This window comes from Spirosoma foliorum (assembly GCF_014117325.1).
Taxonomy (GTDB): Bacteria; Bacteroidota; Bacteroidia; order Cytophagales; family Spirosomataceae; genus Spirosoma; species Spirosoma foliorum.
This window is the reverse complement of record NZ_CP059732.1, coordinates 5532275-5589945: the sequence shown is the minus strand read 5'-3', so window position 1 is coordinate 5589945 and position 57671 is coordinate 5532275. Positions and strand designations below refer to the sequence as shown.

Genomic DNA, 57671 nt, shown 5'->3' with positions numbered 1-57671 from the left:
TGGCCATCAATGTATAGCTCAACGTTGAAGGCGAAGTCGCTTTTATAATCCCATGCGTTGCGCGATTTAGGCTTCGCTTCACCTTTGAGAACAAAGCCCGTACCATCGAAATCGAAGCTATACTCGCCGTCTATTTCTTTGTGAATCCCTCGCGCCAGCACGGGATAATGCCCTGTAAAGGCTTGTTCCAATCGCACGGCTTTGGGTGTTTGGAGGGCAAGCGTAACCTGATCTCCGTTGATTTTGCCGCCGTTCCGCTCCACAACTTGCAGGGCGTGCTTCATGCTCATGGCATACACATCGTTGAGCGACATGGTCGTGTATTTGAAGTCAATATCTTCGGCTTCTTTCAAGCCCTGTTTCCAATAGGCCGGAATGTGATCGTAGCCCAGCATAGTGCCCAGAATGCCACCGGCTGAAGCTGGATTACAGTCGGAATCCTGACCGGCACGTGTACTGATTTCCATCGTTTTCGTGAAATCACCGCCCCCGTACAGAAGTCCCAGGACAATATAGGCCGAGTTTATTTTGGCGTCGATGTTAAAGGAGTGAAACACGCCATCGGGACAGCCAATGTCGTCGGACCATTTTCGTTCGATCTCGAACCAGTTGCGTTTCCAGTCGTTCGGAAATTGATCGTGCCATTTAATGACATCGGCAATACATTGATAAAATGTACTCTGAGCGGGAATGGTTTTTAAAGCCTCCTTCACAATGTAATTCACATCTTTAGAGACAAACGCCAGCGAGTACATAGCACCCACGTACGCACCACCATACCAGCCATCGCCATAGTTCATGATGTGGCCAATTGAATCACCAATTTTCACCGCTGTGTTGGGCATGCCGGGAGCCATCAGTCCCGAAAAATCCGCTTCGATCTGGAAATCAATGTCATCGGCATGAGGATTGTTGAGCCAGTGCCCTGAAGCGGGCGCTTTCATCCCATTCAAAATATTATATCGACCCGCCTGGTTCGCGTGCCAGAGCATGTAATCAGCTTTTGCGTACGCATTGGCATGTTCGGCAATGGGCGCGTCAAGCCCCTTTTTCTCAAAAACATCCACGAACGTCAGGTCCATATACAGGTCGTCGTACAGGCCTGGGTTGTCGGTCATGGTTTTCTTGATATAGCCGTCGTACCACGGAATGGGCTGGTAAGCGTTGATCATCGTGCCCGTAAATCGAAACTCGGTCGGCCCACCGAACGTGCAACCGATAACCTGACCTGCCCAGCCGCCTTTTATTTTATCCTGAAGCATGGTTTTGGAAAGCGTCACAGTAGCGGGTGCTCCTGTTTTGGCAGGGGGAATCGTGGCTGACAAGACTAGTGTAAGTATAGAGAGGGAAAGGAGTTTCATTGAAATGATTTGGTTTGGGGGTTGGGGTTAATTAGTGGCATTCGTGGTGGCAGGTTCTTAAACCTGCCACTAGCGAGGTTTCTTAAAACCGAGTGTTATAGTTAATTAGGTTTTGAGAAACCTGCGAATGTCGGGTTGAAGAACCCGACACCACATCACTACACTACTTCCTCCCGCTTAGGCATAGAGGCTTGAGCACCCATGCGCGTAACCGAAATCGAAGCGGCTTTGCAGGCAAAGGCGATTGCATCGGGTAACGACTGCCCTTCGGCCAGCCCTACGGTCAGTGCGCCATTGAAGCAATCGCCTGCCGCTGTCGTGTCAATGGCTTTGACGGTTGCCGTCTCGATAAGCTGGTCCTCAGTACCCGTGGAGAAGTAAGCCCCTTTTGAACCAAGCGTAATAACAACATTCGATACGCCCATTTCATGGAGTTTTTGAGCGGCTTGCTTAGCCGTGGGTAAGTCTGTTACACGAACCCCCGTGAATAGTTCGGCTTCGGTTTCGTTGGGCGTGATTAAAAAAAGATGCTGAAATAAATCGGCTGGAAGTTCCTGAGCAGGGGCAGGGTTCAGAATAACGCGCAACCCTTGTTGGGCAGCCTGCTTCACCACATGCTCGACGGTGGGAAGCGGAATTTCGAGTTGGAGAAGGACCAGGGCGTCGGCGCTTGCTGTTTGCAGGGCTGCGTCGGTTTCGTTGGCTTGCAGATGGGCGTTTGAACCCGGAGCCACCGTGATACAGTTTTCGCCCGAAGCATCCACATTAATCAGTGCAACGCCCGATGGGTGTTCCGTATCGGTCAGTATGTAGCTAGTGTTGATGCCTTCCTGTTGGAAACCCGCCACAGCCTGTTGACCAAAAATATCATTGCCAACCTTGGCAACAAAGGTCACCTGACCACCCAGTCGGGCGGCACCAACTGCCTGATTGGCTCCCTTACCACCCGGATTCATCAGGAATGTACCGCCCAGTACGGTTTCGCCCGGTGCGGGTAATTTTTGGGTCTTCACGACCATATCGGTATTTGAACTACCAACCACCAAAATCTGATTTGGCATAACGAAAAAGCGTTTTCGACGAAATTGTTAATTAACTAGTTTTTTGTCATTCCGACGCAAGGAGGAATCCGCTCCGGCGGCCCGGTCAAGCTTGACTAATAAGCTACTTTGAGATTCCTCCTTGCGTCGGAATGACAAAAAAATAACTCTAAACTTCAGTACGCAAACCTATGAATAGCCGTGAATCTAGAGATTCTTTAGGTTCCAAAGAGTCATGTAAACCATGCCTGTATCTAAATGCATTTGGTAACGCCCATTTACTGTTTTAGTCAAATTTATCTGAACAGCCGATGTCCCAGGGAGTTAATCATATGTATGTTGAATCTGGCATCTGTATGCTTATATTGCATGCTATTGCTCCGATCTCTTAACTGGACCATATCAGCTATTATTGGTAGTTAACTACCCGAAAGCACTCAATGAATTCATTACCTGTTGATCTGACAAACTGTGAGCGCGAGCCGATCCATATTCTCGGCCATATCCAGTCGCATGGGTATTTAGTAGCTATTCAACCCGATACTTATACCATTGTACACGTCAGTGACAATATCGCTGAGCTGGTTGGCATTGCACCGACTCAGTTGCTGGGGCAGCCTGTACAGGCACTGTTGGCGGAAACAAGTGTGCCAGGAAACACACTGGTAGAACTCTTGAATGTAGGTTGCCGGAATGATTCGTGGGATACCATGAATCCAAATCGGGTAACCCTGAATGGACAAGTCTGGAATCTGATTATTCACCAATATTTAGGGCTTATTCTGCTCGAATGGGAACCCAGTGGCGATGAACGGAATGCGCTGATCAATCAGCAATTACTGGCGCAGGCGCTAACGGAAGTGCAGTCGAGCCGAACCCTGGTCGACTTGCTTCAGAATACGGCCCGGCGTGTAAAAACGATTATTGGTTTCGATCGGGTCATGGTGTATCGGTTTGGCGCCGATTGGCATGGTAAAGTAATTGCCGAAGAAAAAGACGACGACTTAGAACCCTACCTGGGCTTGCATTACCCGGCTTCGGATATTCCCCGGCAGGCCCGCGAATTATATAAAATCAATCTGGTGCGATTGATTGCCGATGCAACCAGTACGCCATCCAAAATTTTATCTGATTCAGATTGGCCCAGCGATCGCCCGCTCGATCTTACGCATTCGGTGCTCCGAGCTGTTTCACCGGTTCATATTGAATACCTGAGGAACATGGGTGTGCAGGCATCCATGAGTATTTCGTTAATGTATCGGGGTGAATTGTGGGGGCTGATTTCGTGCCATAATACAACACCCCATTTTGTCGATTATCCGGCTCGGCAGGCGGCTAAGTTTGTCAGCCAATTACTCTCGGCAGCTTTAGAGTTTCGTAAAGATGAAGAAGACAAGACAAACCTGCTGCAATACACCCAGAATGGGCAACGGCTTCACGAGCAGTTAATTTTTACGGACGACGTTGTGCGGGCACTAGTCAAATCGCCCGTAACAGTGCTGAACATGACCGAGGCAACCGGTGCTGCCTTAGTGTTCAATGATAAAGTTTACCAACTGGGGCAGACGCCCGATGAAGCTGATATTCGGGCCTTGGCGGATTGGCTCCCCACAACCGACACCGAAACATTTCTGGAAACCAGTCAACTTCCGAATCTGTATCCTCCGGCTGAAGCTTTTCGGGATGTAGGTGCTGGCTTGCTGGCGATTGAGTTGTCGCGGGAGTTGAAAGAATATGTATTCTGGTTTAAGCCTGAGCAGATTCAGGAAGTTACCTGGGCGGGTAATCCCGATAAACCCGTTACGGTTACCTCCGATGGGCAGCAGCGCATCAATCCCCGAACGAGTTTTGCCGCCTGGATCGAAATTGTACGCAATACATCGAGTCCCTGGAGCGAAGCCGAAATAGGGGCTGTTGTTAAGTTGCGCGAAGATATTTTGCAGGTTGTAACAAGGCAGGCGAATGAAATCCGGCTGCTAAATCAGCGTTTACAAGTAGCCTATGAAGAACTGGATGCCTTTAGCTACACCGTATCGCATGATTTAAGAACCCCTTTATCGTCGATTCGCTGCTACTCCGAAATACTGCTTGAAGAGTACGGAGCTGAACTGAATCCCGATGCGCAGGCTCTGTTTCAGAAAATCATTGATTCAACGGATCGAATGCGGAGCCTCATCCGGCATATTCTGTACTATTCGCGGATGGGACGCACCGATTTAAGCACTGAAAAGGTCGATATGCGTCAACTGCTGGAAGGCATCCGGGAGGAAATTATGGTAACAGCTAAAGATCGGTCTTTACAGATTGACATTGGAGAGACGCCAGCCATTTCGGCCGATCCAACCATGGTATTGCAATTATTTACAAACCTGATTGGGAATTCAGCAAAATATACCAGACTGACTCCCAAAGCAGTTATACAGGTAAATGGTCGGCAAACAGACGATGAGGTTATTTATTCGGTAGAAGATAACGGCATCGGCTTCGATATGAAGCAAGCTGGCAAGATGTTTGATTTATTCAAGCGATTGGAAAATGCCCGTCAGTTTGAGGGCACTGGCGTTGGTTTGGCTATTGTGAAGCGGATCATTAACCGGCATCAGGGCAAAATCTGGTTTCATAGTGAACCAGATCGGGGTACCACGTTTTCTGTTGCATTTCCACTGACGACACACGCCTAGCTCATGGTTGACGTATTATATATTGAAGATAATCCGAACGATGCGGACATATTCAGTCGCCTGATGCAGAAGCTGAATCGCCCGTTTACGTACACTGTTATGGACAGTGGCTCAGAAGCTGTCGATTATCTGACGGGCCAGGGGCGCTATAAAAACCAGCCACATTCGTTGCCTAAACTGGTGTTGCTGGATTTGAATCTGGATGGTCTGAGCGGTGTCGAAGTTGTACAGCAGGCCCGCTCCATCGATCGAACCCGGTTTGTGCCCATCGTTGCGTTTAGCACATCCGATAGCCCGCGCGATATAAAGTCAGCGTATGAAGCTGGTGTGAATGCCTATATCGTGAAGCCAGGTAGTTATCAGGCTACCGGAACCTTACTTAGTAAACTGTGCGATTTCTGGCTTGAGAACAATGCCCGAATCGATACGAAGTAGATTTACTCAACACCTTCAATGAGCACTTTATTAGAGCGTTTACGGAACGAAACCCGTCCCCTACACGAACAGACTGAACAACAGTTTTATACCGAAGCCTTACAAAACGGAACGCTTTCAGTAGAGGAATATAGTCATCTGCTCCGAACCCATTTCATATTTCATCAGGCGCTTGAAACGGCAATTGATCAATACCCTGAGTTTTTCAAAGACTATGAGCCAGATACGCGTCGGAAAACAGCCTGGCTGCTGGACGATTTGGCCAATCTGAATGAGGCAGTGCCGCAGGTTATGCCTGAGTTATTTGCTGATTGGTCACCAGTTTCCTTGCTGGGTGCGGCTTATGTTGGCGAAGGGTCGATGTTGGGCGGAACGGTAATCTGGAGAATGTTACAGAAAAACCCCGCCATTCTGCCGTTACTCACGCACGCTCGATTTTATCAGGGATATGGGGCATCTACCGGAAGTAACTGGAAGAACTTTGGCGCATTCATAACCCGCGAAGGAGAGGCCCACGCCGATGAAGTGGTGGCTGCTGCGGGTCAGGCTTTTATCGATTATCAGACTATTTTTCAACGTAGCCAGTTGCCAGTTCTTTAGGTAGTTCGCGTTAAATCAGGGGCGCTGAGCCTGGTTTATTGATTTGAACTAATTCTGCTTGGTATCCTCGGTCTGTGTCCTAACCTAGAATATAAGCACATTTTTTGAGCATGTTCAAAACTCCGTTAGGAGTGGCCTGTTAATAGTAAATAGAGAACTAATCGTACCCTGAAGCGCCGTAGGTGCGACCGATATGGACAGAATTAGGTCGCACCTACGGCGCTTCAGGCTCTTACTAAGCGAGAATACCTATTGACAGGTCGCCCTTACAGGGCTGATTAGCCTATGTCAGAAATGTTTATATACTCTAGGTGAGGACACACACCGAGGATACAGCTAAAATACCGGTCAGAGACCGGATAACACTCTGACGAAGTTTAAAACTTCGCCGAACTACTTCAAGGCATCTCTAACCAATCTAAAGAACTGGCAGGAACACCTTAAAGGTAGAGCCTTCACCGGGTTGACTTGTTACATCAATCGCCCCGCCATGACTATCGACAACTCGTTGGCAAATGGCTAATCCAATACCGGTACCACTGTAGGTCGCCGGATCGTGCAATCGTTGAAAAGGACTGAAAATTCGATCCTTATACCGCTCATCGAAGCCAATACCGTTATCGGTTACGGTAATAAGCCAGAAAGGATAAGGGTGTAAACCTTGTACCTGCGTAGGCAATTCGTCGGGTTGAACCATGCGCGAATGAATGCTGATAACGGGTGATATGCCCGGCGAGGCAAACTTTAACGCGTTGGCAATCAGATTCTGAAAAAGCTGTCGTAGCCGCGACGAACTCCCCGAAATTTTGGGTAATGGGCCAATGTCGATAGTCGCTTTTTTCTCCGTAATACTCATTTCCAGATCGTTGACCACATCTTCAAGAACACCGTTCAGGGCAACCGTTGTGAAGGGTTCGCGCTGGGTACTAAGCTTGGAATAAGTAAGTAGATCCTTAACCAGCATTTGCATCCGATGGGCCGAACGCTGAATTCGACGGATCATGTCTCGCTCGCCATCGGAAAGATTATCGGCAAATTGCCCTTTCAGCAAGTCGCTAAAGGCCTGAATCCGGCGAAGCGGCTCCTGTAAATCGTGCGACGCTATGTGCGCAAACTGTTGTAGACTTTCGTTGGAGCGTTTAAGTTCAGCGTTGGCTTTGTTGAGGTCAATGGCCTGTTGTTGTGCAGCTAACTCAACTTTCTTTCGCTCAGTAATATTGTTAAAAGTAACTACCACACTATCGCCGTCCTGCTGAACGACCGATACTTCAAACCAGCCTTCTAACCCTAATTCATCACGGTAATACTGCGTGCTTTGTCCCGGTTCGCCCGTTTCGACAACGCGTACATAGAGATCGAAAAAGCCATTTTCCCGGTTGCCCGGAAATACGGTCAGCAAGGTTCGCCCAATAATTTCTTCGGGCTGCATGGCGTTGCTTCGGACAACCGCTGCATTGGCGGTATTCATCATGAAATCGACAATTGTGCCGGTTTCATCCCGAATCGCCGTCATGGCTATAATGCTGTTGATTGATGCATCCAGCGTCGTGCGTAGTTGATGGGCCTGACGCTCCAGATCCTGAGTTTGTTGGTGTACCAGTTGTTGCAGATGTACCTCATTCTCTTTATCGGAAGTTATATCAACCACTGTCCCAATAAACCGCTCAACAGCTCCCTGGTTATTCTTAAATGTCTGCCCTTTGGAACGAATCCAGCGAAGTTGACCATCCTCTATACCCAGGGTTCGGTACTCACACGTAAAAATTCCGTTGCTATCCGGTTGCAGCACGTCTTTTACCGCCTGGTCGGTTAACGCGCGATCGTCGGGATGAAGGCCTTGTAAAAACACAGTGTAGTCGATCTCGGCCGTAGCAGGCAGACCAAACAACTCCTTACAGCGATCTGACCAGATCAATTCGCCAGTAAGCGGATAAAACTCCCAGGTACCAATTCGGGCCGATTCTACGGCAAGTCGTAAGCTGGTTTCGGTCATCTGCGACCGAATTCCGGCCCGTTTTCGATCGGTGACGTCAATCAGTACACCCGAAAATGTGAGCGGCTGATGTTGCTCATTATAGCTCAATCGACCACGGGCAAGCACCCACCGATCTTCTGAAAACTTAGAAGTAATTCGGTACTCTGCCTCATACGTATGGCCTAACTGGACGGCTTCATTAATAAGCAGAATAACCCGCGCCTGATCGTCGGGATGAATAGTATTAGTGAATGTGCTTAGAGGGAGCCCATTCTGTCCCTGTGTTTCATCTACGCCAAAAAACCGCAATAGATTTCGGTCGCCAAATACCTGATCAGTTCCAATATCCCAAAACCAGGTCGCAATCAGACCAATGCTGAGGGCTGTTTGTAACTGATCATAAGAACGTCGCAATAACGCTTCTTCATGGGGCTGAAGTGTGGTTGACGGAGCAGCGGGCGGCTGATTCATACAGTAAATGAGCTCTAGGCCGAAATGAGCTCTGGTAGTAATAAACCTGTTTTTTAACAGGACTGTTTGTGTATAACTTCTGATAAAATTATCATATATCTGTCATTATACCCAAAAAGGCCTGAAAACTGGTGTGCTAACCGCTACGGCTGCCGTAAATCAGGGCTTTTTATTGGTTGGTGGCGTCTTACCTGTTGCCTTTTTCTCCGCTTCTTTCTGCGACTTAACCGCTCGTTTTTCGGCCTTGCGAGCAGCCTGCCGTTCATGCAGAACTTCCACTTTATCGTTATGGATTTCCTCGGCTTCTTCCACCGAGTGTGATTCGGACAGACTGGCTTCAGTTTTGGCCTTGGCAGCCAATTCGCCAAAGAACCGGTGTAAAGCGTGGAGTTCCTGTTCGGTCAAGTCTTCCACATTCAACAGCCGATTACTCGCTTTTCGATTGACGGCAAGAAGCTCATTCAGTTTGATCTGCATCGCCAGCGAATCTTTGTTCTGCGATTTCTGAATCAGGAACACCATTAGAAAGGTGACGATTGTTGTTCCCGTATTGATGATCAATTGCCAGGTGTCGGAGTAGCCAAAAACGGGGCCGGTAACGAGCCAGATAATAATGGTTAGCAAGGCTATCAAAAAAGCGGAGGAAGAGCCAGTAGCCTGGGTTGCTTTGGAAGCAAATTTCTCGAAGAATTTGGTGAATCGGCTGGAGTTCATACGATAAACGAATTAAAGGAGGTAAGTTCTCTCTAAATCGTCAATCCATTGCGCTCTCTGAGATTAAAATGGTCAATCGTGACGGCCAAGTTTTTTCTGAAGCGCTTTATACGTCGCCAAATACGCAGGAGCGGAATACAGCGCTATAGATCGCTCGGTCCAGGCTAACGCTTGCTCCCAGTCTGCCGCTGACGTTCCCAGTTCACGGTAGGTATCTGCAATTTCATGCAGTGAATGCGACACTTTCCACGACATAAGTCGATCGTTGGCTGGCTGATCAATAGCTGCTATCTTAGTCCGGATTGAGTCAGGTATAATAACCATCATCGTTTTTACCCGTAGGGCTGTTGTCGAATCTAATTTTCGCAAACTATCCAGCGGTTGGCTCATCAATTGGTTTTGCGCAATTGGGCCCGCTAGCTCCCGATATTTTGCGAAGTTTTTGGTTTGCCTGAAAAACTTCAACCGGTAGTCGTTGGCTGCTTCCTGTTTCTGAGCCTCCTGCCGAACGAAAAATGGATTGCCGGAAACCGTATTTCGTTCGTTGTTGACAATGACTTTTTCGAGTAGTGCTTCGTCGTTAGTGAGTTCTGCCTGTTTGAAGTCGTTGGAGAGCGCACGGTACAAGGCACGATAAACGGGAGTTGCCAGATTCCGTTTCGCTGGGTCGGATGAGAGAATAGAAGGTCGATTTTTAATCAGGAAATCAAACGACTTTGTTGTTGACGATTGTAATTTTTCCGCCAGATAGGCTATCGTTTCATTGGTTGCCCGTTCGGGTTCGGGCAGTGCATCCAGATAAGCGTCGAGCACATCGTCGATAGGCCGATTAAGTGCCTGAAGGGAAATCAGGTATTTTTTGAGGAAATCGGGATCACGTTTCCCCTCAACATAATCACGATCGCCCTTGGCAACTGTTGTTCGTAGTTGAGATAAAGCCAGCATATGATCGGCCTGATCGATCATGCCGTTGATGCCCGGATAGCCTACCGCCCGGTGGACCAGCGTTCCATTGGGATCGATATACAAAGCCGTTGGATAACTTGCCACAGCGTACTGTTTGGCGATTTGAACACCTTCGCCCCGCTCGGCATCGAGCTGGTAATTGATAAAGTGCACGTTGAACTTTGCCCCTACTTTGGGGTTAGGAAACGCTTCTTTGGCCATGCGTTTGCAAGGAGGGCACCAGGTTGTATAAATGTCCACATACACGGGTTTGTTCTGGCGTTTGGCTTCGGCCAGTACTTCGGTCCAGGAGCCTTTAAAGAACGAGATTCCCCCTGGTTCAGCAGCTAAATGAGTAGCATCTTGGGCAATTGAACTAAAGGTAAGAAGTGGAAGCAGGCAAAAAATTAACCGTGAAACGAGCAATGGCATATAAAATCGTATTGATGTGTAATCGGAAGAAGTTAGAAAATTATCTGCTTTTGTTGGCTAGCTGGCTTGGTAAATAACCAAATTTTCGTTTGAAAGCCGACGAGAAGTGGTGCGTTTCGCTGTAGCCAAGTTTGGTCGCTACGTCACCAATCGTAAAGCTACTATCACATACTAACTGGTGAGCGTACTGCATACGAAGATCGTTTAGATAACCGAATACGGTATGGCCTACTACTTCCCGAAATCCTTTCTTGAGTTTGTAATCATTCAACCCGACAAAGCGGGCCAGTTGCAGAAGCGAATAGGTATCCAACGGATTACGGTCAAGTAATGTTTTCACGGCGAGGACTTTGTCAATATCACTGGCCGTTAAGGACGTTTTTGATATGGGGCAATTAATTAAATGAATGGTATGAGAGTCAAGAATTTAGTCTGGCGTCTTAGGGCTGAATGAGTTTATGATAGACAGACATGTAATAGGGTAAGAGGAAAAACGTCCCTTCATGTTCATCGTTTCCGTCTCCTTCTGATAACCTGAGGGCAAACCCGTCACGATCCTGCCTTACGTGTCCACGCTCATCGATTGGCAGGGCATAGCCATCGGTACGCCAACCTTTGGTGGGATCTTGCCCAGGAGTAGGGTCAAAAACAACATCTAACCGGTGGGTATTGTCCATGGTATAACCAATTAAATCCAGCGGGATTTTCTGAAGATTTTCAAGAATAAAGGTTGGGTTGTTTGCTGCTTTGTAGCAGCGTTGGACTACAGAAGGAGCATACAGGTGGTTTTCGGGAAAGAGGTTTTTGCCTTCAAAGTACTTCTGATCGGCCAGACGGGTAAACTTATTGGCCAATGATTGATAAATGGCATCCCAAAAGGCATTTTTTTGCTTACTGATATGTAACCAGGCGGTTTCCAGCGCCTGGCGGTACATGAGTAACAACGATGGGTCAGTTTCATAGTTAATCAACCCGTAGAGACTCATCAGGCAAAGATTATTGTCCCAGGGAACTACATTTTCTGGGGGGAAATATTCTTTTGGGTGAAGGGCGGAAATATGGTAATTGTACTGCTTTCGTAGTTTGTCTGCTTCAAGCTCATACCTATTGTCACCGGTTACGTGCCTGGCAACATTAAGAAACGATAGCATCATCATAGAGTTTAGTCCACGCTGATCATATCCATAAACCGAATTGAAATAGTCCGGTGAAAAGTCACCCCATCGGGTCACTTTTCCGTCATGGTCAACCAGTTTGTATCCGTGGCGAATCAGGTGATCGGCTATGGAACGAACCACATTCTGCACGGCTTTTTTCTCTTCGTCGGTTTTGGCTACCAGGTCATAATAAATTCCGTAAAAGAAAAAATGCCCAGCCAGCTCATCCGAACTTGTATCGCATTTCCACCTAAATTTTCCGTCTTTGCTTGTGGGAAATCGGGGGTAAATGTCTTTCCACATCGGATCGGATTGCTGATGCTGTTTATTGTATTCGTGTCCATACTGCTCGTTGACAGGCTCAGGCCAGTCGATCGGAATAATTACCTTGGCGGGGAAACCCGGTTCGTGGGAAATGTCCACCAGCCATTTGCAGGATTTGAAACATCGATCTGCGAGTGCTTTGGCTTGTGGATTTCCCGTTGCTGCATAGCGGAAGGCTTGGGCTGCACCGTACATGGCGGTGTACATACCGTCATTGTCTGAAATAGTGTGTTCCCAACTCTCAATAGCAAACTGTTTTTTTAGATGACTTTGGGCTATGAAACCCATGCGGTTGTGTCGTTGCTCAACTTGCTGGGTGAAATAATCGGCTTTCTGTTCCAGGGTTATAAGCGTGGGTTTAATCTGACCTACGCCATTGTTCGTGGCAAACCAGGCTGTTCCGTCTTTGGCGACAGCGATGCCGTTAACAACGTCGTCTGGAAGCCAGCGTTGGCTAAACCGATAGCTAAAAAAATCGTTTTCGACCTTGATTGCCCCTTTGGTGGTGCCAAACCAGACTACCCCATTTGGTGCAGCGGCTCCACAGGTGAACTGATTGTAGGGTAGCCCTTCTTTGCCTGTAAACAGGTGCCAGTGTGCTCCATCCAGATAGCCTACCCCTTCCTCGGCACTGAACCACAAGCGGTTTCTGGAATCGACTAATACCACCGAAACATGGCGTAAGGGCCAATTGTATGTTTCGTTTGAGGGCATCATTCGCTCGATTTTTTTTCCCGTCAGACGATATAACCCCTTGGCGGTGCCTACGATCAACCGGTTTTGATACGTAGCCGAAGAAAGGATTTTTACTCCCTCGATTTGAGTCAATCCAGTTGCTGATTTGGCTGGCATATGGCCTGTTTTTGACCGCCAGGTATGTCCAGACAGCTCGTATATATCGTTATTGCTGAAAGCCAGAGGGGCATTGTTTATCAGTGATATCGCTGTTACTCTTCCCTTAGGAAGTCCGTTTTCAACTGTGTAGGAGGTCGCAACTTCCTGAACGAATGGTTGCCCATAAGAAATGTGGGAGCACACCAGAATAAGCGCTAAAAGTAGTACAAGGAGTTGGACAATGGATTTCACTAGCCTGGCTGATTTAGTAATCATTTGCCAATACTACCTACTTTGTCTTGGAAAGGGCTACGTATCCTGCTGACTAAAGGAGATTTATTTAATAGCTAGACTTCACCCTAAAAACAGACCCGCCAATTTTGTTCAGACGGGTCTGTTCTCTCCTAAACAAATCTTACTAGTTGATTACTTACAAACCTGATACGTAGTCGATGTATCTTTCTGCCAATCGGTTGCTACTTTGGTGAGGTCGGCTACGCAAATGGTCTGGATTTTATTGCCGAAGCATTGCAACACCTGTAACAGTGAATTGGCTCGTAAGTCTAGCTCGGTTAGGGTGTTGGAGAAGCACCACAACACGGTTAAGGCTTTGTTCTTGCTGATATCCAGACTGGTTAAGCGGTTATTGGTACAGTACAATTTGGCTAGTTTGGTATTGGTGCTGATGTTTAGGGAAGTCAGGTTGTTTTTAGTGCAACCCAATAGGGTGAGTGCTGTACTTTGGCTCACATCCAGACTTGTCAGACTATTCGCAGAACAATCCAATTCGTTGAGCGCGACATTCTTGGTTACATCCAGACGGGTCAATTTATTGGCGTTGCAATACAATTTATTCAGAGCAGTATTTTGGCTCACGTCCAGACTGCTTAGGTTGTTGGCCGAGCAATCGAGCGTTTTTAAGCTGATAAAAGCCTCAATACCCTGCAAGCGACTTATGTTTTTATTGGCAAGCGGCAGATTGATTACTTTTTGAGCGTCGGTTCCACGCAGTAGCCCATCTCGTACCGAATCGATTTTTAGGTCAATGAGTGCCTTCTCAAAGTTTGTATCCGGTATCGCTACGTAGGGTTCGACGCCGATGGCCAAGCTGAACGATGCTACTGTCGTAGCTTTTTTGCTGTCTCGGGCAATCACATTGCCAGCTACTGTGATGTTATACCCCACATTACGAATCGTGTAGGTAGTATCGGAGAGGTTTTGAGCTAACGTATCCTTATATACTACCATATAGGTAACCCGATCGCCGTTAGGGTCTTTGGCCTTGGTCCAGGTCAATAGTACGTCGTTACCAATAATCGTTGGTTTAGGTGTTACGGTAAAGGCTGCCGGTGGGAGATTAGGTTCTGGGTCATCACTTTTTTTGCAGGATAGGACAACTAAACTCAGTAAGATCGCCAGCGTAAACAGGAGAATTCGGGTAGACATAGGCCGATAACAGGTGTGTGGTAGAAAGTTGATATTACTGGCAAACCCGATACGTAGCTGACTCATCTTTGAGCCAGGTAGGTTTTACGTTGCCGAGGTCAGCTACACAGATAAATTGAATCGTATTGTTGTTACACGACATCCATTGTAACAGTGGATTGTTTTTTAGGTCGAGGTTGGTCAGGTTTGTGTTAGCGCAATACAGTTCGGTTAACGCGGTATTCTTGCTGACATCCAGATTCGTGATTTTGTTGCTGGAACAATACAAACTCGTCAGCTTTAGATTCTTACTGACATTAAGACTATCCAGCTTATTGTCGCCACCATTCAGGCTAAGAAGCTCTTTATTACTGCTGATATTCAGTATCTTCAACTTATTTTTCGAGCAAAATAATTGAGTCAGCATGGTGTTCCTGCTCGAATTCAGACTGTCTAACTGATTGTTTTTGCAATCCAGAATGAGCAATCGGGTATTTTTACTGATATCTAAAGCAGTCAGTTGATTGTTATCGCAATACAAGTTTGCCAGGATCGTATTTCGGGTAATATCCAGTCGGGTTAGATTGGTGGCCGAACAGGTTAAATCGGTCAGGATTTTATTCTTGCTGATGTCCAGAGTGCTCAGGTTGTTGCCAGAACAATAGAGTTCAGTTAAGAGCTCATTCTTGGTTACATCCAAACTGGTGAGGTTTGCATTTTTGCAGTCTAAATAAACCAGCCGGGTATTCGCCTGGATATCGAGGCCAGTTAAGTTATTATCCGCGCAGGCTAAAATGCTCAGCGAGAGATTCTTCTTTAAATCCAGACTGGTGAATTTATTGGCATTTCCATGTACAAGTGTTAGCGATGTATTTCGGCTAATATCCAGGCCGGTTAGGTTGTTGGCCGAGCAGGCTAAATGAGTGAGTTGCGTATTCTTGCTGACATCCAGACTGGTCAACTTGTTTTCACTGCAACCCAACCGATTGAGCATTGTCAATTTACTGACGTCCAGGTCTATCAGTTTATTCCCATTGCACTCCAGCGTTTTTAGTGCGGTATTGGTATGCACATCCAGATAGACCAGATTATTCTGCGAACAATCCAGGCTGGTTATATAGACAAAGCTTTCCAGCCCCTGCAAGCTGCTTATTCCTTTGTTATACAGATTCAGACTGGTTACTCTTTGCGTGCTGGAGAAGAGTACCTTCCCGTCTTTTTTAGTATCTATTTTCAGGTCGATCAAGGCCTGTTCAAAGGCTGGGTCGGGAATCGCTATTGCAAAATTGGGATCGTTGGGATCATCGTTTTTTTTACAGTCAGTAACGAATAAAATTAATAGACCAAGCAAGCTGATCAAAAGAAGCCGTGTATTCATAAAAACCTAACAAGTGTGCGGATTGGCGTAACAACATCTATTTACAAGTACACCAGATATAGGCCTTAGACGAAAAAAACGCTAAAAGTGACTAGGCTGTTAGTTTGATATAGTTTTTGATAGGGCTTTTGCTTAGACCTCTGCCGTGTCATGGTTCTAGGGAATGCCACAACTAATCGTGGCGTAGCATTGGCTATAGGCAATTGGGTAACTCTAAAAATAAGGCCCGTATTTACCGAAATACGAGCCTTGTTTTGACTGATTATGTTAATGATTTTACGCTACTTACATACCTTATAGGTTGCGGTTACGTCTTTAGTCCAATTAGTAGATACTTTAGCAAGACTTGCTACGCAAATGGTCTGAATTTTATTATTTGACGAACAATCCAGATACTCAAGAGCCAAATTGGTGCTTATATCTAATGCTGTTAAGCTATTAGTAGAGCAATTAAACCAATAAAGTGCAGTGTTTTTATTCACATCCAAAGTAGATAGGCTGTTATTGTAGCAATACAATTTTCCTAAGCCTACATTCTTACTTACATCTAGTGTAGTGAGCTTATTATTATAGCAATACAATGCTTGTAGTGCTGTGTTTTTACTGATATCCAGCGTTGTTAGGCTATTTCCGTAACAATACAAGTCGAGCAAATATGTGCTTTTGCTAACATCCAAACTAGTTAGACTGTTGCTTTGACAGTATAAGTAAGATAAGGCTATATTTTTAGTGTCCAGAGATATTAACTTATTGTTTCCGCAATACAATGTTTTTAGTAGGGTAGATTTACTTAAATCTAGAGTTGCTATACTGTTATTAGAGCAATCCAGATAGGTTAAATCCGTATTCTTATTAATATCAAGCGCTGTCAATTGATTATAAGAAGCATCTAGTCTTGTTAAAGCTGTGTTTTTGGTTACATCCAAAACCGCTAGTTTATTAACAGAGCAGTTTAAGTTGAGTAAAGCTGGCTGTTTACTAATGTCTAGGCTTGATATGTTATTGTGATAGCAGGCGAGTGCGTTTAAGCTGATATTTGTACCGACGTCGAGAGCATTTATGCTGTTGTAATTACAGTTCAGACTTGTTAGAGCCGTATTCTTACTCACATCTAAATTGGTTAAGTTGTTTAAGGAACAATCCAGACTCGTTAGTGCTGTGTTTTTACTGACATCTAGAGTTGAAATATTGTTACTGTAGCAAATCAAGGTTTTCAAATTCACAAAGGCTTCAATGCCTTGTAAATTCTTGATACTCGCTCCAGCTACATTTAGGCTAGTAACTTTCTGAGCACTAGACGGCAGAAGATTCCCATCCTGTACGTCATCAATTTTCAGCGTAATCAGCGCCTTTTCAAAATTGACATCAGGAATCGCTACATACGGATTTGCACCAGTAGTAATGCTGAAAGAAGATACAGTCGACGCTTTTTGATTATCGGAAGCCACAACACTTCCCACTACTGAAGCTCCATAACCCGCATTCTTAATTGTATAAGTAGTATCGGTGAGATTCTTAGCCAGTGTGTCCTTGTAAACTACGGCATAGGTGACGGGGTCTCCGTTGGGATCTTTGGTTTTTGTCCAGGTTAGCACTACATCGGTGCCAGAAGCGGCTAATTTGGGTATGACGGTGAAAGCAGCAGGCGGCAGGTTGGGTTCTGGATCGTTGTTTTTTTTGCAGGATACAACAAAAAGGGTCAATAGCACAGCTATTGAAAGTGCGGTAATCTTAATGTTCATAAAGAATTTAACAAGTGTAGGGTAATTAAGTGCAAGCCGGTGAGCTACTTGATTAGATTATTGCTTAGACAAGGATTTGTGTTTAAAGTAACCTTTCGGCTTATGTTTGTGTATAAAAAATAGCTCTGTGATACTGAACATAAATAAGCTGCTAGATCGAAAACAGAGTTTGTAAGGCTATATTGACAAGCTGCTATTTATGAACTAATCCCTGACAAGCCTTGTCTTTTTAGATATGGCAAAGTCTGAAATTCCACGGCCTAAACCCGCTGATTCTAAGGAACAAGTAAGCTGGCGCGAACGCTTCGCAGCTTTGGGTAATCTGCCCGCATTTTTCAAGTTAGTCTGGGAAGTATCGCCTGCCTTATTCCTCGGTAACGCTGCTTTGCGGCTTATTCGGGCCGCTATTCCAGCCGCTACCCTTTATATTGGCAAACTGATTATTGATCAGGTCGTTTTACTGTCACGGCAGGCGCATACGGAAGATACACATTACTTATGGTGGCTGGTTGGGATCGAATTTGGACTGGCTATCCTGTCAAACGCATTGGGACGGGCGGTATCGCTATTGGATAGCTTACTGGGCGATTTGTTTGCTAATCAGATTTCCATTCGGCTCATGGAGCACGCGGCCACACTCGATCTGGAGCAGTTTGAAGATGCTACGTTTTACGATAAACTCGAACGCGCTCGACGTCAGACAACGGGCCGCACGGTCCTGCTTTCTGGCGTATTTGGCCAGGTGCAGGAATTGATTTCAGTAGGTTTTCTGGCGGCTGGTCTGGCTGTGTATAACCCCTGGCTGTTGCTACTGATTTTGGTGGCTGTAACTCCCTCGTTTATTGGCGATAATTACTTTAATCAACGAAGTTATTCGCTCTCCCGCTCCTGGACACCCGAACGACGTGAACTTGATTACCTGCGGTACATTGGAGCCAGTGACGAAACGGCCAAAGAAGTTAAAATCTTTGGTCTCTCCAGCTTTCTGATTGATCGCTTCCGGTCATTATCCTGGGAGTATTATTTGAAGAATCGGGCATTGACCATTAGCCGCGCTAGCTGGGGAACATTACTAACGGCACTCGGTACAGCGGGTTATTATGGTGCCTATGTCTGGATCGTGATGCGAGCGGTTAGTGGGCAAATCTCGCTGGGCGATCTAACCTTTCTGGCTGGGTCATTTCGGCAGGTACGAGGATCGCTGGAGGGAATTCTACTTCAGTTTAGCAGCCTGACGCAGGAAGCGATTTATTTGCAGGATCTGTTCGATTATTTCGCAATCAAACCGCTGATTCACTCGCCGAAAACGGTACGCGCTTTCCCCAATCCAATCCGTGAAGGGTTTGTTTTTGAGAATGTTGGATTTAAGTACACAAACTCTGAGAGGTGGGCATTGCGTAATTTGTCATTTACGCTTCAGGCAGGGGAAAAACTGGCATTAGTAGGGGAGAATGGTGCTGGCAAAACCACACTTGTCAAGCTACTCGCCCGACTTTATGACCCTGCCGAAGGGCGAATTTTGCTGGATGGTTACGACCTGCGCGAGTACGACCTAATGGAACTCCGTCGTAACATCGGCGTCATCTTTCAGGACTATACACGGTTTAAAATGTCGGCCGGCGTCAATATTGCAGTGGGTGATATTGATCAACGAACTAACCAGCCCCGTATCGAAACGTCGGCGCAACGGAGTCTGGCCGATACCGTAATTGCCAAGTTGGCTGGGGGCTACGACCAGCAACTGGGACGCTCGTTTGGGAAAGGCGTTGAGCTTTCAGGAGGAGAATGGCAGAAAGTGGCGCTTGGTCGGGCATATATGCGCGACGCCCAGCTCATTATTCTTGACGAACCCACAGCCGCTCTCGATGCCCGCGCGGAGTACGAAGTTTTTCAGCGTTTCGCCCAACTGACCGAAGGTAAATCGTCGGTCATTATTTCGCACCGATTCAGCACGGTTCGCATGGCGGATCGGATTCTGGTTCTGGAAAATGGTACCTTGCTCGAAATCGGTAGCCACTATGAACTATTGGAGAAAGATGGCCGCTATGCCGAACTGTTTGGCTTACAGGCGCGGGGGTATCAGTAAGCTGATGGCGATAGGCTCTAGCCTCGTGTCTATTATTCACCGGCCTCATTTATTTTCACTAATTAATCGAGGAAAATACTTTTCTATGTTCTTTTCAATCTCACCGGGTTTTAACCTGGTGCAGTTCATTCATTCTATGTTTTTGCGCCGGGTTTTAACCCGGTGAGATTAAAAAATAAACCGCGTTTATTTAGTAAAACTCAATCTGGCCGGAGGGTAGTATTAGTATATGTATGGGGATTATTCGTTTATTTGTTCGGCCAGAAGCCGACTAATAATAGGGACGAGGCCAGAGCCCCGCGCCATAATTTCCTAATTTTATGTCAGAGAAATACAGGTTCTACAAAGACGGTCTGTTCTTTGTAACGCTTACTATTGTTGGCTGGATTGATGTGTTTACCCGGAAAGAATATTGCGACGAAATTGTCCGAAATCTGAATATATGTATCACTCGAAAGGGGCTGCGAATCTATGCGTTTTGTATAATGCCAAGCCATATCCACATGATTTGTGACGCTGAATCAGGTGAAGTGGGGCCGATTATGCGTGACTTTAAGAGTTATACCGCGAAACAATTAGTGCAGTTGATTCAGGATCATCCTGAAGAGAGTCGTCGAGATTGGCTACTGTATTTATTTCGGTACTTTGCCAAGCCCAGAGTCAGTAACTCCGAATTTCAGGTGTGGCAACATGGTAATCATCCTATCGGCTTAGAATCGAATCGCTGGATCGATGAGAAAATTGATTATATTCATCAAAATCCAGTAAAAGCAGGCTTGGTCAACGAGCCACAGAATTATATTTACAGTAGTGCAAATCCAGATACTACTTTGCATTTAAGTCCTTACTGATCGGGGATAGCATGATGATGGCGCGAGGCTCCAGCCTCGTGTCTACTATTCATCGGCCTCTGGCCGATTGGATAAAATTCGTCTTGCATATCGGCCAGAGGCCGATGAATAATAGGCACAAGGCTGGAGCCTCGCGCCATCAATCCTAAAACCATTAATCATGAAAACTAGCCTCCTTACCCTCATTGCTTTACAAGGAACAGTAACGGCTGCATTAGCGCAGGCGCCTATGATCCCAGCGCCCGATAGTCAAATTAAAGCCGCCGTTCTGGCCGCACCAGCTGATAAACGAGATGGAGCCACTGTGTACGGATATTCGCCTAAAAACGAGTTTGTTGTACTGCGGAAAGGTACGAATGAATTAGTTTGTCTGGCCGATGATCCCGCGCAGAAAGGTTTAAGCGTATCCTGTTACCACCGCGATCTGGACCCGTTTATGGAACGAGGAAGGGTGTTGAAAAAAGATGGTAAAAAGCCTGCGGAAATCCTGGCTATGCGTGAGCAGGAGGTTAAGGATAAGAAATTGATGATGCCAACGCACCCATCGACTCTATTTTCCTACACCGCAAAGGAAGGAGACTATGATGCAACAACTGGCGAAGTAAAAGATGGATACCTGCGTTATGTGGTATACATTCCCTACGCTACCGCCGAAAGTACGGGCCTACCTCTAAAACCCGAAGCACCGGGCATGCCCTGGATTATGGACCCTGGCACACACCGGGCCCACATTATGATCAATCCGCCTGCATCAACGACAGCTCATCATTAAGCTAAAAGAGGAGTTGTAAGTAATTAAACCGTCAACGGATGTCCCTCCTAAACAGCAAGATAGTTTTGGTTACAGTAGTTTATTTACTGTTTGCGGGACTTTGTATGGGCCAAAGGAGAGAAGTCGATTATTCACGTATCAAAGCGTCACCCAATGTTAGGCCGGTGATGGCTATCCCGGCTGACTCTGGACGAAATGTCAAGCCTAGTGTTTTGACGATCAAGGCCTTTGCGGTCGACATTAGTAAACCTCTGACATCGGCTATCGCCAAAATAACTTCCAGAGCAACGGGCAAAACGCAGCAGTTTTCGCTGGTAAACGGGCAGTTGGAACGCGTGTTTACTGGGGCCGATGTGTTGGCTATTGAGGTAAGTGGTGAGGGGTATACAACCGTTTTTCGAAGTATGACGATTGCCCTATCGTCGGCAGGTAATCGTTACGAATTTGATGCTCAGTTAGACCCAGCGACTATCAAACTAACCGTTTGGGCGGTTGATAGCCGGACGAATAAACTGATATCGGATGCCCGTTTCACAATCTCAGGCAAAGCTGGTAAGACAACGCTTTTGCTAACACCCGATTCAGCCACTGGTCTGGTTAAAACGGACTTACCAGGTAGGGGAATCTACCAGTTGACCAGTTCTGCTAATGGCTATGGCGATTTTACAAAATCTATCAAACTAGATAGTGTACAGAGTGAAGCGCGCGTGATGTTAACGCCTAAAAAAACGCCCGATATCAACCAGACCCAAGCACTCCCCGAAGCGGTTGTTAAATCGGCGAAGACGACCTATGTAGGAACCCCGGCTGCAAAACCAGCGTTCAGGGGACCAACTCTGCCCAGCAGCCTACCGATGCCAGTCGTTACGAAAAAGCCATTCGGAACACTTGAAAAGGGGAAAGCCATCCCGCTTAAGAATATTTACTTCGACCAAAGCTCTCCTGTACTGCGCCCGGAATCAGCACCCGAACTCGACCAATTGGCAGTTGTATTACTGGAAAATCCGTCCATGCAAATCGAAATTCGTGGTCATACCGATAATCAGGGCGATTTCGACCTAAACGTAAAACTTTCGTGTGATCGTTGTCAGGCGGTTGTTGATTATCTGGTGAATAAAGGAATCTCGAAAACTCGTCTAAAAGCCGTTGGCCGTGGCCCTATTGATGCGATTGCGCCCAACAACAACGAGGAAAACCGGAAAAAGAATAGACGAGTGGAGTTTGTGGTCATCTAATATTTCTGAACCGGGATTTTTATGATTTGACTGACCGACTTTGATTTTGTTTTCGGCCTTGCCGAATAGAAATAATAAAATCAAAGTCGGTCAGTCAAATCATAAAAATCCCGGTTTAGGCAGTTGGTTCTGGTCCTCTAAACGCATCTTTCTTCGTTATCGTCTCTAATTTCACGGGCTTGCCTTCGCGGGCTGATTGGTAAATGGCTTCCATGATTTTCTGATCCTGAAGCCCTTCTTCGCCGGGTGTAAAAGGCGTTTTATTGTCAAGCAAACATGCCGAAAAGTGATCGATTTCGGTAGCGAAGTGGTCTTTGTCGGAGATGTTGTGCTGGATAATCTGGTTTTCTGTACCCTGTGCCTGACTCGTTTCCAGCTTTAGGCCCGTATACGGAAAAGCCGGGTCCATCTTAATCCAGCCTGTATCGGCAAGTACCCGGTAACTCTTATCATCGTGATGACCATAGCTGGTACCGCAACTGGCCTGGACACCACTTGGAAATTTCATGAGCCAGTTTACCTGTTCTTCAACTTCCTTGAAACGTGGATCGTTGGGCGTACTGTGTACGTATCCCATAACTTCCGTAGGTTCCTCTGCCAGCACAAACCGAATCGTATTCAGGCAATATAGACCCACGTCGGGAAGGGAGCCACCTCCGGCCAAGGCTTTATTGAAGCGCCAGTGCTTAGGATTATCAGAGTTTTGACCGTTGTTGGCAATGATGCTTTTCACCTTGCCAAACTGTTCTTTCTGGACCATATCGCGCACCATTTTGTTGTGCGGCTCATATTGAATCCGGTACGCAATCATGAGCTTACGGTCCGCCTTTTTGCAGGCGTCGATCATTGCCTGGCATTCCGCTACCGAGTTGGCCATCGGCTTTTCGCATAAAATATGCTTACCCGCCTGTGCTCCCCGAATCGTATACTCGGCATGCATGCCGTTGGGTAATACAATATAAATGGCCTGAACTTCCTTGTTATCGCGCAGTTTATCGTAGTCGGCATAGCTATAACAGCTCTCTTTTTTGACACCGTACTGGGTCGCTACTTTCTGCATTTTTTCGGGATTCCCACTCACCAGGGCCACTACTTTTGATTTGGTGCAAGCTCCGAAAGCGGGCAGAATCTGGTTGAGCGTAAGGTGGCCGAGACCAACTAGCGCATAGCCAATACGCTTGTCTGCGGCCATTGGCGTGGGGGTAGGGCCTTCCTGCTGCTCAGTTTTCGCTTTTATCTGTTCGAGTTCAATGGGTTTACTGGGATCGGAAGGAACATCGGCAGGTGGAGAGACGGCCGGAAGTTTGGGGACAGAGCCGCTGGGTGTGCTAGCGGTTGAAGAAGCATTTGTAGCTTCGGATTTCTTGTCGCAGGCAGCTAACGTGCTGCCTAATGCGCCAACGGCCAGACTACGGCCCGTGAACTGAAGAAAATCCTGGCGCGATAAAGTGCCCAGCCCGGCATTATCAACGAGCGTGGTCACTAAACGATCAATCGGTTTCATAACGTTGGTTGTTTACGTCAGAAACCGATTGATGAAAGAGGTTGTTTGCCGGAGTTATTTAATAGGCGAGTAATCCGTTGGTACCATATAGACCGACTCTACTTTGGTTGTTAGCGATCCGCCTGCATTTTTTTCCGATTCTTCTTTGACGGCAACCCACTTCGGATCTTTGCGGAATTCTTCGAAATGCGCTTTGCCTTCAGCTTCGCTGGGGTGAGCCAGAATGTAAACCAGTTTAGGCTGTGCATTGGGGTCTTTTTCCTGTGTGATCCAGTAGCCAATGTGCGTCATGCCATGTTTGCTAAATAGCTTGATGGTATGATCACGGAAACGCGCCAGCAAGTTATCCAGTTTGCCGGGAGTAGGCGTATAGGTACGCAGCTCGAAGGTGCGGGCGGGCGATTTCTGACCTACTTTAATTTTGGGCGAAATGTCTGACTCGGTCATGAAAATCTGATCGACATGATCAACCAGTTTGCCGTTAGCTTCTGTTTTGGCCACAACTGCTTTCCACTCGGGGTCGCTGCCAAACGCCTTCCAGGACGCATCACGAGCTTCCCGGCTGGGGTAAGCCAGAATGTAGATTAACTCTTTGTTGGTTGTATCGGTAGGAGTCCAGTAACCGATATTTTCCATGCCGTGTTTCTCGAAAATCTTTGTCGTATACTGCCGGAATCGATCCACAATTTCGGCATATTTACCCGGCGTTGGATGATAGATTCGAACTTCATAGAATTTAGTACTTGGGGCAGTACCAGACTGTTCCGACTTAGCTGGACTCGGCTTAGGCATAGCAAAAGTGGCCGTACTCAGGAGCAGACCAAGAGTGAGTAGTGAATACAATTTACAGGTCATATAGTTGCGTAACTTGGGAGTAAAGATATACTTCACACTATAAGGAATAAAGCCTGGTTTTCTAACCGCGTGCTTAGCTTTTGATTGATTTTGTTAGCCGTTCTAACTGGTATATGCCGAAAACTATGAGAGACTTTTAAATAGACGATTGTTTTGTGAACAGGTTATAATTGGTTTTATTGTCTTGTTGAACCAGCACAAATCCCTATTTTTGTTGGTCATCCACCGTTTTATCCCAACTTTATACGTTATGCTGAGCCGCGTTGCCAATTCTGTTTACTGGATGCATCGCTACATTGAGCGGGCTGAAAATTATGCCCGTTTCATGAGTGTGAATTTTAATCTGGCCCTCGATTTACCGCCCAATGTTGATCAGCAGTGGGAACCCTTGTTGATTGCAACGGCTGATAATGACCTCTTTAAAGAGTTCTACAAGCTCCCTACCCGGGAAAATGTGATTCAGTTTATGACCTTCGATAAGCGGAATCCGAACTCGATTGTGTCGTGTTTGAGCTACGCGCGGGAGAATGCCCGGACCATTCGCGAAGTGATTTCGAAAGAGATGTGGGAGCACCTGAATCAATTTTACCTAATGGTGCGCGACACTTCGCCGAAGCAGCAATGGGGTGAAATTCAGACGCAAAATTTTTTCACAGAAATTCGAAACAGCATCCAGCTTTTTTACGGCATTATCGATGCGACCATTACGCGCAACGAAGCCTGGCATTTTGGACGATTAGGTCGTTTTCTGGAACGTGCTGATAAAACATCGCGCTTTCTGGATGTGAAATATTTTACCCTGCTTCCTGAAGTAGAATTGGTAGGGTCAACCATCGATCTGATGATTTGGTCGGCTGTGTTGAAGTCAGTTAGTGCGTATAATATGCACCGCCAGCAGTATCGTTCGCTGACGCCCGCCAGCATTGTGGAATTCCTGATTCTGGACAAGATGTTTCCGCGTGCGGTTGCCCATTGTATCCGGCAGGCTGAGTTGTCGCTTTATGAGATTTCTGGCAACAACATTACGGGAGGATTTGGGAATTCAGCCGAACGAACACTTTCCAAACTTCGCACGGAGATTGAATTCACTGAAACAGCTGACATCTTTAAAGCAGGTCTGCATCAATACCTTGATAATTTTCAGACCCGCACCAACGACGCGGCTGTAGCTGTTTTCGAAACCTATTTCGATCTGAAACCGATAGAGGTTTAATTAATTAGTGATTGAATGATTGAGTGATTGAGTGATTACCACGCGTTAGCTTTATTCACTCAATCACTCAATCACTCAATCACTAATTAATTAACTTCAGAACGACCGCGCCTAATGGAGGCACATTAATCTGAAGCGATTGAGGACGACCGTGCCACGTTTCTCCTTCGCTGGCAAGCGGTGACGTATTGCCCACTCCACTTCCATAAAAATCGGTTGCATCGCTGTTAAAGACTTCCTTATAAGTCCCGGCCAAAGGCACACCAATACGATAATTGGTTCGTGGGATCGGGGTCATATTCAGGATAATCAGTAAGAAGTCGTCGGGATTGTTGCCTTTGCGGCAATACGTAACAACCGTATTTTCACGGTCTGTCGTATCAATCCATTCAAAGCCGTCTGCCGTGAAATTCCGTTCGTATAAGGCCGGTTCGGATTTATAGAGGTTATTGAGGGCTTTTACACAAGCCGCCATGCCTTTGTGCGGACCGTAATTCAGCAAATGCCAGTCGAGACTGTTGTCGAATTTCCACTCAGACGTTTGTCCAAATTCACCGCCCATAAACAGCAGTTTGGTGCCTGAGTGCGTAAACATATACGCAAACAATAACCTCAGGTTAGCAAAGCGTTGCCACTCATCGCCCGGCATTTTACCCACCAGCGATTGTTTACCATATACCACTTCATCGTGCGAAAGAGGCAGCATGAAGTTTTCGGTAAAGGCATAAATCGTACTGAAGGTTAGTTCGTCCTGGTGGAACTTGCGGAAAGCTGGATCGCGCTCGAAATACCGAAGAGTGTCATTCATCCACCCCATCATCCATTTCATGCCAAAGCCTAAGCCTCCCGTATAAACGGGTCTCGATACACCGGGGAAGGCGGTCGATTCTTCGGCAATCGTCTGGGTATCTGGGTATTCTTTGTAAATGGCTTCGTTAATTTCCTTGAACAGCGAGATCGTATCCAGGTTCTCTCGACCACCAAAAATATTAGGCTCCCATTCGCCCGCATTTCGGGAGTAATCCAGATAGAGCATCGACGCAACTGCATCAACGCGGAGTCCATCAGCATGGCAACGATCGAGCCAGAACAGGGCGTTACTCAACAAAAACGAACGAACCTCAGGTCGACCGTAGTTGAAAACGTAGCTTTTCCAGTCGGGATGATAGCCTTTCCGCATGTCGGGATGTTCGTACAAATGCGAGCCATCGAACTCGTATAAGCCGTGGGCATCACCTGGGAAGTGGGAGGGAACCCAGTCCAACAGCACGCCAATGCCTGCCTGGTGCAGCCGATCAACGAGTTGCATAAACTCCTGCGGTGTACCAAATCGGCTACTCGGCGCAAAATAACCTGTAATCTGGTACCCCCACGAAGGAGCATAAGGGTATTGCATTACCGGCATGAACTCAACGTGCGTAAAGCCCATATCCTGTAAGTATGGCACCAGCGCGTCGGCAATTTCGCCATAGCTCAACTCTCGCTCAGGGTTACCTGGATCACGTCGCCAGGAGGCCATGTGCATCTCATACACTGAAATAGGCGCGTTGAGCGAATTTTTAGCATGACGATTAGCCATCCAATCCTGGTCGTTCCATTCGTAGTAGGTATCCCAAACGACCGAAGCGGTTTTGGGCGGAACTTCCCACCAATGGGCGTATGGATCGCCTTTTTCCAGTTCACGGCCACTTTCGTGAACAATAAAATATTTATAGGTTTCGCCCCGGCCAATATGGGGAATGAATCCCTCCCAAATGCCTGACGAATCCCATCGAACATTTAAGGGATGACTGCCTTTATCCCAGCCATTGAAATTACCAATAACAGCCACATAACGTGCCGAAGGAGCCCATACGGCGAAGTAGGTCCCTACAACACCATTGTATTCGACGGTATGCGAGCCAAATTTTTCGTAAAGCCGCTGGTGCTTTCCGGCCCGAAACAAATGAATATCGAAATCGGTAAATCGAGAATAAGGGCCGTCGTTCTGTGCTGGCACTTCGGCCGGAGCTGCCTGGCTAATAGCTGGTTCAGGTAAGGTGGGTTGTATCGACGAGTCGGCTTGTGCCGGGGGCGTAGTCGGTTTTCGTTTTGCCATAGGTTAAAAGGGTAATACGCTCATTGTAGAACGTAATCGGAGTCGGAAAGTTAAAAAAAAAAGCGGGACGGTTAACGAGGCTATTATTTTTCGCCGGAGACAGTTCGTTTGAACGACTCGTAAATAGCCATGAAGTGCGGATTGTCAAACCGGGATATTAGCTCAACCGAATAAGCCATACCATCTTCGTCGACGCCAAGTGGTACGTTAAGTTTGACAAATATTTCTTTTTTATATCGCCCGAACCAACGGTCGAACAGCTTCCGGCAAGAATCAGCTTTAGAGTCGGAGTCGTCGCAGATGTAAATGACTACCCGTTCATGAGTCTTAAAAAAATCGGCAACGATTGCTCGAATCGTCGCCGACATAAGTGCATCAACCGGCGGTAGCCTGGGGGTATATGGATTTGCAGTCAGTACGATAACCATTTCAAAGGCAAAATCTTCAAAGGCTGGATTATCAACTAAATAGCCACTGGGCTTGAATTTTATTTCGTACTCTGCACCAAATCGAGTTTCAAAAATGTAAATTGATTTTGGGCCACCAATAAACGTAAAATTATAACTCGATAATGGTTGTTCCACGTTCAATATTGCGTCGTTTTAGTTCGTCAAATGCAGCTATAATCATTGGGTCAGTTTTCGCTTCCTCAATCATTTCCTGCTGCTCCTGTCGCTTCCGGGCCATCCAGGCGCGGGCGAATTCCAGCCGGTATTGTGCACGGGCCTGTTCGTCGGGAGTAAGCGTTTCAGTATTCATGGCGTTTCCTGTCTATATGCCAAATGTAACGTTTTTTGCTAAAATGATGTTCCTGACGGTTTTATAACGGACACGTCCCTATTTTACTTGCAACAAGCCCGTTTGTAACATCGGTACGTCGGGTACAGAGTTTCCATCACTCAGGCGAATTTTTTCGATTTCGCGAACAACATCGATGATGCCTTTAAGTGGAATTTTTACCCAGGCTGGCCGGTAGCTGATTTCATACCCCAATTCATACACCGCTTTTTCGAGCAGGTAAATCAGGAGTAAAAAGTTGATTTCGCTGTTGTTTTTAAAGAGTGGGTGCGGTGCTCCAAACACATCCAGATAGGCGTCCAGAAATGTGTCCCGAATCAAATAAAACCAGCGATCGGATACCCGCTGCAAATGATCAGGATCGAGGTTATCGGTTTCGGTTGAGTTGAACAGTTTAGCGGATACCGCATAATGATACGACCGAATCATACCCGCCACATCCTTGAGGGGCGAGTGCTTGATCTTGCGTTCGGTAATGGTGCTTTCGGGTTCCCCTTCGAAATCGATCACTACGAAATCGGTGGCTGTTGCCAGTACTTGACCAAGGTGATAATCGCCGTGAATTCGAATACGAAGTGAGTCGAGTGGGCGGGTTCGGAAATCGGCAATGAATGTTTCGATCATTTCTTTGGCTTCCATAAACACCCAGGCCAAACGCTGCGCCAGCGGATCGAGTTTGGTGTAATTGTCAATCAGTAGCGCATAGCGTCGTTCGAGTAGGTCTTCAAAACGTTTGATCAAGAAGCTGCGATACTCGTCGGTAAACGGTTCGGGAGCAAAAGCGGGATCGGTTGGTACGTCGTCGCGGTCGGGTTTGTACAGCGCACAATGCATTTCGCCTGTTCGCTTACCCAGCAATTCAACTTTATCAAACACATCTTCCCGAATGGCAAACATGCGTTGCGGAACGCCGTACAGGAAATCATTCAGATAGTCGCCAGTCTGCATCCAGGAATCTTTATCGTTAGGCACCATGCGTTGCACCATGCCCAGCGTTACATCGGGACTAGCGGGGCGTTTCCAGACAATGCTACCACCGAAAGCCGGAATGTGCGTAAAGTTGCTCTCATCGGTCAAAAAGGCCACCATGTCTACCTCGGGGTTTGTTTCCTCGAAGAGTTTCCGGTAGAGTTTCAGGAAGTATTTATCGCCGAATGTCATAGCCGAGTTGCTCGAATCGACGGGCAGTACCCGCGAGGGTAAGTTGTCGTCGCCTTCTTCCAGGCCTTTGCCCCGGTGAAAAGTCAGTTGGCCGTTAGCCTGGGCAAACGATTGATTCTGATAAATCGCTGTAAATAAGACCTGTCGGAATCGCTCGTCGTAAATCGCATCGATCAATAGGGCCGTTTGTCCAGCGATCGTTACGTCGCCAATACGTCCTTTTTCGGGTACGTCGGCCAGCGCTGCTGCGGCTGTTTTGTTTAGCAATGAAACCGGTAGAAGGTAGCTTTCTGGAACACCATCGGCATAGCTGGCCTCCAGAATTAGCAGGAACGCCAGATCACCATCAGGCAGCGTGAGGGAGTGAATTGTCTGGATCGAAAAACCAGTCTGCTGACGGGCCTTCCCGGCAAACCAGCGACACGTATTTACATAGGGTGGCAACAAGGTTTGCGCCAACGTTGTCCAGAAAGTTGTGTCGGAGGCAATAGCGGGCCAGGCAAGGGTAGATGATAAGGGCTGATTACTGAGCATGAGTGGCATTCTGAAATACTTTCTTAGCAAGCAGTTTCCATCGTGTATTGTTTTCACGATGAAGGTCAAAAATTTCTTGAATATAGAATAAATATCTCAACTCAATTGACAGACTGAATTTTCCTCCCTAAACATAGAAAACCCTCGCTCAGTCTGGCTGAGCAAGGGTTTTAATTGGTAGTGAATGATGAAATCTAGTTTATCGAAACTGTACGGCTAGCGGTAATTGGCTGAGAGGTTGAGATCGTCACGTTCTGGATGGTGGTTTCTACCCCATTGGTCACTTCTACCTGATATACGCCGTCGGCCAACTCGGTCATATTAAGACGCACCCGGTAGTTGCGCTCGTTTTTACCGACATGCTCGCTGTAGAGCACTTTGCCATCGGTTCCTTTTAAGCGAACATCAACTGCCCCACCTTTTTCTTTGTCGAGGGCAATGTTGAGTTGGCCATAAGGCGTTGAGTAAATACCTGTTTTGTAAGCTACTGCCGTTGCAGAACGTGTACCTGGATTAACATCGGCCAACGATACTGTTGACGAAGCGATACCGAGCGTAAGAACAAATGCGATTGATTTAATGAGCGTTTTCATGTTGGTTATGTGTTTAAAGGGTTGTTGTCTACTATTTAGGGTTGTTGCTTACTGTTTAGCGGGGTTGTTCCCGATTTGTTGAGTCAAAGGTATAGGCTATAGCTGGTACTATGCATTGCAAACTACTGGAATGGTTGGATAACGGGATGAATGGTGAGAAAGCAAGGATGGTTGAGGGAATGGTTAGGTTGAACTGTGGCAAAAAGTACAGGAGCGGCAGTTCTGCTTATTAGCGTGTAATAATGGTTAACTTTGGTGAGCCAATTTCCTGCATTACGATGACTGAGCTTACCGTTGCATCGCTCCATATAAGTCCTGCCATTTTCGATCCATTTCCAGGCCTCATTGCGGCCGAGAGTACCCGGCACGGGGGAGTTAGTCCGGCTCCTTTTTCGTCGCTTAACTTAGGCATCAATACAGACGATAGTCAGTCCAATGTCGATGAGAACCGTCGCCGTTTCTTTACTGCGATTGGTGCGCCAGCACACGCATTTGCTTCATCGTATCAGGTGCATGGGATGAAGATTTTGTACACTGTTGAGGCTGGGCGTTTCGAGGGGTACGATGCGTTGATTACAGATAAACCCGGCTTGTTGATTGGCGTAACCGTTGCCGATTGTGTGCCGATTTTGATTTATGATTCGAAACATCGGGCGGTTGCGGCTATCCATGCGGGTTGGCGCGGAACCGTTGGCAGCATTGTAACGAAAACGCTTGACCAAATGAAGCAACAATTTGGAACCTCTGCCGAACACTGTTATGCGTACATCGGGACGTGCATTGATGAATGCTCGTTTGAGGTGGGAGCGGAGGTAGCCGAACAGTTTGAGTCAGAACTGAAACGGGTTGATGCTGAAACAGGCAAAGGGTACATTGATTTAAAACGAGCCAATGCCAATCAACTCACTGGCTTTGGCATTCCTGTCGAACAGATTGGCGTTTCTCCTTTTTCGACGGTACTGAATAACAGCGACTTCTTTTCACACCGTGCCGAACACGGGCAAACCGGACGGATGTTAGCTGTGATTGGCTTAGCAAATTGAACAAAATAGATGAGTCCCGGTTATATAACTGTTTTTACTAATCACTCAACGCTTAATAATTAAATAATTATGGGACTCTTAATATCAATTTTGGTAGGTGCCGTAGCCGGTTGGCTGGCCGACCTCGTATTCAAACGGTTTTCGTTTTCGCTGTTCGCTGAAATCCTGCTCGGTATTGCCGGTGGGTTTGTTGGCGGCTTAATATTTGGCAGTGGTGGTAGTGTTCTGGATCAGATTCTTACCGCCTTTGTAGGTGCAGTTATTATTCTTGGTATTGCAGCCTTGATTAAAGGACGTAGCAGTACGGTGTAAAAAGAGGGAGCAAAGGAGAAAGGGGACGAAAGGGAAAAAGGGCACTAAATGCAGTCCTTTTTCTCTTTCGTCCCCTTCTTCTTTTGCTCCCTTTACTTCAATATCTGCCTTGAAATTACCAGCTTCTGAATTTCGCTGGTGCCTTCTCCGATTGTACAGAGCTTGGCGTCTCGGTAAAACTTCTCTACGGGAAAATCCTTAATATAGCCATAGCCTCCAAAAATCTGAACTGCTTCATTAGCCACGCGTACGGCTGTTTCCGACGCAAACAATTTCGCCATTGCCGACTCTTTCGTAACCGATTTGCCAGCATCTTTTAGGTCGGCAGCCTGATACGTCAGGAGCTTGGCGGCTTCAATTTCAGTAGCCATATCGGCGAGTTTAAAGCTGATTCCCTGAAAATTAGCAATCGGCTGGCCGAACTGTTCACGCTCCTGAGCATAGGCGAGGGCTGCATCATAAGCACCATAGGCAATGCCCAGACTTAGGGCTGCTATCGAAATCCGGCCGCCATCAAGAACCTTCAGCGACTGTACAAAACCATCGCCAACAGCACCGAGTCGTTGACTATCTGGAATTCGGCAATCCTGAAATAGCATTTCCGCCGTTTCCGACGCGCGCATCCCTAATTTATCTTCTTTCCGACCGCCTGAAAAGCCAGGTGTGCCCCGCTCAATAATGAAAGCCGTTGCGTTATGTGGTTTATTCGGTTCGCCTGTACGCGCAATTACTACGGCTATATTACTGCTTTTCCCGTGCGTAATAAAGTTTTTTGACCCGTTCAACACCCAATCCCCCGATTCATCTCGGACCGCTGTTGTGCGCATGTTTCCAGCATCGGAGCCTGTGTTGGGTTCGGTTAGCCCCCAGGCACCCAACCATTCACCGGTTGCTAATCGGGGCAGATAGTCTTGCTTCTGTTGTTCGTTGCCAAACAGTAATATGTGGTTGGTACAGAGTGAGTTGTGTGCAGCCATCGACAAGCCAACTGACCCATCGACACGAGCCAGTTCGACAATAGCCGTTACATATTCACGATAGCCAAGGCCCGTTCCATTATAAGTCGTAGGAACAAGCATGCCCATCAGTCCCTGCTCGCCTAACTGGCGAAACAGTTCAGCAGGAAAGTGCTGATCTTCGTCCCATTGGCGGACATTTGGACGGATAAGCCGTTCACTTAAATCGCGCACTGACTGAGCTATTAATTCTTGATTTTCTACAATTTCGTTTGTCATAAAAATTAGCTGTCTGCTACCGTGTGTGAATAGTAATTTCAATAAATTCTGGTTTAACTCCAATCTTTTTTTTGCTGCCCTTAGTAATTATACCATTTCGCTCTGAAATAGACTTACACGCATAGAACAGGCAGTTATTGGATGAAATAGAGTAACTTGTAATTGCTCTCTGTTGTTCAATGGTGTCAGATTTACACTTTAAGCTAATTTTTGAAAGACACGATTCTCAGCTGGCCGCTTAATCAATCATTACATCACAATTAGGTACGAATTATAGGCTGGTATAAAAAAACTCCTATTTTTGTGACATCAGGCAGGCAAACTAGTCTGTATAAATTACTATAGAAATTTTAGATGATATAACTATATGAAACTAGCAGTTGTTGGAACCGGATACGTGGGCTTAGTTACTGGAACATGCTTTGCCGAAACGGGTAATCAGGTTACGTGTGTTGATATTGATGTACGTAAAGTTGAAAAACTAAATAATGGAATAGTCCCCATCTACGAACCCGGTTTGGAAACCTTATTTCATCGGAACGTTGAGGAAGGACGGCTATCGTTTACCACAAATCTGGAAGAAGGTATTAAAGGAGCGGAAGTAATCTTCCTGGCCTTACCAACTCCTCCCGGTGAAGATGGCTCGGCCGATTTGAAATATATTCTGAAAGTAGCCAGCGATCTTGGCCCAATTCTGAGTCAGTATGCAGTTATTGTCGATAAAAGTACAGTACCTGTTGGTACAGCCGAAAAAGTGCATGCACACATTGCCGACAATGCCAAGGTTGATTTCGATGTCGTATCGAACCCTGAATTTTTGCGGGAAGGGGTAGCTGTCGAAGACTTTATGAAGCCGGACCGTGTTGTCATCGGAACGAAATCTGATCGCGCAAAAGCCGTTATGAATCGGCTTTATGCACCGCTGGTACGTCAGGGTAACCCCGTTATTTTCATGGACGAGCGTTCGGCTGAAATGACCAAATATGCTGCCAATGCATTCCTGGCCACGAAAATCACGTTTATGAACGAAATCGCCAACCTGTGCGAACGGGCAGGTGCCAACGTCGACGATATTCGTCGGGGTATCGGTACCGATAGCCGGATTGGTAAGCGGTTCCTGTTTGCCGGTATTGGTTATGGCGGAAGTTGTTTCCCGAAAGACGTACAGGCGTTGGCTAAAACAGCCAAAGACTTCGATTATGATTTCAAAGTGTTGAAATCTGTCATGGAAGTGAATTATCTGCAAAAAACGAAGTTGCTGCCACAGATTCTGGGCCACTTTGGTGGAGATTTAACTGGTAAAACAATTGCCGTTTGGGGGCTGGCCTTTAAGCCTTATACCGACGATATTCGTGAAGCGCCCGCGCTGGATAATATCCAGGCGCTGCTTGATGCCGGCGCAAAAGTGACCGTTTATGACCCAGAAGCCATGGATAATGTACGGGAGCAAATTGGTAATGCCATTACCTACGCGCACACGCAGTATGCTGCTTTGGACGATGCTGATGCGCTGGTAGTCATTACCGAATGGCCGCTCTTCCGCACGCCTGATTTCGACAAAATGAATTTATTATTGAAAAATAAACTAATTTTCGACGGCCGTAATGTATACGAACTCGACCAGATGCGAGAACAGAACTATACCTATTATTCGGTCGGCCGCGAAACTGTTCTGGCTCCAGTAGAGCAAAAAATTTAAATCTGTTTGTAGGATCGAGCAATGGCTACCTACAAACTACAAACCTTTTCTGTTAAATGAAGCGTGTACTAATTACTGGCGGAGCCGGATTTTTGGGATCGCACCTCTGCGATCGGTTTATCAAGGAGGGCTACCATGTGATGGCAATGGATAATCTTATTACGGGCGATATCCGTAATATTGAGCACCTCTTCCATCTGCCAAATTTTGAGTTCTATCACCACGATGTATCTAAATACATCCACGTGCCGGGCGAATTGGATTACATCCTGCATTTTGCCTCGCCCGCCAGCCCGATTGATTACCTCAAAATTCCAATTCCGACGCTGAAAGTAGGTTCGTTGGGTATTCACAACTGTCTTGGTTTAGCAAGAGTAAAGGGTGCCCGCGTTCTGATTGCGTCTACTTCAGAAATATACGGAGACCCAAATGTTCACCCACAGCCCGAAGAATATTGGGGTAATGTGAATCCGGTAGGTCCTCGGGGTGTATATGATGAAGCGAAGCGGTTTCAGGAAGCCATTACGATGGCGTACCACACCTACCACGGTCTGGAAACACGTATCGTTCGTATTTTTAATACGTATGGTCCTCGCATGCGCCTGAACGATGGTCGGGTATTGCCCGCCTTTATTGGTCAGGCATTGCGCGGTGAAGACCTGACCGTTTTTGGTGACGGAAGTCAGACTCGTTCGTTCTGTTACGTAGATGATCTGGTAGAAGGTATTTACCGATTGCTACTCAGCGACTATGCCTACCCCGTTAATATTGGTAACCCGTCGGAAATTACAATTAAGGAGTTTGGTGAAGAGATTATCAAGCTTACGGGAACAACCCAGCAGTTGATTTTCAAAGACTTGCCTACCGATGATCCGAAGCAACGGCAGCCCGATATTACAAAAGCAAAGGCTATTTTGGGCTGGGAGCCTAAAGTTTCCCGAGCGGAAGGGTTAAAAGTGACCTACGATTATTTTAAGAGTTTGCCCGAAGAAGAACTCTATAAGGCTGCCTATCACCGCGAGTTTGTGAAGCAGTAATCGCTATTGTAGTTACTAAAAAAATTCATAATTTTACTTCAGTAACTGCCTTGGCAGTACACCTTTAGCTGTCTAATAAAAACCTGCGAGCCACATGGCGTGCAGGTTTTTTTATGAAGCTAACTTCTGCAAATCGGCTACCATTAGCTGGCCCGCTCGTTCAGATGCGCCCGGTTCGCCCATTTTTTGCTGGACATCAGCATAGCCAGCCAACTGAACGTCCCGACCAGAATTGCCCGGTAAAATAGCGCGCAGTTCTGTTGTCGTGCGCTCCGGCGTAAGATCGTTTTGAATCAGCTCTTTCACGACTTCGCGATCGGCAATCAGGTTTACGAGCGAGATAAAGGGTACTGCAATGAGTCGTTTGGCAATGGCATAGCTAATGCCGGTTGTTTTGTAACAAACTACCTGCGGGATGTTCAGAAGGGCCGTTTCGAGAGTAGCCGTTCCGGAAGTAACGAGTGCGGCCGTCGATACATGGAGCAGATCATAGGCGGCATCCTCAACGCGTTTCACACTGGGGTAACTGGCCAATAAATTGGCGTAGAGTTCTTTAGGAAGATTACTCACCGTGCCAACAACGAATTGATAGTCTGGGAACTGGCGGGTAACTTGAAGCATTACGGGCAGAATTGACGTGATTTCCTGATGGCGGCTACCGGGTAATAACGCAATGATTGGCTCGTTGCCTAAGTCGTTTGTTGACCGAAAGGCTGGATCTGGCTGGAATTCGGCTAGCGCGTCGAGCAACGGGTTACCAACGTAGTCAACTTTATAATCGTACTTGGCAAAGAATTCAGTCTCGAACGGCAGAATGGTAAACAGCTTGTCGACGGTTGCTTTAATCTTCAAGGCGCGACGCTGATTCCAGGCCCAGACTTTGGGGGAGATGTAATAAAACACCCGAATACCATGCTTCTTCGCGAATCGAGCCATTCGAAGATTAAATCCCGCATAGTCGATAAGAATTAAGGCGTCGGGTCGATGAGCTAATAGATCTGCCTGGCATTCGCGCATGATCCGGCGGATGGTGCCGAGGTTTTTGGCAACTTCCAGAAATCCCATAAACGCCATCTCGCGGTAATGACGCACGAGCACTGCTCCAGCGGCTTCCATTTGTTCACCACCATAAGCCCGAAACTGTGCAGAGGAATCGTGGTGATGAATGGCCCGTATTAAATTGGCACCGTGAAGGTCGCCAGAACGTTCGCCGGCAATGAGGTAATAGTTCATGTAAAGATGTATGATCTATTATATAGGGTGTATTATGTAGGATTACTGACCACATATCATATATCCTATATAATACATCATACATAAAAACTTATTCGCCAAAATAATCGACAAAGTTTTTTGGCGTTTCGTAGAGCCGGAGCTGATGCAGGTGCGCTTCGGTAACGTTTGCCAGCGCACGCTCCAGAATTTTCCAGATTTCCATGATGAAGATTTCGCAGCTGGCCATTTTGCCCTGCATAAAATCGACATCAAGATTCAGGTTCTTGTGGTCAACTTTCTCAATAACTTCCCGCCGAATGATGTCTCCCAATAATTTTAGATCAATCACAAAGCCTGTATCCGGGTCAGGTTCGCCTTTGACGGTTACAATTAATTCGAAGTTATGTCCATGCCAATTTATATTGGCACAGGGACCAAAAACCTCTTTGTTTCGCTCTTCCGACCAGTTTGGATTATAGAGCCGGTGGGCTGCGTTAAAGTGCTCAATTCTGTTAATATAGACCATTTTTCTGGTTTAGATGGGGCGGTTGCCAGAAACGCCGATTTGAAAATTGGGTGCAAAGGTACGAACTGTTTGGCCGGTATAAAAGTGTCCGCATCAGCAGATGCACCAGACAGCGAGAATTTTGCTGTATTTGAAAAGTACAATTTAATCACTAAATCTGCTATTCCATTCTCCAATAGAAAACATGTATCTTTACGGGCGTTTTTCCTTCATTCGCACTGATACCTACCTTATTATCACGACGAACACGTTTACCGCCACCACTTTATGATTATTGTTACGGGAGCCGCCGGTTTTATCGGAAGCTGTTTGATCAGCAAATTGAATCAGGAAAACTTCAATTTCATTATTGCAGTAGATGATTTCTCATACCCCGAAAAAGAGGCTAATCTGGCTGGAAAACGCATTCAGGAGCGAGTTGATCGAGAGGATTTTTTTGATTGGCTCGACCAGAATTATCAGGAAGTCGAATTTATTTTCCACATTGGCGCACGTACCGATACAACCGAGTTTGATCGCCAGATTTTTGAGCACCTGAACGTCGAATACTCCAAACAAATCTGGAATCGCTGCATCGACTATCAAATTCCACTGGTGTATGCCTCTTCAGCTGCAACGTACGGTCTTGGCGAATTAGGCTACGACGACAATGAATCGCTGATTCCTCAGCTGAAACCGCTAAATCCCTACGGCGATTCGAAGAACGAGTTTGATATTTGGGTACTCGAACAGGAACGTAAACCTTTCTTCTGGGCGGGCCTGAAATTCTTCAATGTATACGGTCCTAATGAGTACCATAAGGGGCGGATGGCATCCGTGATTTTTCACACCTATCACCAGATTAAAAAGTCGGGGCAAATGAAGTTGTTCCGATCACATAATCCAGATTTTGCCGACGGCGAACAGATGCGTGATTTCGTTTATGTGAAAGATGTGGTTGAGGTTTGCTCGTTCCTCATGCATCACCGGCGCAATTCGGGCATCTATAACCTCGGTAGCGGCAAAGCACGCACCTTCCTCGATCTGGCTAAGAATACGTTTTATGCGCTTGGTCTGGAGCCTGAAATTGACTTCATCGATACGCCCGCCGATATCCGCGACAAGTATCAGTATTTTACGCAGGCCAATATGTCTAAGCTTCGTTCAATAGGCTACGAAAAACATTTTCACTCGCTTGAAGATGGAATTGCCGATTATGTAACGAATTATCTGAGCAAAGGCCAATATCTGTAAATAGCCAAATCTTATCGCTCATTCGATCCGTTGATTGATAGTAACTAGTGCTTTACCAACGTAGATTCTTGGGTTCGTCCGTGCGGGCGAACCCAAGAATCTCTAGAATCTAAATTGGACCAATACTCGTAGGCGATGAGGGCAAGGATAGTTCACTGGTGAAGGTAAACGCCTGCCAGTCGAGATGTAATTCTCCGTGTAGTAGTGTTGTTAACCGATGACTGATCCAAAGCCCTAAACCGTGCCCTTCTTTGAAGGGGTCGGCCTGGAAAAAGGGCTGCATTAAATCGATTATGGGGCCGTTTTCGCGAGCAGTCTGGTTTTGTACCTGGATTTTCCAGCCATCCGTGTAGTGTAGATTAATCAGGACGGTACTGTTCGGAACGGCGTACTTAATGGCATTTTCGACTAGATTTAGAAGAATATGCTGGAGCTTAACCGCATCGGTAAGAATAGTTTCCTTACTCGATTCGTCTACATCAACCCGTGTGGTTACGTCATAATCTTCAGCTACGGTTGCTAATTGAGCAAGGCAACGACGAATTAAAACGGGTACGCTGATTTCGGTTAAATTCAATGGTTGAGCCGCTTCATCGGGTCGGCTAAGGGTTAAAAACTCATCGATTAAGCGCGCTAATCGGCTTACCTCATCTAATTGACTGGTCAAAAATGGTTTGATACTGGCATCGGCACGATCATTCGCTATCGTTACTTCCAGTCCGGTTTTCATGACGGTCAAAGGCGTACGTAACTCGTGGGCGGCTGCTCCAAAGAAATTTTGCTGCAAATCCACATTCTCCCGAATCCTGGCCAACATTCGGTTCAGTGTGTCGGTCAGCTGATAAATCTCATCGCGCGTTTTGGGCAATGTAAGTTGACTACTATTGCCGGCTTTACTGATTGTATTGGCTTGATTAATAATGGCTTGTATTGGTCGTAATAACCAGCCTGCGGCACCATAACCAGCGGCAAAAGCCAGGACCAAACTAACTAGCCAGCCCAAACCAAACAACCACCGAAGCTGATGAATATCTTGCCGCAAACTGGCGTCAGGCACCACAAGCGTTAGTAGAATTTGTCCCTCCGATAGCTGATCTGAAGATGTTTGTACGGTTAACTCCCGATAGGAATCATATCTGGGGAGCCGATGCCTGCCTCTGTGAGGACTACCCGGAAAACCAGGGCTTCGAAAAAGCTCGCGAGCATGCCCGTAGGTGCGATAAACAATCCGCACTAGCTCCCGATCTGTGGGTAAAGGAAGAACAACGGGATCTACGCTAACAAGCGAGAGAAGCCATTCGGCTCTGGTTCGGGCGGCCCGGTCGAAAGCGGTTTGCAAACTACGCTCGGCCCGATTGAGCATCATCCAGCCTGACAGCAGACTGACTGCCGCAAACACGGCCGTAACGGCCAGAACAATGCGGCTGCGTAAACTCATGTTGTTTTGAATCGATAACCTCGGCCAATCAGCGTTTCAATCAGACCCGTTCTGCCAAGAGAATCCAGCTTTTTGCGGAGCTGGTAAATATGGACTTCAATTACATTGCTGCCCATATCGAAATCGACGGACCAGACTTTTTCGGCAATTTCATTTTTGGTAACTAACTGTCCTGCCCGACGCATAAGTAATTCCAATAAAGAGAACTCTCGATTGGTAAGGTCAAGTGTTGTGCCGTTTTTGAGTACCTCGTGCGAAACCAGTCGCATTTCCACATCGGCTACGCGCAACACAACATTGTCGCTGGTAGTGGTTCGGCGTTGTAAGACTCGGATGCGCGCCAAAAGTTCGTTGAAATCAAAAGGCTTGCGCATGTAATCAACAGCGCCGAGGTCTAGTCCATGCACCACTTTATCCGAATCGCTGAGCGCCGACAAAATAATGACAGGAACCGATATCCCGAATGTTCGAAGGTTTTGTAAAACCTCGAAACCAGTCTGACCGGGTAGCATCAGATCAAGCAGAACCAGATCGTAAAGCCCACCCGCCAGAAAATCCAGACCTTCTGAACCCGAATGCGTCAGATCGGCAACGTGGCCATGTTGTTCCAAGCCCTGCTTGATAAATCGGGCCAGTTTACGCTCATCTTCGATAACCAGGATTTTCACGAGAATAAAAGAGCGAAAGAATGAATGAGTGAAAGAGCGAAAATGACCATACTAGTTTGTTTCGCTATTTCGCTCATTCACTCTTTCGCCATTAAGTTAGCGAACTAAATATTGCTGTCCGTTGATCGTTAGTACCGACGCCCGGAGAATGTTCATTTTTTCTAACTGTACCTGCCCTTCGCGTAAGCTTTTGGGATAACCCTGAACGGTGATGGTGCTCCCTTTTTTGGCCAGATCGGTGAGCTGATAAGCTACGTGTGGTGGAATGCTGACAATTGTTTTGTCGTCCAGCACCAAGCCATTTACACGCCCGCCACGATCAAGTCGATAGTCAGCAATTTTTCCGGTAGCAGTAGCTAATGCTGGTGTTTCGGGGGCGGTTGCCGGACGAGTGGGCGGGGTATCAAAAACCGTTGTTTTTCCGGCCGTCAGGCTGTTCATTCTGAATACGTTTTCGCCGTTAGGGCCGTTCATCGAATAACCGGAAACGCTTACGTTACTACCCGTTTTGATCGCCTTCTGCACTTGCTGGCCTAAATGGGGAGGGAATTTCACCGTAGTAGCCGTTCCCGAACCGGCGTTAAGTGTAAAGCCATCCAGAATGGCATCGTCGTTGCCAATCCATTGGCCAACCGTGCCCGAAACAGTGGTCAACGAAGTAAGCCCCTGAAGATGCCCACCCTGAAATCCTTGAAGCCCTTGAGGGCCTCGTGGATTGCCTGGCCCACCAGGTCCACCCCGATGCTTACCATGTCGAGGGCCAGGGCCGTCTGGCTGCTGGTGTTCCGGAAAGTCAGGGCGAGGGGCATTAATGGCTACATCGGCAGGAGGATTTCCTGGGTCTGCTGCTTGTTGGGCTTTTGCAAAAGGCGAGGCCAGCGTAGCTGTCAGTAACGTAAGTGCGATTAATTTAGCGTTGGTTTCCATAGTCAATTTGTTGTTTACTGTTGATTATGGAAGCAAAGCTATAGCCACAGGTTAAGGTCGATCTGAAACGAAAATTAATTTTTCTTCATACAGGGCAAGGTTTTTTTCGACAGGATTAACAAGACTACATGAATTTAAAAATCCTATCAATCCTGTTAATCCTGTCGAAAAAAATTACTCCCAAACCACTTCAATCACTTCCCGTTTCAAATCGATGGTCGTTTGTTTTTCGTCAGCTGCCCGGCGGAGGGTTAACTTACCATTGACAACCTTAGCTGCTTCCTGCTGCAAAACGTGGGTTGCGCTTTTCTTATGAAATACCGATACAATTTGTTCGGTTGTTTCGACGGGAATTGTGAACGATTTGCCATTCGCTTTCACCGACCGAACGTTTGATGGTATATCCTGATTACGAAGTAAAGCCAGCGCCCGCGATGCCTGTGGCACGCCGTAGCCAACATAATTATTTCCGTAGGGATATAAATGCGACGATTTCTCGATAATCTCCATCACTTGTTTATTCGTTAGTTTAGGATTGGCCTGCATGATACAGGCGGCAAAACCAGTAATAACGGGCGCCGAGAGCGAAGTCCCGTACAGCGAAAAACAAGAAACGTTGGGTTTTAGATAAGGTAGATTTTCGGGACCAATACTGCTGTAACCAATCCGGTTCCAGAGTCTGGAGTTGGTAGCACCAATGGCCAATACGCCCTGCGCATCGGCTGGGGTACTGATGATTCGCCATGATCGATCGTCGCCTTCATTACCCGCCGATACAATGATCAGAATCCCTTTTTTGTCGGCAGCAATTTGAGCAGCCCGACTAATGAGACTCGTATGCCCGTCCATTTGGCTGGGCTCATAATTTTCTTTCGGGTTACTCATACCTTTCGCATAACCCAGCGAAGTATTGATCAACCGAACTCCAAGACTGTCCATCCACTCCATAGCGGCTACCCAATTGTCTTCCTCGCCCCGGTATTCGCGGTTGCCCTGATCGGTTCGGGCCAGATAAAAAGTAGCATCGGTGGCCAACCCAAACTGAATGTTTTCAGAAGGATCGCTACCGGCAATAGCGGCCAGCACTTCGGTCCCATGAAAATCGGACATGGTCTCGAGCGTGCGAAACAGATTATCGTGGGTTTTCTTCTCATTTACGTAATCGCGCACCCGCTTAACGCCATCACGCGCAAAAATATGCTTGAGTGCATTGGCTGAGTCGGCCCCAAAGAAACCGGCGTCGATCACACCAATGTTTACAAACCGGCCCGTTAGTCCTGCATTCGCAAAATCGGGGGCCTGAATTTGGGTCATGACCGGCGCCATTTGAAGATTGGCCGGTAAATCTAAAGACGTAATGACAATAGCCGGATCAATGGCCTGTATGCCTTTCACAAACGGCATGGCAAGAACCCGCGCCTGTTGTTCGGTCGTTAAATAGGCTGACACGGCGTTGAGCCAGCGAGACTGACAAAGGGGACGTACGCCCGCTTGTTTGAATTGATGCAGATAAGCCGTCGAAATAGGCTTATCCGTCTCGTCCAGAGCAAGGTTCTGTTGCTGTCGCTGCGTGATCGATTGCTGCGACAAAGCCGGCGCGGACGTTTGATCTTTATCGCGAAGTAACACCCAGTACTTAGGCGCTGCGTTGGGCTGGGCCTGTAGCAGCGAAGTCAACAGGCATAAGAATACTGTGTGGCGAAGTGTCATGAGTCGTTTAGGTAGAAAACAAATTGGGCTTTCGCTGTGAGCCGTGCCACGGTTATCTAGGCGGGGTAATTGAACCCTGAAACGGCTCACAGCGAAAGTCTAAACTAGAAAACACACAGAAACTATTCTGGGTTTTGAGTTTCTTTGCAAAATTAATCAGAAAACCAGCCTCAACGGTTTACCGTATGCGTTATTTACCCATCGACAGCCAACTTTTCGTACACAACCGCCAGCGACTTACTAATCTGCTGAAACCTAAATCATTGGTTGTTGTGAATGCCAATGATATTATGCCTACCAATGCCGATGGCACAATGACTTTTCGGCAAAATAATGACCTGTTCTACCTCACTGGCGTTGATCAGGAAGAAACATGTCTGGTGTTATTTCCGGAGCATCCCGATCCGAAATTTCGTGAGGTCTTGTTCCTGCGCGAAACCAGCGAGCTTATCGAAATTTGGGAAGGGCATAAACTGACGAAGGCCGAAGCCGAGCAGGTAACGGGAATTCCGCAGAAGCAGATTTACTGGACGCACCAGTTCGAGCAGATTTTTACGCTGATGGTTTTCGAAGCCGAGCATATCTATCTGAATACCAATGAACACACCCGTGCTGGTGTACAGGTTCAGACGCGCGATGCCCGGTTTATCGATGAGTTTCGGCAGAAATATCCACTGCATCATCTGGAGCGACTTGCACCATTGATGCACTACCTGCGAGCCATTAAACAACCTCAGGAAATTCCCCTTATTCAGACTGCTATCGATATTACCGACAAGATGTTCCATCGGTTGCTTGGGTTCATTAAACCCGGCGTTTGGGAGTATGAAATCGAGGCCGAAATGATGCACGAATACCTGAAGAACCGCTCGCGGGGCTCAGCCTATAGTCCTATTATTGCTTCGGGAGCCAACGCCTGTGTATTGCATTATATTGACAATAGCCAGCAATGTCAGGATGGTGATGTGATTCTGTTGGATATTGGCGCTGAGTACGCGAACTACAATGCCGATATGACCCGCTCTGTACCCGTCAATGGTCGATTTACGGCACGTCAGCGCGCTGTTTATGATGCTGTTTTACGGGTGATGAAAGAAGCCACACAGATGCTCCGCCCTGGTAATCTTTGGGACGAATATCACCGGGAAGTGGGTAAGGTAATGGAAGGCGAACTAATTGGATTAGGGCTGCTAGATCGTGATGAGGTTGCGAAGCAGGACCCTGACGCGCCTTTATACAAAAAGTATTTCATGCACGGCACGTCGCATTTTCTGGGGCTTGATGTGCACGATGTTGGCAACAAATATCGGCGAATGGAGCCGGGTATGGTTTTCACCGTTGAACCCGGTATTTATATCCGTGAAGAGAAACTAGGGATTCGCCTGGAAAACAACATCCTGATTACGGAGTCGGGTAATATTGATTTGATGGCCAATATTCCGCTCGAAGCCGAAGCTATAGAAGACTTGATGAATAGGTAATGAATGATGAATTATAAATGATGAATGATAAATTGTTGCTGACGCATACTATCATTCATCATTTATAATTCATCATTAGTTTAGGCTACTTTAGCGTTTTCACGCTCAAGGGCAATATTCAAACTAGAGTAAATTCGACGGATAGCTGTTTCCAGACGTTCCCAACCAGAATCGGAGCGAAGGTCGATGTCGCCGATATGATCGCGTTGATTGCTGGTCAGGACCAGGTGCGTAACCGCAGCTACCATCAGACTGGTGATAGCAATCGGATCGAAATCAGAATAGGGGGCTAGTTTACTAACCATCGATTTGTAGGACTGATCCCGAAAATCGGCCAGACGACGAGCCAGTTCGGTTTCGCCATTCGACATTTCCCAACGGATCAACTCCTGCGAAGACTTCCGGCTACGGAACTCGCGCATGAACTGGATGGTATACTCCGACCAGGCTTTGCTGCGTGCTTCGGGGGCCAGATTGTCCGGCACCGAATCCAGGAATTTGTCGTTAAACATCGACAGGAAGAATCCGCGATGCACATAAGCTTCCAGCAAGCCGTTCCAGCCACCGAAGTAGCGGTAAATAAGTACTTTATTCACTCCGGCGCGCTCGGCAACGGCATTGATGCCTGCTTTTTCGGTGCCTCGCTCGGCCATTACTTCACCCATGGCACGTAGAATCCGTTCCATGGTCATCTGGCGATTTCTTCGCTTGACGACTTTCATACAATTGGGTCGTTTTTTGTTTAAAAGAGGATTCAGTGATCTATTTTGTAGGTGGTCCAGTAAATTTCCCTAATCTACAAATCTACTGTAGCTACAAATATGGTTATTACCACTGATGTTGTCAAAAAATAATATTGCGAAATAATAATAATAATCGTGAAAATGATTTACTAAGTACGTGGTAACCTGTCTGAAAATATGCCCTTAATGGAGGTTTAGCCGTAGGCTGACTGGAAACAATTCAGTAATATTATGAAATTTTTTCATAATAAACGACTGATTTTTAGATAGTTAATCCGATGTTATCTTTTAGTCTTGTAGACAAATAATAAAGAAGGCGCACTATACTTAGCCTTCTCAGTTAAGTACAATACACCCAATTTATTGCTGGTCCAGATAAGGCTAGAATTTATCTTTCGGGAAACGTATCCATTTGGCCTGACAACTCTTGTATCGCTTCCTGAAGCTGATTTCGGTTTAAATGGATATCCATCTCCATGGGGAAGTCTGGGTAATTATGCCAGGAGGGTGCCAGTGAATGATCAAGCTGAATTTGTAGGCAATACTTGTCGTCGGAGAGGGCTTTGGCTTCCATACTCAGACCTGGCTCCGAGAAAGTCAGGGTTACATGGTTAGTTGCTTTGTTCCAGAGCGAGCGTAGTCCAACCAATAGACGTTTGATTTCCCAGGTTTGCAGAGGGGCGGATTGTGTATCGGACTGTTGCCCCCATAAGGTCGAAAATCGGCATTGTAACCGATTGCGGTCCCTCCAGGTTTTGGTAGCCTTACTATAACCTAAAATCGCGAGTTCAAATGAGTTAGCAGAGCCTGAAGAAGATACAAATTTCATAACGGTATTTATTGAGGATCGAGTATATGTCTACTTAACAAATATACTAACTGTTTGTTGATAAAATACCATTATTTTCTGGTCATTATTTTAGAACACACCGCTTATTTAAGAGCTTTATCCAGCTAAGACTTTCGCTTAAAGCCGTGCCGTGGTTCAATTGCTCCGCTATAACTAACCGTGGCGCGGCTCTAAGCGAAATTCTGTTAACAACTTCATTACATATCGACTTATTGACTTTCCCTATCTTTGTCGCCGAAAGAAAATACACAACTACTAAATTCAGATAGATGGCAAAAGTGCTCATTATCGGAGCCGGTGGCGTTGGCAGCGTTGTAGCGCATAAATGTGCGATGAACAGCCAGGTCTTTACAACGATTATGCTGGCCAGCCGCACCCAAGCAAAGTGCGACCGTATTGCGGCCGAAATTCAGGAAATGCACGGCGTAACCATTCAAACGGCGAAGGTTGATGCCGATGTTGTGGCCGAAACAGTTGCATTGATTCGGTCATTTAATCCGGTGCTGGTTATCAACGTAGCGTTACCTTATCAGGATCTTCCGATTATGGATGCCTGCCTGGAAGCGGGTGTTCATTATATGGACACGGCTAATTACGAACCGAAAGACGTTGCTAAGTTTGAATATAGCTGGCAGTGGGCCTACAAAGAGCGGTTTGAGCAGGCTGGTTTAATGGCCCTGTTAGGCTGTGGATTTGACCCTGGCGCTACTCAGGTGTTTACGGCTTATGCGGCCAAACATCATTTCGATCGGATGGATTATCTGGACATCGTCGATTGTAATGCGGGGAATCACGGCAAAGCGTTTGCTACGAATTTTAACCCGGAAATTAACATCCGGGAAATCACCCAGCCTGGTCGGTACTGGGAAAATGGCGAGTGGGTCGAGATTCCGGCCATGAGCATTCATAAACCCATCGAGTACCCGGCCATTGGCGCTCGTGAATCCTATGTACTTTATCACGAAGAGCTGGAGTCGTTGGTGAAAAACTTCCCAACGCTGAAACGTGCCCGGTTCTGGATGACCTTTGGCCAGGCGTATCTGACGCATCTGGAGGTATTGCAAAACGTAGGCATGACCCGAATTGATTCGGTGAAGTTTAATGGAATGGATATTGTGCCGCTGGAGTTCCTGAAAGCGGTATTGCCAGCTCCCGACTCACTGGGCGAAAACTATACGGGCCAAACCAGCATCGGCTGCCAGATTAAAGGCGTGAAAGACGGCGAAGATCGGACGTATTTTATCTGGAATAACTGCGATCATGCCGAAACATATCGTGAAGTGCGTGGGCAGGCGGTTAGTTACACAACAGGCGTGCCAGCAATGATTGGCGCCATGCTTATGCTCACAGGTGTATGGATGCAGCCCGGTGTCTGGAACTGCGAGGAGCTAGACCCCGATCCATTTATCGAACAAATGAACAAACAGGGATTGCCTGTCAACGAACGGGTGAACATTCCGCTGCCTCACGAATATCCGGCCTGATTAAAATTTATTGATTAACGAAAATACCGCTATAGATCATGGCGGTATTTTCGTTATTTAGTAACCTAACTGTCATTTGCCGCCCTACTTTAAACAACACGACTATGAAGCTTCTATTCCTGACCCTTCTGGCGAGTTTGTTTATGTCAAGTGTTTTCGCTCAAAAAAGCGATACCACGAAAGCTAAGCCAACTCAGCAATATAACCCCAATGCGCAGCGTAATGGCTATGAAACGTACCAGTCGACCAGCCAAATTGTTGGCGCCGGTCCCTACACGATGGTGAATACAATGGATCATCGTTACGAAGGATTACGAGGTACGCCGTATTTTCTCCCCGCCTGGAATAAAGGTCAGATTGAGATGGCGGCCGGGCAGAATTACAAAGAGGTCCCCATTAAATTTGATGCCTATCGTCAGCATCTGATTTTACTTCGGACCTGGGCCGGTAACGATTCTATTATCGTGAATGTCGATCAGGTAAAATCGTTTCAGCTTAAGAATGCGGATGGTCAATTCTACGTTTTTCGCCATATACCAGAGGCTAAAACCAACGACGATGCGCTGAAAGCTGGGTATTTTCTGGTGCTTTATCAAGGCAAATCGGCCTTGCTAAAACGAGTGGCAAAATCCTTTAAGCAGGCCGATTATAAAAATCCCTACGCTAATGGCGAACGGTACGATGAGTTCCGGGATGTTAATTCCTACTATGTGCTCAAACCCGATCAAACATTGACGAAAGTGAAGCTTTCCGACAAGTCGATCATTGAAAGCCTGGGCGATCATGCCGATGAGTTGAAGGCCTATGCCAAACAGGAAAGCCTGAGTGGTAAATCCGAAAATGAGGCCGTTTTGCTTGTCAAAAAGTACGATAGCTTATAAAGCCATTTGTGGAAAATAACTGGAGCGAGCATCCAAGCGGTATAAACGATCAAACGCTATGCTTCACGCCAATGCTTCTACAGATGTCGCGCTGACTTACGACGACATTATTTTTCAGGCTCGTAATCGGGCCTACGGTGCCTTCGACCTGCGCCAACATTATCGACCGACACTTAGCCGTGCAGTGGGGCTGGGTGTCGGTTTATTCTTGTTGGGAGTTGCTCTCCCTACACTCTATGATCGATTTTGGCCTAAAGAAACCATCGCCAACAAGGAGATCATGACCCAGGTGACGCTTGAAACGATAAAAGAACAACCGGCCGAAAAGCCGATCGAAGTTCCACCTGCTGAAAAGCAACCAGCAGTTAAGACCGTACGAAATTTACCACTAGATGTGCTACCTGACGCTGATGTGGTCGAAGAGAATCCACCCGCAACCGTTGAGGAACTTAAAGATGCTACTTCTGGACCCGTAACCGCCGAGGGAACTGGCGATATTGACGTGATTGCGGCACCAGAAGCAACGGTTGCCACGGTACAGGAAAAAGCCGTTGAAGTAGAATCCAAAACCGAAGCCCCATTTGTAACGGTTGAGCAGCAACCCGAATATCCCGGTGGTATGAGTGCGCTGATAAACTTCCTGGGTAAAAACCTGAATTATCCACGCCAGGCTGCTTCGGCAGGTGTGTCGGGGCGGGTTTTTGTCAGCTTTATTGTCAATACGGATGGAAGCTTAACCGATATCCAGATATTGAAAGGAATTGGTTTCGGCTGCGATGAAGAAGCCCTTCGGGTGATGAACAAGATGCCCCACTGGAAACCCGGTAAACAGTCGGGGCGGGCGGTTCGGGTAAAGTATAATTTACCGATTGCCTTTACGCTGGAATGATGCAGTTGTAAAAAAACGAAAAATTGTACATCCAATAAGCGGCTCCGTTTCTATCCGCATACACATGATTTTTTCTACTGTTTACTCGCTAATACTGAGTCGCACGTATGCGCTAAGTGTCGGTTTATTAGTACTGTCGGTTGCCAGTTTCGCGCAAACAACACAACAGCGTGATGTAAACGTCTATACGATTGTCGAAACGCAGCCCGAATTTCCAGGTGGTATAAACGCCTTAATAAACTATCTGAAAGTAACTATTAACTATCCGGCAGAAGCCCAAGAAGCAAAAATTAAAGGGCGTGTTTTTGTGTCGTTTGTTGTAGAGATAGACGGAAGCCTAACCGATATCATTGTTTTGAAAGGTCTTGGCTATGGGTGCGACGAAGAAGCGATGCGGGTTGTTAAGGCTATGCCCTGCTGGATTCCTGGGAGTCAATCAGGACGGTTAATACGCGTTAAATACAATCTGCCTATTGCATTCGGCACTGATTTTCCTAAACGTAAAGGCCATTAGTTTCCTACCTTTGCGGCATGACTACAACCTTGCTGCAGCACCTCGACGAACCCGCTATTCCGTCGCCCTGCTTTATTCTGGAAGAAGCCAAATTACGCCGAAACCTTACGTTGATCGATTCGGTACAGAAGGCCGCTGGTGTGACTATTATTCTGGCACTGAAAGGGTTTTCGATGTACAGTGCTTTTCCATTGGTGCGCGAATACCTAAGTGGTGCCACCGCCAGTTCGCTCAACGAAATCAAATTGGTGAACGAGTATATGGGCGTGCAAGCGCATGCGTATATACCGGCCTATCGCGACGATGAGTTTGATGAAGTGGTCGAACGGAGCAGTCACCTGACGTTCAATTCGTGGAGCCAATGGGAGCGGTTTAAAGATCGGGTTGCCGGAAAACCAGTTTCCTGTGGTATTCGGGTAAATCCGCAGTACTCAGAAGTTGCCACGGAAATGTACAACCCCTGCGTTCCAGGTTCCCGATTAGGCGCTACGCGTGACCAATTGCCCGATCAATTACCTGAGGGTCTGGAAGGCATTCATTTTCACACGCTCTGCGAAAATGACTCATTTACCCTGGAGCGAACGCTCGAAGCCCTCGAAGCTCGCTTTGGCGATCTACTTCATCAGGCTAAATGGGTTAATTTCGGTGGAGGGCATTTAATGACTCGGGAAGGTTATGACACCAATCACCTGATTGGCTTGCTGTCAGCCTTCCGGCAGAAATATAAGGTAGATGTTATTCTGGAACCGGGTTCGGCCATTGCCTGGCAAACGGGCGTTCTGGTATCGAGCGTTTTGGATGTTGTGAATAGCCAAGGGATTGACGTAGCCATTCTGGATACGTCGTTTGCGGCTCACATGCCCGATACGCTCGAAATGCCCTACAAACCCCGGATTATCAACTCCTACCACGAGCCCGTTGCGGGTAAACCGACCTACCGTTTGGGAGGGATGACCTGTCTTGCCGGCGATTTTATGGGCGATTACTCATTTGATGCCCCGCTCGAAATTGGCAATAAACTGGTGTTCGACGATATGATTCACTACACTATGGTGAAAACCACAACCTTCAACGGTGTGAATTTACCCGCAATTGGTATCTGGAAAGAAAACGAAACCTTTCAGCTGATCAAAACGTACGGCTACGAAAGCTTTAAAGACCGATTGAGCTAGTTTAGAGTGTGTGAAGTCAGGTTCTCAAACCTGACTTCACACACTCTATTCAATTACCCCCGTTTCTTCCCAATGCTTCAACCAGTCTTTCTTGACTCCCTGAACCTGAGAGAAAAACTCGTAAAAAGGCACCATGTCGGTTGCGTAGTTGCCCGTAACGTAAATTGGATCACCTAGAAGTATGAGTTTACGGGGCCAGTCGAAGCCGACTGGAATTAGAGGGACGCCCGCTTTAAGGGCGATGTAGTAGAAACCAGTTTTTAGCTTCGAAACGTTGCTACGGGTGCCTTCGGGGGCAATACAGATATGGAGTCGCTCAGTTGAATTAAGCACGTCAACCATCGCATCCACTAAATTGTGCGATTTATCTCGATAGACAGGTCTGCCACCCAATGCCCGGAATAGCCAGCCTGCGTACCACGTAAATAGTGAACTTTTGGCGAGGTACTCAATCCAAACGTGAATGGTAGGACGAATACCCAGGCCGAGAAGGAAATCCCAGTTGGTAGAATGGGGAGCTACGACCCAAATCGCTTTCGGTAAGGTCGGAACGGAGCCAACCACCCGCCATCCAGCAATTTTAAACAACCAACGGGTAATAGCACCGAGCATAGTAATTCATAGTCAACAGCCTTTAATCAATGGTCAATAAGCAATGATTACTGTTGACTATGGACTAAAGGCTGTTCGCTACTTTTAATACTTTCGGTCATTCTTTTCTAACCACCGGCCTGTTATAAACGAAGCGGTCAACAGTACGGCGTAGAACAGAAGTGTCAAAGGAGTTGATAAATCCATGTCGGTATTCAGTTGAATTCAGATGCAAAAGTAATTAATTAGTTTGAAGTTTTCGGTTTACGGTATTCAGTTTACGGTGGCTGAAACGAAAGCCATTCTTACATCAGCCATCGTAAACTGAATACCGTAAACCGAAAACTTATTACAGAACCCCCTTCGTACTTGGTAGGTTGTCCAATTCTTTAATATCGCGCCGAACGGCCATTTTAATGGCTTTCGCGAAGGCTTTGAAAATGGCTTCAATTTTATGGTGCTCATTATCACCTTCGACCTTAATGTTCAGGTTGCAAAGAGCCGTATCTGAGAATGACTTGAAGAAATGGAAGAACATTTCGGTTGGCATATCACCAATTTTTTCGCGCCGGAAATCAGCATCCCAAACGAGCCAGGGGCGACCTGAAAAATCGATGCCAACTTGTGCCAACGCTTCATCCATCGGCAGCAGGAAACCGTAGCGACTAATACCCCGTTTGTCGCCAAGCGCACGCCGATAAGCTTCTCCCAACGCCAGGGCTGTATCTTCAATCGTATGGTGTTCATCGATATGCAAATCCCCATTGACCTGAATGGTCAGATCGGCACCCGAATGTTTGGCGACTTGATCGAGCATATGGTCGAAGAAACCCAGACCGGTATGAATAGTGGCCTGACCACGTCCATCGAGGTTTAGGTCAACCCGAATTTGAGTTTCTTTGGTATTTCGTTCCACGGTGGCCGTTCGGGCAGGCAATCGAAGAAACTCGTATATCTGATCCCAGTCGTCCGTTTTCAGGGCGATTGCATGTTGCATCGTTTCTGTCAGGCCAGAAACATCGGCGGTTTGTACATCTGCGAGACCATCTGGCGGAAGGAATAAAATAGCTTTTGCGCCCAGATTTACCGCCAATTGTACATCGGTCAGTCGATCACCAATAACGTAGCTATTGGCGAGATCATACTTATCGGAAAAGTACTCCGTCAACATGCCCGTACCGGGCTTACGGGTCGTCGAATTATCGCGTGGGAAATGACGGTCGATGTGTACCGCTGAGAAATGAATATTTTCACCGGCAAAGGTGGACATCATCTTGTTATGCGCTGGCCAGAACGTATCTTCGGGAAACGAATCGGTACCAAGCCCATCCTGATTGGTGACCATCACTAATTGATAATCGGTATCTTCAGCAATCATTCGCATGGCTGAAATTGCCTTTGGAATATAGTCGAGCTTAAGTAGCGAATCGACCTGCTGATCGGGTTGTGGTTCAATAATAAGCGTACCGTCGCGGTCGATAAACAGAATTTTTTGCATAGCGTGCAGGAATAAGCCTACAAAGATACAGTCAGAGTGCAATGGATACGAAAAAGTGTTATGTTTGCAGAATAGTTTTATAACTAGTATAACCGGATCTCCCCCAATTTCCTGGATTTTACATTGCCTTATAGGCTTAGGGAAAGCTTATTACCTATATTACTTAACAGTATTGCCAACAGATAGTCGGCCTCGCGAAAAACTTGTTATTGACTTACATTGCCTTTAGTTCATACGAATAAAATAGAATTTTATAAGTTGATTTTCTTCGTATTTATACAATCCATATACCACCAGTCAACCCCAATTAGAAAAGGAAAATAATGTATTATCTTAAAAATCTACAATTATAAACTCTAAGGTATAGCATGCTAGCAGCATCCAGATTAACCCGGATTGGGGTTTTCTATGACGGTAACTATTTTTTACACGTAAGCAACTACTATAATTATTCTCACGAACGTCGTAGCCGTATAAGCATTTCGGGTTTACACGCATTCATTCGTCGGCAGGTAGCCGAAGAAGAAGGCGTCAACGAGCGTCTGTGCCAAATTGTAGATGCTCATTATTTTCGTGGGCGTCTCAATGCACATGAAGCGAATCAACGTGGTAATCAGCTATTTTACGATCGGCTGTTTGATGATATCCTGATGTCGGAAGGAGTGGTTACCCACTACCTGCCCGTAAAAACGTATCAGGGCTATCGGCAGGAAAAAGGAATTGATGTTTGGTTGGCTCTTGAAGCGTTCGAGCTAGCTCAATACAAGAAATTCGATGTGGTGGTACTCATTACGTCTGATGGTGACTATGTTCCGCTGATTCGTAAACTGAACACGCTAGGCTCCCGCATTATGGTGCTTAGCTGGGATTTTGAATTCCTGAATGAGCAGGGCGAAAAACAGGTTACGCGCACGTCGCAGGATTTGCTGGAAGAAGTATCGTATCCAGTAGGTATGCACGGGCTAATTGACGACCGAAGCCGCCGTAACGATATGGTTATTCAGAACCTGTTTGTAAAGCAGCAAACCGCTCGCCCAACTTTTACGGCGATCGCTGCCAATGGCAGTAGCTACGGGAACGGATTTACGAACGGACTTTCGGCAGGTGATGAGTATGAAACGGCCTATTCGTCGTTAGATGAGCCAAATTATAATCTTGCCGATGGCCTGAATTTGGTTGATGATGACCCCGAAGGACGAAAAATAAGTACAATTCGCAGTCTGAAAACGGGTTATGGTTTCGTGAATTATCCGCCTAACAATCTGTTTTTCCATTATACTAGTCTGATTGATACCGATTTCAATGAATTGCAGATAGACGACGAAATTGAATTTACGATTGGTCAAAACGCTGAAGGTAAAGATATTGCCGTCGACGTCCGGCTATTGCGATCTTAAAGAATGAATGTGCTGCATGTATCTGCTACCGATACGCTGTCAATTCAGTGGCAGGCGTTGACGTGGGCTATGAGCCAGCAGGCACATGAAGGCGGCTTTGTTGCATTTTTGAATAATAATAACATTGCTTACCCCAATGACCCGTTTCCAAACCGACTGTTTGTCGGTCAGAAACGGGTCATTCCGTTTTCGGATTTGGCGACCATTCAGGAGTTGGCTGCTGCCCATCGCGAACGGCCTTCCTTTTTAGTGGGCTATCTGGGCTACGATCTCAAAAATCAACTTGAAGCATTAAGCAGCCGTAACCCCAATCGACTGGAATTGCCTGATGCTTATTTTGTAGAGCCCGAGTGGATTATTGATTTTGAAAAGGATAGCGTAGTGATTCGGGGCGAGGGGGATTTGGAAGCTGTTGCCCGTATGATTACCCTCACCCCCGGCCCCTCTCCCATTTTGGGAGAGGGGGGGGAAACGGCAAGCCTTGCTACCCTCTCCCAAAATGGGAGAGGGGCCGGGGGTGAGGGTAAACGCGTCCAATGCCGTGTCTCCCACCAAGAATATCTAGCCAACGTTCGGCGGATTCAGCAACACATTCTGGCGGGCGACGTATATGAGTTGAGTTACTGCATTGAGTTCTTTGCGGAAAACATTGATCTGGAGCCGCTGGACACCTACATGGCTCTGAATGAGCGGTCGCCAATGCCGTTTTCAAGTTTTTTGAAAATTGGTGATCAATATATAATAGGTGCATCGCCGGAGCGGTTTCTGAAAAAAGAAGGTAATACTATACTGTCGCAACCGATTAAAGGAACCATCCGCCGGGGAGCAACACCCGAAGAGGATTCGATGCTTCGGGCGCAGCTCCTGAACTCCGAAAAGGAGCGAGCCGAAAACCTGATGATTGTCGATCTGGTACGGAATGACCTTGCCCGAAGTGCCCAAACCGGCTCGGTGCAGATAAATGAGCTGTTTGGTATTTACGGCTTTCAGCAAGTTTATCAGATGATTTCAACCGTATCGGCCACGTTGCGAGAGGATGTTTCCTGGGCCGATGCAATTCAGAATGCCTTTCCAATGGGCAGCATGACAGGTGCTCCAAAAATCCGGGCTATGGAGCTGATTGATGAACTGGAGGTCAGTAGAAGAGGGGTATACTCGGGGACCGTAGGCTTCATCACGCCTGATGGCGATTTTGATTTTAGCGTGGTTATTCGAACGCTACTCTATAATGCCCAACGTCAGTACGCTTCATTTTCCGTTGGAAGCGCCATTACGTACGACGCCGACCCAAAGCAGGAATGGGAAGAGTGCCTGTTAAAAGCACGTGCCATTCGTACTGTATTAGAGGGTAGTTTCTAGTTCGGGAAACAATATTTCCTAACTCTTAAACTTTTTTTGTGGAATTGTCGCCTTTTTCTCCTCTTAAAGGATAAGCCTTGCAACGTTTTGCCGTATTAAGTACTCATTAATGGGCAAAATGACCGTTAACTAAATTAACTACTATAAATATAGTTAAAAAACGTTAACCGATTAAACATCGCAAGCTTATCCGTTTAGCTTTGCTTTCAGTATCCTACTAGCTTATATCTACTATCCATGAGAAACTTTTCCCTGCTGGCCGTACTATGTCTGCTCACGGCTGCGCTCTATGCCCAAAGCCCTGCTGCCACCACCCGCTTTACACTTCAGGGCCGTGCTGTCGATACGGCATCAGCTCCCTTGCCATCGGCAACTGTCATGCTGCTTAGTGCCAAAGATTCGGCGATGATCAATTTCACCCGCGCCAATGAAAATGGTGCATTCTCGTTTAAGAATTTAAAGGCAGGAAGCTATATTCTGAAGATCTCCTTTGTCGAGTATATTCCCTACAACCAGTCGATTAAATCGACGGGGGAGCCTGTCATGGATTTAGGC

50 protein-coding genes (2 of these 50 running past the window's edge) are annotated in these 57671 nt (G+C 46.8%); 22 read left to right on the top strand and 28 right to left on the bottom strand.

The window, feature by feature from the left end:
• Together H3H32_RS23645 and rbsK are read right to left on the bottom strand one after the other, a co-directional pair.
• Positions 1-1361, bottom strand: partial view of an ADP-ribosylglycohydrolase family protein gene (locus tag H3H32_RS23645; protein ID WP_182458067.1) — the 5' portion only. It extends 190 nt beyond the left edge of the window; 1361 of the gene's 1551 nt are visible here — the first part of the coding sequence; the start codon lies at positions 1359-1361; its stop codon lies beyond the left edge, outside the window.
• A gap of 158 nt (positions 1362-1519) precedes the next feature.
• On the bottom strand, positions 1520-2422 hold the full coding sequence (gene rbsK, locus H3H32_RS23640; RefSeq protein WP_182458066.1) for a ribokinase: 903 nt from the start codon (positions 2420-2422) through the stop codon (positions 1520-1522).
• A 419-nt stretch (positions 2423-2841) separates the two neighbouring features.
• Between rbsK and H3H32_RS23635 the strand changes: the two genes are divergently transcribed.
• From H3H32_RS23635 to H3H32_RS23625, 3 genes are read left to right on the top strand one after another with little or no spacing between them, the layout of a single operon-like run.
• A complete protein-coding gene (locus H3H32_RS23635; protein WP_182458065.1) occupies positions 2842-5082 on the top strand; it encodes an ATP-binding protein in 2241 nt (746 codons plus the stop codon).
• A 3-nt stretch (positions 5083-5085) separates the two neighbouring features.
• Positions 5086-5517, top strand: a complete 432-nt coding sequence (locus tag H3H32_RS23630) for a response regulator (RefSeq protein ID WP_182458064.1) — start codon at positions 5086-5088, stop codon at positions 5515-5517.
• 18 nt (positions 5518-5535) lie between these two features.
• Entirely contained in the window at positions 5536-6117 is a 582-nt protein-coding gene (locus H3H32_RS23625; RefSeq protein ID WP_182458063.1) for a biliverdin-producing heme oxygenase, read from the top strand.
• Between the two features lie 418 nt (positions 6118-6535).
• Here H3H32_RS23625 and H3H32_RS23620 read toward each other — a convergent pair whose 3' ends face one another.
• The 8 genes from H3H32_RS23620 to H3H32_RS23585 form a co-directional block, all read right to left on the bottom strand.
• The gene (locus tag H3H32_RS23620) at positions 6536-8563 is read right to left on the bottom strand and encodes a PAS domain-containing protein (protein WP_182458062.1); all 2028 of its coding nucleotides are present in this window, start codon (positions 8561-8563) and stop codon (positions 6536-6538) included.
• A gap of 159 nt (positions 8564-8722) precedes the next feature.
• Positions 8723-9277, bottom strand: coding sequence for a low affinity iron permease family protein (locus H3H32_RS23615; protein WP_182458061.1), 555 nt, complete (start codon positions 9275-9277; stop codon positions 8723-8725).
• A gap of 72 nt (positions 9278-9349) precedes the next feature.
• Positions 9350-10654 carry a thioredoxin family protein gene (locus H3H32_RS23610; RefSeq protein WP_182458060.1) on the bottom strand — a complete coding sequence of 435 codons (1305 nt, stop codon included), beginning with the start codon at positions 10652-10654 and terminating at the stop codon, positions 9350-9352.
• A gap of 40 nt (positions 10655-10694) precedes the next feature.
• On the bottom strand, positions 10695-10994 hold the full coding sequence (locus H3H32_RS23605; protein WP_182458059.1) for a helix-turn-helix transcriptional regulator: 300 nt from the start codon (positions 10992-10994) through the stop codon (positions 10695-10697).
• A 100-nt stretch (positions 10995-11094) separates the two neighbouring features.
• Entirely contained in the window at positions 11095-13221 is a 2127-nt protein-coding gene (locus H3H32_RS23600; RefSeq protein WP_182458058.1) for a hypothetical protein, read from the bottom strand.
• Positions 13222-13395: 174 nt separating this feature from the next.
• Complete coding sequence (locus H3H32_RS23595; RefSeq protein WP_182458057.1) at positions 13396-14481, bottom strand: fibronectin type III domain-containing protein; 1086 nt, start codon at positions 14479-14481, stop codon at positions 13396-13398.
• Positions 14450-15772, bottom strand: coding sequence for a leucine-rich repeat domain-containing protein (locus H3H32_RS23590; RefSeq protein WP_182458056.1), 1323 nt, complete (start codon positions 15770-15772; stop codon positions 14450-14452). Before H3H32_RS23590 ends, H3H32_RS23595 begins: the two co-directional genes overlap by 32 nt.
• 281 nt (positions 15773-16053) lie before the next feature.
• Positions 16054-17514: a leucine-rich repeat domain-containing protein gene (locus tag H3H32_RS23585; RefSeq protein ID WP_182458055.1), complete on the bottom strand. Its 1461-nt coding sequence runs from the start codon at positions 17512-17514 to the stop codon at positions 16054-16056.
• Positions 17515-17749: 235 nt separating this feature from the next.
• Between H3H32_RS23585 and H3H32_RS23580 the strand changes: the two genes are divergently transcribed.
• The 4 genes from H3H32_RS23580 (at position 17750) to H3H32_RS23565 (ending at position 22458) form a co-directional block, all read left to right on the top strand.
• The gene (locus H3H32_RS23580; protein WP_182458054.1) at positions 17750-19600 is read left to right on the top strand and encodes an ABC transporter ATP-binding protein; all 1851 of its coding nucleotides are present in this window, start codon (positions 17750-17752) and stop codon (positions 19598-19600) included.
• 320 nt (positions 19601-19920) lie between these two features.
• Entirely contained in the window at positions 19921-20451 is a 531-nt protein-coding gene (locus H3H32_RS23575; RefSeq protein WP_182458053.1) for an REP-associated tyrosine transposase, read from the top strand.
• Between the two features lie 160 nt (positions 20452-20611).
• On the top strand, positions 20612-21223 hold the full coding sequence (locus H3H32_RS23570) for a hypothetical protein (RefSeq protein ID WP_182458052.1): 612 nt from the start codon (positions 20612-20614) through the stop codon (positions 21221-21223).
• A gap of 104 nt (positions 21224-21327) precedes the next feature.
• Positions 21328-22458, top strand: a complete 1131-nt coding sequence (locus tag H3H32_RS23565; protein ID WP_240543473.1) for an OmpA family protein — start codon at positions 21328-21330, stop codon at positions 22456-22458.
• A 115-nt stretch (positions 22459-22573) separates the two neighbouring features.
• Here H3H32_RS23565 and H3H32_RS23560 read toward each other — a convergent pair whose 3' ends face one another.
• Positions 22574-23962 (bottom strand): Gfo/Idh/MocA family protein, encoded by a 1389-nt coding sequence (locus H3H32_RS23560; RefSeq protein WP_182458050.1) that lies wholly within the window; start codon positions 23960-23962, stop codon positions 22574-22576.
• 54 nt (positions 23963-24016) lie between these two features.
• Positions 24017-24817 carry an NIPSNAP family protein gene (locus H3H32_RS23555; protein WP_182458049.1) on the bottom strand — a complete coding sequence of 267 codons (801 nt, stop codon included), beginning with the start codon at positions 24815-24817 and terminating at the stop codon, positions 24017-24019.
• A gap of 250 nt (positions 24818-25067) precedes the next feature.
• Here H3H32_RS23555 and H3H32_RS23550 point away from each other — a divergent pair, with 250 nt between their 5' ends.
• Positions 25068-26030 (top strand): alpha-E domain-containing protein, encoded by a 963-nt coding sequence (locus tag H3H32_RS23550; RefSeq protein ID WP_182458048.1) that lies wholly within the window; start codon positions 25068-25070, stop codon positions 26028-26030.
• 82 nt (positions 26031-26112) lie between these two features.
• Here the strand turns inward: H3H32_RS23550 and glgB are convergent, their stop codons facing one another.
• The 5 genes from glgB to H3H32_RS23525 form a co-directional block, all read right to left on the bottom strand.
• The gene (gene glgB, locus H3H32_RS23545) at positions 26113-28128 is read right to left on the bottom strand and encodes a 1,4-alpha-glucan branching protein GlgB (RefSeq protein WP_182458047.1); all 2016 of its coding nucleotides are present in this window, start codon (positions 28126-28128) and stop codon (positions 26113-26115) included.
• 83 nt (positions 28129-28211) lie between these two features.
• The gene (locus tag H3H32_RS23540) at positions 28212-28712 is read right to left on the bottom strand and encodes a DUF6169 family protein (protein WP_182458046.1); all 501 of its coding nucleotides are present in this window, start codon (positions 28710-28712) and stop codon (positions 28212-28214) included.
• Positions 28687-28887, bottom strand: a complete 201-nt coding sequence (locus tag H3H32_RS23535) for a hypothetical protein (RefSeq protein ID WP_182458045.1) — start codon at positions 28885-28887, stop codon at positions 28687-28689. Before H3H32_RS23535 ends, H3H32_RS23540 begins: the two co-directional genes overlap by 26 nt.
• 78 nt (positions 28888-28965) lie before the next feature.
• Positions 28966-30621: a putative maltokinase gene (locus H3H32_RS23530; RefSeq protein WP_182464461.1), complete on the bottom strand. Its 1656-nt coding sequence runs from the start codon at positions 30619-30621 to the stop codon at positions 28966-28968.
• A gap of 194 nt (positions 30622-30815) precedes the next feature.
• Positions 30816-31214 (bottom strand): T9SS type A sorting domain-containing protein, encoded by a 399-nt coding sequence (locus tag H3H32_RS23525; RefSeq protein ID WP_182458044.1) that lies wholly within the window; start codon positions 31212-31214, stop codon positions 30816-30818.
• Between the two features lie 278 nt (positions 31215-31492).
• Between H3H32_RS23525 and pgeF the strand changes: the two genes are divergently transcribed.
• Together pgeF and H3H32_RS23515 are read left to right on the top strand one after the other, a co-directional pair.
• Positions 31493-32257, top strand: coding sequence for a peptidoglycan editing factor PgeF (gene pgeF / locus H3H32_RS23520; protein ID WP_182458043.1), 765 nt, complete (start codon positions 31493-31495; stop codon positions 32255-32257).
• A 69-nt stretch (positions 32258-32326) separates the two neighbouring features.
• Positions 32327-32569 carry a GlsB/YeaQ/YmgE family stress response membrane protein gene (locus H3H32_RS23515; RefSeq protein WP_182458042.1) on the top strand — a complete coding sequence of 81 codons (243 nt, stop codon included), beginning with the start codon at positions 32327-32329 and terminating at the stop codon, positions 32567-32569.
• 92 nt (positions 32570-32661) lie between these two features.
• Here H3H32_RS23515 and H3H32_RS23510 read toward each other — a convergent pair whose 3' ends face one another.
• Positions 32662-33804 (bottom strand): acyl-CoA dehydrogenase family protein, encoded by a 1143-nt coding sequence (locus tag H3H32_RS23510; protein WP_182458041.1) that lies wholly within the window; start codon positions 33802-33804, stop codon positions 32662-32664.
• A gap of 367 nt (positions 33805-34171) precedes the next feature.
• Here H3H32_RS23510 and H3H32_RS23505 point away from each other — a divergent pair, with 367 nt between their 5' ends.
• Complete coding sequence (locus H3H32_RS23505; RefSeq protein ID WP_182458040.1) at positions 34172-35503, top strand: UDP-glucose dehydrogenase family protein; 1332 nt, start codon at positions 34172-34174, stop codon at positions 35501-35503.
• 56 nt (positions 35504-35559) lie between these two features.
• Complete coding sequence (locus H3H32_RS23500; RefSeq protein ID WP_182458039.1) at positions 35560-36540, top strand: UDP-glucuronic acid decarboxylase family protein; 981 nt, start codon at positions 35560-35562, stop codon at positions 36538-36540.
• A 111-nt stretch (positions 36541-36651) separates the two neighbouring features.
• On the opposite strand, the gene lpxB is transcribed toward H3H32_RS23500, so the two are convergent.
• Both lpxB and H3H32_RS23490 read right to left on the bottom strand, forming a co-directional pair.
• Positions 36652-37773, bottom strand: a complete 1122-nt coding sequence (gene lpxB / locus H3H32_RS23495) for a lipid-A-disaccharide synthase (protein WP_182458038.1) — start codon at positions 37771-37773, stop codon at positions 36652-36654.
• 91 nt (positions 37774-37864) lie between these two features.
• Complete coding sequence (locus H3H32_RS23490) at positions 37865-38281, bottom strand: 6-pyruvoyl trahydropterin synthase family protein (RefSeq protein WP_182458037.1); 417 nt, start codon at positions 38279-38281, stop codon at positions 37865-37867.
• A gap of 267 nt (positions 38282-38548) precedes the next feature.
• On the opposite strand from H3H32_RS23490, the gene rfaD reads away from it, so the two are divergent.
• Positions 38549-39514 carry an ADP-glyceromanno-heptose 6-epimerase gene (gene rfaD, locus H3H32_RS23485; RefSeq protein WP_182458036.1) on the top strand — a complete coding sequence of 322 codons (966 nt, stop codon included), beginning with the start codon at positions 38549-38551 and terminating at the stop codon, positions 39512-39514.
• A gap of 109 nt (positions 39515-39623) precedes the next feature.
• Here the strand turns inward: rfaD and H3H32_RS23480 are convergent, their stop codons facing one another.
• From H3H32_RS23480 to H3H32_RS23465, 4 genes are all read right to left on the bottom strand, one after another.
• On the bottom strand, positions 39624-40952 hold the full coding sequence (locus H3H32_RS23480; RefSeq protein WP_182458035.1) for a sensor histidine kinase: 1329 nt from the start codon (positions 40950-40952) through the stop codon (positions 39624-39626).
• The gene (locus tag H3H32_RS23475; RefSeq protein ID WP_182458034.1) at positions 40949-41620 is read right to left on the bottom strand and encodes a response regulator transcription factor; all 672 of its coding nucleotides are present in this window, start codon (positions 41618-41620) and stop codon (positions 40949-40951) included. Before H3H32_RS23475 ends, H3H32_RS23480 begins: the two co-directional genes overlap by 4 nt.
• A gap of 96 nt (positions 41621-41716) precedes the next feature.
• Positions 41717-42547, bottom strand: a complete 831-nt coding sequence (locus H3H32_RS23470; protein WP_182458033.1) for a hypothetical protein — start codon at positions 42545-42547, stop codon at positions 41717-41719.
• A 174-nt stretch (positions 42548-42721) separates the two neighbouring features.
• The gene (locus tag H3H32_RS23465) at positions 42722-44257 is read right to left on the bottom strand and encodes a S8 family serine peptidase (RefSeq protein WP_182458032.1); all 1536 of its coding nucleotides are present in this window, start codon (positions 44255-44257) and stop codon (positions 42722-42724) included.
• 185 nt (positions 44258-44442) lie between these two features.
• Between H3H32_RS23465 and H3H32_RS23460 the strand changes: the two genes are divergently transcribed.
• Positions 44443-45738 carry an aminopeptidase P family protein gene (locus H3H32_RS23460; RefSeq protein ID WP_182458031.1) on the top strand — a complete coding sequence of 432 codons (1296 nt, stop codon included), beginning with the start codon at positions 44443-44445 and terminating at the stop codon, positions 45736-45738.
• Between the two features lie 80 nt (positions 45739-45818).
• Here H3H32_RS23460 and H3H32_RS23455 read toward each other — a convergent pair whose 3' ends face one another.
• Positions 45819-46460 carry a TetR/AcrR family transcriptional regulator gene (locus tag H3H32_RS23455; protein ID WP_240543472.1) on the bottom strand — a complete coding sequence of 214 codons (642 nt, stop codon included), beginning with the start codon at positions 46458-46460 and terminating at the stop codon, positions 45819-45821.
• Between the two features lie 409 nt (positions 46461-46869).
• Positions 46870-47310, bottom strand: a complete 441-nt coding sequence (locus tag H3H32_RS23450) for a WapI family immunity protein (RefSeq protein ID WP_182458030.1) — start codon at positions 47308-47310, stop codon at positions 46870-46872.
• Between the two features lie 290 nt (positions 47311-47600).
• Between H3H32_RS23450 and H3H32_RS23445 the strand changes: the two genes are divergently transcribed.
• From H3H32_RS23445 to nspC, 5 genes are all read left to right on the top strand, one after another.
• The gene (locus H3H32_RS23445) at positions 47601-48815 is read left to right on the top strand and encodes a saccharopine dehydrogenase family protein (protein ID WP_182458029.1); all 1215 of its coding nucleotides are present in this window, start codon (positions 47601-47603) and stop codon (positions 48813-48815) included.
• 104 nt (positions 48816-48919) lie between these two features.
• Positions 48920-49696 (top strand): hypothetical protein, encoded by a 777-nt coding sequence (locus tag H3H32_RS23440; protein WP_182458028.1) that lies wholly within the window; start codon positions 48920-48922, stop codon positions 49694-49696.
• Positions 49697-49754: 58 nt separating this feature from the next.
• Positions 49755-50585: an energy transducer TonB gene (locus H3H32_RS23435; RefSeq protein WP_182458027.1), complete on the top strand. Its 831-nt coding sequence runs from the start codon at positions 49755-49757 to the stop codon at positions 50583-50585.
• Positions 50586-50649: 64 nt separating this feature from the next.
• Complete coding sequence (locus tag H3H32_RS23430) at positions 50650-51099, top strand: energy transducer TonB (RefSeq protein ID WP_182458026.1); 450 nt, start codon at positions 50650-50652, stop codon at positions 51097-51099.
• 17 nt (positions 51100-51116) lie between these two features.
• The gene (gene nspC / locus H3H32_RS23425) at positions 51117-52271 is read left to right on the top strand and encodes a carboxynorspermidine decarboxylase (protein ID WP_182458025.1); all 1155 of its coding nucleotides are present in this window, start codon (positions 51117-51119) and stop codon (positions 52269-52271) included.
• A 45-nt stretch (positions 52272-52316) separates the two neighbouring features.
• Here nspC and H3H32_RS23420 read toward each other — a convergent pair whose 3' ends face one another.
• Together H3H32_RS23420 and hisB are read right to left on the bottom strand one after the other, a co-directional pair.
• Positions 52317-52883 carry a 1-acyl-sn-glycerol-3-phosphate acyltransferase gene (locus H3H32_RS23420; RefSeq protein WP_182458024.1) on the bottom strand — a complete coding sequence of 189 codons (567 nt, stop codon included), beginning with the start codon at positions 52881-52883 and terminating at the stop codon, positions 52317-52319.
• Between the two features lie 328 nt (positions 52884-53211).
• Positions 53212-54360 (bottom strand): bifunctional histidinol-phosphatase/imidazoleglycerol-phosphate dehydratase HisB, encoded by a 1149-nt coding sequence (gene hisB / locus H3H32_RS23415; RefSeq protein ID WP_182458023.1) that lies wholly within the window; start codon positions 54358-54360, stop codon positions 53212-53214.
• 368 nt (positions 54361-54728) lie between these two features.
• On the opposite strand from hisB, the gene H3H32_RS23410 reads away from it, so the two are divergent.
• The 3 genes from H3H32_RS23410 to H3H32_RS23400 form a co-directional block, all read left to right on the top strand.
• On the top strand, positions 54729-55757 hold the full coding sequence (locus H3H32_RS23410) for an NYN domain-containing protein (protein WP_182458022.1): 1029 nt from the start codon (positions 54729-54731) through the stop codon (positions 55755-55757).
• Between the two features lie 3 nt (positions 55758-55760).
• Complete coding sequence (gene pabB, locus H3H32_RS23405) at positions 55761-57116, top strand: aminodeoxychorismate synthase component I (protein WP_182458021.1); 1356 nt, start codon at positions 55761-55763, stop codon at positions 57114-57116.
• A 237-nt stretch (positions 57117-57353) separates the two neighbouring features.
• Positions 57354-57671 carry the beginning of a TonB-dependent receptor domain-containing protein gene (locus H3H32_RS23400; protein WP_182458020.1) on the top strand. The gene runs 2535 nt beyond the window's last position, so only the first 318 of its 2853 coding nucleotides appear in the window; its start codon is at positions 57354-57356; its stop codon lies beyond the right edge, outside the window.

What these genes read in the sequence shown, in the direction of transcription:
- rbsK (WP_182458066.1), bottom strand. Translation starts at nt 2,422, where the DNA reads ATGCCAAATCAGATTTTGGTGGTTGGTAGTTCAAATACCGATATGGTC.
- H3H32_RS23635 (WP_182458065.1), top strand. Translation starts at nt 2,842, where the DNA reads ATGAATTCATTACCTGTTGATCTGACAAACTGTGAGCGCGAGCCGATC.
- H3H32_RS23630 (WP_182458064.1), top strand. Translation starts at nt 5,086, where the DNA reads ATGGTTGACGTATTATATATTGAAGATAATCCGAACGATGCGGACATA.
- H3H32_RS23625 (WP_182458063.1), top strand. Translation starts at nt 5,536, where the DNA reads ATGAGCACTTTATTAGAGCGTTTACGGAACGAAACCCGTCCCCTACAC.
- H3H32_RS23620 (WP_182458062.1), bottom strand. Translation starts at nt 8,563, where the DNA reads ATGAATCAGCCGCCCGCTGCTCCGTCAACCACACTTCAGCCCCATGAA.
- H3H32_RS23615 (WP_182458061.1), bottom strand. Translation starts at nt 9,277, where the DNA reads ATGAACTCCAGCCGATTCACCAAATTCTTCGAGAAATTTGCTTCCAAA.
- H3H32_RS23610 (WP_182458060.1), bottom strand. Translation starts at nt 10,654, where the DNA reads ATGCCATTGCTCGTTTCACGGTTAATTTTTTGCCTGCTTCCACTTCTT.
- H3H32_RS23595 (WP_182458057.1), bottom strand. Translation starts at nt 14,481, where the DNA reads ATGAGTCAGCTACGTATCGGGTTTGCCAGTAATATCAACTTTCTACCA.
- H3H32_RS23590 (WP_182458056.1), bottom strand. Translation starts at nt 15,772, where the DNA reads ATGAATACACGGCTTCTTTTGATCAGCTTGCTTGGTCTATTAATTTTA.
- H3H32_RS23585 (WP_182458055.1), bottom strand. Translation starts at nt 17,514, where the DNA reads ATGAACATTAAGATTACCGCACTTTCAATAGCTGTGCTATTGACCCTT.
- H3H32_RS23580 (WP_182458054.1), top strand. Translation starts at nt 17,750, where the DNA reads ATGGCAAAGTCTGAAATTCCACGGCCTAAACCCGCTGATTCTAAGGAA.
- H3H32_RS23575 (WP_182458053.1), top strand. Translation starts at nt 19,921, where the DNA reads ATGTCAGAGAAATACAGGTTCTACAAAGACGGTCTGTTCTTTGTAACG.
- H3H32_RS23570 (WP_182458052.1), top strand. Translation starts at nt 20,612, where the DNA reads ATGAAAACTAGCCTCCTTACCCTCATTGCTTTACAAGGAACAGTAACG.
- H3H32_RS23565 (WP_240543473.1), top strand. Translation starts at nt 21,328, where the DNA reads ATGGGCCAAAGGAGAGAAGTCGATTATTCACGTATCAAAGCGTCACCC.
- H3H32_RS23560 (WP_182458050.1), bottom strand. Translation starts at nt 23,962, where the DNA reads ATGAAACCGATTGATCGTTTAGTGACCACGCTCGTTGATAATGCCGGG.
- H3H32_RS23555 (WP_182458049.1), bottom strand. Translation starts at nt 24,817, where the DNA reads ATGACCTGTAAATTGTATTCACTACTCACTCTTGGTCTGCTCCTGAGT.
- H3H32_RS23550 (WP_182458048.1), top strand. Translation starts at nt 25,068, where the DNA reads ATGCTGAGCCGCGTTGCCAATTCTGTTTACTGGATGCATCGCTACATT.
- glgB (WP_182458047.1), bottom strand. Translation starts at nt 28,128, where the DNA reads ATGGCAAAACGAAAACCGACTACGCCCCCGGCACAAGCCGACTCGTCG.
- H3H32_RS23535 (WP_182458045.1), bottom strand. Translation starts at nt 28,887, where the DNA reads ATGAATACTGAAACGCTTACTCCCGACGAACAGGCCCGTGCACAATAC.
- H3H32_RS23530 (WP_182464461.1), bottom strand. Translation starts at nt 30,621, where the DNA reads ATGCTCAGTAATCAGCCCTTATCATCTACCCTTGCCTGGCCCGCTATT.
- H3H32_RS23525 (WP_182458044.1), bottom strand. Translation starts at nt 31,214, where the DNA reads ATGAAAACGCTCATTAAATCAATCGCATTTGTTCTTACGCTCGGTATC.
- pgeF (WP_182458043.1), top strand. Translation starts at nt 31,493, where the DNA reads ATGACTGAGCTTACCGTTGCATCGCTCCATATAAGTCCTGCCATTTTC.
- H3H32_RS23515 (WP_182458042.1), top strand. Translation starts at nt 32,327, where the DNA reads ATGGGACTCTTAATATCAATTTTGGTAGGTGCCGTAGCCGGTTGGCTG.
- H3H32_RS23510 (WP_182458041.1), bottom strand. Translation starts at nt 33,804, where the DNA reads ATGACAAACGAAATTGTAGAAAATCAAGAATTAATAGCTCAGTCAGTG.
- H3H32_RS23505 (WP_182458040.1), top strand. Translation starts at nt 34,172, where the DNA reads ATGAAACTAGCAGTTGTTGGAACCGGATACGTGGGCTTAGTTACTGGA.
- H3H32_RS23500 (WP_182458039.1), top strand. Translation starts at nt 35,560, where the DNA reads ATGAAGCGTGTACTAATTACTGGCGGAGCCGGATTTTTGGGATCGCAC.
- lpxB (WP_182458038.1), bottom strand. Translation starts at nt 37,773, where the DNA reads ATGAACTATTACCTCATTGCCGGCGAACGTTCTGGCGACCTTCACGGT.
- H3H32_RS23490 (WP_182458037.1), bottom strand. Translation starts at nt 38,281, where the DNA reads ATGGTCTATATTAACAGAATTGAGCACTTTAACGCAGCCCACCGGCTC.
- rfaD (WP_182458036.1), top strand. Translation starts at nt 38,549, where the DNA reads ATGATTATTGTTACGGGAGCCGCCGGTTTTATCGGAAGCTGTTTGATC.
- H3H32_RS23480 (WP_182458035.1), bottom strand. Translation starts at nt 40,952, where the DNA reads ATGAGTTTACGCAGCCGCATTGTTCTGGCCGTTACGGCCGTGTTTGCG.
- H3H32_RS23470 (WP_182458033.1), bottom strand. Translation starts at nt 42,547, where the DNA reads ATGGAAACCAACGCTAAATTAATCGCACTTACGTTACTGACAGCTACG.
- H3H32_RS23465 (WP_182458032.1), bottom strand. Translation starts at nt 44,257, where the DNA reads ATGACACTTCGCCACACAGTATTCTTATGCCTGTTGACTTCGCTGCTA.
- H3H32_RS23460 (WP_182458031.1), top strand. Translation starts at nt 44,443, where the DNA reads ATGCGTTATTTACCCATCGACAGCCAACTTTTCGTACACAACCGCCAG.
- H3H32_RS23455 (WP_240543472.1), bottom strand. Translation starts at nt 46,460, where the DNA reads ATGAAAGTCGTCAAGCGAAGAAATCGCCAGATGACCATGGAACGGATT.
- H3H32_RS23450 (WP_182458030.1), bottom strand. Translation starts at nt 47,310, where the DNA reads ATGAAATTTGTATCTTCTTCAGGCTCTGCTAACTCATTTGAACTCGCG.
- H3H32_RS23445 (WP_182458029.1), top strand. Translation starts at nt 47,601, where the DNA reads ATGGCAAAAGTGCTCATTATCGGAGCCGGTGGCGTTGGCAGCGTTGTA.
- H3H32_RS23440 (WP_182458028.1), top strand. Translation starts at nt 48,920, where the DNA reads ATGAAGCTTCTATTCCTGACCCTTCTGGCGAGTTTGTTTATGTCAAGT.
- H3H32_RS23435 (WP_182458027.1), top strand. Translation starts at nt 49,755, where the DNA reads ATGCTTCACGCCAATGCTTCTACAGATGTCGCGCTGACTTACGACGAC.
- H3H32_RS23430 (WP_182458026.1), top strand. Translation starts at nt 50,650, where the DNA reads ATGATTTTTTCTACTGTTTACTCGCTAATACTGAGTCGCACGTATGCG.
- nspC (WP_182458025.1), top strand. Translation starts at nt 51,117, where the DNA reads ATGACTACAACCTTGCTGCAGCACCTCGACGAACCCGCTATTCCGTCG.
- H3H32_RS23420 (WP_182458024.1), bottom strand. Translation starts at nt 52,883, where the DNA reads ATGCTCGGTGCTATTACCCGTTGGTTGTTTAAAATTGCTGGATGGCGG.
- hisB (WP_182458023.1), bottom strand. Translation starts at nt 54,360, where the DNA reads ATGCAAAAAATTCTGTTTATCGACCGCGACGGTACGCTTATTATTGAA.
- H3H32_RS23410 (WP_182458022.1), top strand. Translation starts at nt 54,729, where the DNA reads ATGCTAGCAGCATCCAGATTAACCCGGATTGGGGTTTTCTATGACGGT.
- pabB (WP_182458021.1), top strand. Translation starts at nt 55,761, where the DNA reads ATGAATGTGCTGCATGTATCTGCTACCGATACGCTGTCAATTCAGTGG.